The sequence below is a fragment of the Lysinibacillus sp. DFXJR4 genome (assembly GCF_057196045.1).
In genome coordinates, this window is sequence record NZ_JBXUNW010000007.1 from 57265 (window position 1) to 114935 (window position 57671).

General features: G+C 37.3%; 53 protein-coding genes and 1 tRNA gene (1 of these 54 running past the window's edge). 12 read left to right on the plus strand and 42 right to left on the minus strand.

The window, feature by feature from the left end:
• Positions 1-1595, plus strand: partial view of an SWIM zinc finger family protein gene (locus AC2CGN_RS15390; protein WP_484514739.1) — the 3' portion only. It extends 64 nt beyond the left edge of the window; only the last 1595 of its 1659 coding nucleotides appear in the window; its start codon lies beyond the left edge, outside the window; its stop codon occupies positions 1593-1595.
• A gap of 105 nt (positions 1596-1700) precedes the next feature.
• On the opposite strand, the gene ispD is transcribed toward AC2CGN_RS15390, so the two are convergent.
• The 8 genes from ispD to AC2CGN_RS15430 form a co-directional block, all read right to left on the minus strand.
• Positions 1701-2393 (minus strand): 2-C-methyl-D-erythritol 4-phosphate cytidylyltransferase, encoded by a 693-nt coding sequence (ispD, locus tag AC2CGN_RS15395; protein ID WP_286925685.1) that lies wholly within the window; start codon positions 2391-2393, stop codon positions 1701-1703.
• Positions 2394-2405: 12 nt separating this feature from the next.
• Positions 2406-3491 (minus strand): PIN/TRAM domain-containing protein, encoded by a 1086-nt coding sequence (locus tag AC2CGN_RS15400; protein WP_484514741.1) that lies wholly within the window; start codon positions 3489-3491, stop codon positions 2406-2408.
• A gap of 289 nt (positions 3492-3780) precedes the next feature.
• On the minus strand, positions 3781-5157 hold the full coding sequence (gene radA / locus AC2CGN_RS15405; RefSeq protein WP_286925544.1) for a DNA repair protein RadA: 1377 nt from the start codon (positions 5155-5157) through the stop codon (positions 3781-3783).
• Positions 5158-5264: 107 nt separating this feature from the next.
• A complete protein-coding gene (locus AC2CGN_RS15410; RefSeq protein ID WP_286925543.1) occupies positions 5265-7709 on the minus strand; it encodes an ATP-dependent Clp protease ATP-binding subunit in 2445 nt (814 codons plus the stop codon).
• Complete coding sequence (gene mcsB / locus AC2CGN_RS15415) at positions 7699-8808, minus strand: protein-arginine kinase McsB (RefSeq protein WP_484514744.1); 1110 nt, start codon at positions 8806-8808, stop codon at positions 7699-7701. The genes AC2CGN_RS15410 and mcsB overlap by 11 nt, the downstream gene beginning before the upstream one ends.
• Positions 8805-9353, minus strand: a complete 549-nt coding sequence (locus AC2CGN_RS15420) for a UvrB/UvrC motif-containing protein (RefSeq protein WP_286925541.1) — start codon at positions 9351-9353, stop codon at positions 8805-8807. Before AC2CGN_RS15420 ends, mcsB begins: the two co-directional genes overlap by 4 nt.
• A gap of 13 nt (positions 9354-9366) precedes the next feature.
• Positions 9367-9837, minus strand: coding sequence for a CtsR family transcriptional regulator (locus AC2CGN_RS15425; RefSeq protein ID WP_283870093.1), 471 nt, complete (start codon positions 9835-9837; stop codon positions 9367-9369).
• A gap of 253 nt (positions 9838-10090) precedes the next feature.
• Complete coding sequence (locus AC2CGN_RS15430; protein ID WP_286925539.1) at positions 10091-10396, minus strand: DUF4870 domain-containing protein; 306 nt, start codon at positions 10394-10396, stop codon at positions 10091-10093.
• A gap of 128 nt (positions 10397-10524) precedes the next feature.
• Here AC2CGN_RS15430 and AC2CGN_RS15435 point away from each other — a divergent pair, with 128 nt between their 5' ends.
• Positions 10525-11205 carry a class I SAM-dependent methyltransferase gene (locus tag AC2CGN_RS15435; protein ID WP_484514747.1) on the plus strand — a complete coding sequence of 227 codons (681 nt, stop codon included), beginning with the start codon at positions 10525-10527 and terminating at the stop codon, positions 11203-11205.
• A 120-nt stretch (positions 11206-11325) separates the two neighbouring features.
• A complete protein-coding gene (gene corA, locus AC2CGN_RS15440) occupies positions 11326-12285 on the plus strand; it encodes a magnesium/cobalt transporter CorA (RefSeq protein ID WP_286925537.1) in 960 nt (319 codons plus the stop codon).
• Positions 12286-12525: 240 nt separating this feature from the next.
• Here the strand turns inward: corA and AC2CGN_RS15445 are convergent, their stop codons facing one another.
• Positions 12526-12735: a hypothetical protein gene (locus tag AC2CGN_RS15445; protein ID WP_054771408.1), complete on the minus strand. Its 210-nt coding sequence runs from the start codon at positions 12733-12735 to the stop codon at positions 12526-12528.
• 324 nt (positions 12736-13059) lie between these two features.
• On the opposite strand from AC2CGN_RS15445, the gene AC2CGN_RS15450 reads away from it, so the two are divergent.
• Entirely contained in the window at positions 13060-14370 is a 1311-nt protein-coding gene (locus tag AC2CGN_RS15450) for a protoglobin domain-containing protein (protein WP_429983480.1), read from the plus strand.
• Positions 14371-14413: 43 nt separating this feature from the next.
• Here AC2CGN_RS15450 and AC2CGN_RS15455 read toward each other — a convergent pair whose 3' ends face one another.
• The 5 genes from AC2CGN_RS15455 to adh form a co-directional block, all read right to left on the minus strand.
• Entirely contained in the window at positions 14414-14893 is a 480-nt protein-coding gene (locus AC2CGN_RS15455; protein ID WP_054771407.1) for an acyl-CoA thioesterase, read from the minus strand.
• 67 nt (positions 14894-14960) lie between these two features.
• Positions 14961-16388, minus strand: a complete 1428-nt coding sequence (locus AC2CGN_RS15460; protein ID WP_484514750.1) for an aldehyde dehydrogenase family protein — start codon at positions 16386-16388, stop codon at positions 14961-14963.
• A gap of 44 nt (positions 16389-16432) precedes the next feature.
• Positions 16433-17401 (minus strand): DUF4003 family protein, encoded by a 969-nt coding sequence (locus AC2CGN_RS15465; RefSeq protein WP_484514752.1) that lies wholly within the window; start codon positions 17399-17401, stop codon positions 16433-16435.
• Positions 17402-17842: 441 nt separating this feature from the next.
• The gene (locus tag AC2CGN_RS15470; protein ID WP_484514754.1) at positions 17843-18202 is read right to left on the minus strand and encodes a DUF779 domain-containing protein; all 360 of its coding nucleotides are present in this window, start codon (positions 18200-18202) and stop codon (positions 17843-17845) included.
• Positions 18203-18223: 21 nt separating this feature from the next.
• Positions 18224-19744: an aldehyde dehydrogenase gene (gene adh, locus AC2CGN_RS15475; protein WP_286925532.1), complete on the minus strand. Its 1521-nt coding sequence runs from the start codon at positions 19742-19744 to the stop codon at positions 18224-18226.
• 240 nt (positions 19745-19984) lie between these two features.
• Here adh and rluF point away from each other — a divergent pair, with 240 nt between their 5' ends.
• Both rluF and AC2CGN_RS15485 read left to right on the plus strand, forming a co-directional pair.
• Positions 19985-20686 (plus strand): 23S rRNA pseudouridine(2604) synthase RluF, encoded by a 702-nt coding sequence (rluF, locus tag AC2CGN_RS15480; RefSeq protein ID WP_429983485.1) that lies wholly within the window; start codon positions 19985-19987, stop codon positions 20684-20686.
• A gap of 22 nt (positions 20687-20708) precedes the next feature.
• Entirely contained in the window at positions 20709-21428 is a 720-nt protein-coding gene (locus AC2CGN_RS15485; protein WP_484514757.1) for a DUF6904 family protein, read from the plus strand.
• A gap of 40 nt (positions 21429-21468) precedes the next feature.
• Here AC2CGN_RS15485 and AC2CGN_RS15490 read toward each other — a convergent pair whose 3' ends face one another.
• The 13 genes from AC2CGN_RS15490 to AC2CGN_RS15550 all read right to left on the minus strand — a co-directional run bounded on the left by AC2CGN_RS15490 (position 21469) and on the right by AC2CGN_RS15550 (position 34370).
• Entirely contained in the window at positions 21469-21966 is a 498-nt protein-coding gene (locus AC2CGN_RS15490) for a cupin domain-containing protein (protein WP_484514759.1), read from the minus strand.
• 137 nt (positions 21967-22103) lie between these two features.
• A complete protein-coding gene (locus AC2CGN_RS15495) occupies positions 22104-22811 on the minus strand; it encodes an ABC transporter ATP-binding protein (protein ID WP_283870102.1) in 708 nt (235 codons plus the stop codon).
• Positions 22811-23590 carry an ABC transporter ATP-binding protein gene (locus AC2CGN_RS15500; RefSeq protein ID WP_484514761.1) on the minus strand — a complete coding sequence of 260 codons (780 nt, stop codon included), beginning with the start codon at positions 23588-23590 and terminating at the stop codon, positions 22811-22813. The genes AC2CGN_RS15495 and AC2CGN_RS15500 overlap by 1 nt, the downstream gene beginning before the upstream one ends.
• Complete coding sequence (locus tag AC2CGN_RS15505; RefSeq protein WP_286925526.1) at positions 23590-24525, minus strand: branched-chain amino acid ABC transporter permease; 936 nt, start codon at positions 24523-24525, stop codon at positions 23590-23592. The genes AC2CGN_RS15500 and AC2CGN_RS15505 overlap by 1 nt, the downstream gene beginning before the upstream one ends.
• 12 nt (positions 24526-24537) lie before the next feature.
• Positions 24538-25413, minus strand: coding sequence for a branched-chain amino acid ABC transporter permease (locus AC2CGN_RS15510; RefSeq protein ID WP_429983489.1), 876 nt, complete (start codon positions 25411-25413; stop codon positions 24538-24540).
• A 202-nt stretch (positions 25414-25615) separates the two neighbouring features.
• Positions 25616-26854: an ABC transporter substrate-binding protein gene (locus tag AC2CGN_RS15515; RefSeq protein WP_484514764.1), complete on the minus strand. Its 1239-nt coding sequence runs from the start codon at positions 26852-26854 to the stop codon at positions 25616-25618.
• A 479-nt stretch (positions 26855-27333) separates the two neighbouring features.
• Positions 27334-27936 carry a class I SAM-dependent methyltransferase gene (locus AC2CGN_RS15520; protein WP_429983491.1) on the minus strand — a complete coding sequence of 201 codons (603 nt, stop codon included), beginning with the start codon at positions 27934-27936 and terminating at the stop codon, positions 27334-27336.
• Between the two features lie 88 nt (positions 27937-28024).
• Positions 28025-29833 carry a CotH kinase family protein gene (locus tag AC2CGN_RS15525; RefSeq protein ID WP_484514766.1) on the minus strand — a complete coding sequence of 603 codons (1809 nt, stop codon included), beginning with the start codon at positions 29831-29833 and terminating at the stop codon, positions 28025-28027.
• A 38-nt stretch (positions 29834-29871) separates the two neighbouring features.
• A complete protein-coding gene (locus tag AC2CGN_RS15530; protein ID WP_286925520.1) occupies positions 29872-30555 on the minus strand; it encodes a DUF4956 domain-containing protein in 684 nt (227 codons plus the stop codon).
• A gap of 19 nt (positions 30556-30574) precedes the next feature.
• On the minus strand, positions 30575-31276 hold the full coding sequence (locus tag AC2CGN_RS15535; RefSeq protein ID WP_484514768.1) for a polyphosphate polymerase domain-containing protein: 702 nt from the start codon (positions 31274-31276) through the stop codon (positions 30575-30577).
• A 12-nt stretch (positions 31277-31288) separates the two neighbouring features.
• The gene (locus tag AC2CGN_RS15540; RefSeq protein WP_484514770.1) at positions 31289-32146 is read right to left on the minus strand and encodes a peptidylprolyl isomerase; all 858 of its coding nucleotides are present in this window, start codon (positions 32144-32146) and stop codon (positions 31289-31291) included.
• A gap of 129 nt (positions 32147-32275) precedes the next feature.
• Positions 32276-33703 carry a sensor histidine kinase gene (locus AC2CGN_RS15545; RefSeq protein WP_484514772.1) on the minus strand — a complete coding sequence of 476 codons (1428 nt, stop codon included), beginning with the start codon at positions 33701-33703 and terminating at the stop codon, positions 32276-32278.
• Positions 33687-34370 (minus strand): response regulator transcription factor, encoded by a 684-nt coding sequence (locus tag AC2CGN_RS15550; protein ID WP_484514774.1) that lies wholly within the window; start codon positions 34368-34370, stop codon positions 33687-33689. The genes AC2CGN_RS15545 and AC2CGN_RS15550 overlap by 17 nt, the downstream gene beginning before the upstream one ends.
• Positions 34371-34658: 288 nt before the next feature.
• Between AC2CGN_RS15550 and AC2CGN_RS15555 the strand changes: the two genes are divergently transcribed.
• A complete protein-coding gene (locus AC2CGN_RS15555) occupies positions 34659-34994 on the plus strand; it encodes a heme oxygenase (protein WP_484514776.1) in 336 nt (111 codons plus the stop codon).
• Positions 34995-35073: 79 nt separating this feature from the next.
• On the opposite strand, the gene AC2CGN_RS15560 is transcribed toward AC2CGN_RS15555, so the two are convergent.
• Positions 35074-36093, minus strand: coding sequence for a YeiH family protein (locus AC2CGN_RS15560; RefSeq protein WP_484514874.1), 1020 nt, complete (start codon positions 36091-36093; stop codon positions 35074-35076).
• Positions 36094-36206: 113 nt separating this feature from the next.
• On the opposite strand from AC2CGN_RS15560, the gene AC2CGN_RS15565 reads away from it, so the two are divergent.
• A complete protein-coding gene (locus AC2CGN_RS15565) occupies positions 36207-37088 on the plus strand; it encodes a LysR family transcriptional regulator (protein WP_429983493.1) in 882 nt (293 codons plus the stop codon).
• 20 nt (positions 37089-37108) lie between these two features.
• Here the strand turns inward: AC2CGN_RS15565 and AC2CGN_RS15570 are convergent, their stop codons facing one another.
• Positions 37109-38029 carry a LysR family transcriptional regulator gene (locus AC2CGN_RS15570; RefSeq protein ID WP_283870115.1) on the minus strand — a complete coding sequence of 307 codons (921 nt, stop codon included), beginning with the start codon at positions 38027-38029 and terminating at the stop codon, positions 37109-37111.
• A gap of 127 nt (positions 38030-38156) precedes the next feature.
• Between AC2CGN_RS15570 and AC2CGN_RS15575 the strand changes: the two genes are divergently transcribed.
• Entirely contained in the window at positions 38157-39347 is a 1191-nt protein-coding gene (locus AC2CGN_RS15575; RefSeq protein WP_286925513.1) for a coenzyme F420-0:L-glutamate ligase, read from the plus strand.
• A 37-nt stretch (positions 39348-39384) separates the two neighbouring features.
• Here the strand turns inward: AC2CGN_RS15575 and AC2CGN_RS15580 are convergent, their stop codons facing one another.
• The 7 genes from AC2CGN_RS15580 to AC2CGN_RS15610 all read right to left on the minus strand — a co-directional run bounded on the left by AC2CGN_RS15580 (position 39385) and on the right by AC2CGN_RS15610 (position 46126).
• Positions 39385-39879: a hypothetical protein gene (locus tag AC2CGN_RS15580; protein WP_429983495.1), complete on the minus strand. Its 495-nt coding sequence runs from the start codon at positions 39877-39879 to the stop codon at positions 39385-39387.
• Positions 39880-39997: 118 nt separating this feature from the next.
• Positions 39998-41023, minus strand: a complete 1026-nt coding sequence (locus tag AC2CGN_RS15585; RefSeq protein ID WP_484514876.1) for a YHYH domain-containing protein — start codon at positions 41021-41023, stop codon at positions 39998-40000.
• Between the two features lie 310 nt (positions 41024-41333).
• Positions 41334-42503 carry a M20 metallopeptidase family protein gene (locus tag AC2CGN_RS15590; protein WP_484514779.1) on the minus strand — a complete coding sequence of 390 codons (1170 nt, stop codon included), beginning with the start codon at positions 42501-42503 and terminating at the stop codon, positions 41334-41336.
• Positions 42504-42542: 39 nt separating this feature from the next.
• Positions 42543-43955, minus strand: coding sequence for a YfcC family protein (locus AC2CGN_RS15595; RefSeq protein WP_484514781.1), 1413 nt, complete (start codon positions 43953-43955; stop codon positions 42543-42545).
• 394 nt (positions 43956-44349) lie between these two features.
• A tRNA-Ser gene (locus tag AC2CGN_RS15600) sits at positions 44350-44417 on the minus strand.
• A 92-nt stretch (positions 44418-44509) separates the two neighbouring features.
• A complete protein-coding gene (locus tag AC2CGN_RS15605) occupies positions 44510-45145 on the minus strand; it encodes an RNA ligase family protein (protein ID WP_484514783.1) in 636 nt (211 codons plus the stop codon).
• A 24-nt stretch (positions 45146-45169) separates the two neighbouring features.
• Positions 45170-46126 carry an AAA family ATPase gene (locus AC2CGN_RS15610; protein WP_484514785.1) on the minus strand — a complete coding sequence of 319 codons (957 nt, stop codon included), beginning with the start codon at positions 46124-46126 and terminating at the stop codon, positions 45170-45172.
• A gap of 407 nt (positions 46127-46533) precedes the next feature.
• Here AC2CGN_RS15610 and helD point away from each other — a divergent pair, with 407 nt between their 5' ends.
• On the plus strand, positions 46534-48837 hold the full coding sequence (helD, locus tag AC2CGN_RS15615) for an RNA polymerase recycling motor HelD (RefSeq protein ID WP_484514787.1): 2304 nt from the start codon (positions 46534-46536) through the stop codon (positions 48835-48837).
• 764 nt (positions 48838-49601) lie between these two features.
• Here the strand turns inward: helD and AC2CGN_RS15620 are convergent.
• The 5 genes from AC2CGN_RS15620 to AC2CGN_RS15640 form a co-directional block, all read right to left on the minus strand.
• Entirely contained in the window at positions 49602-50357 is a 756-nt protein-coding gene (locus AC2CGN_RS15620) for an amino acid ABC transporter ATP-binding protein (RefSeq protein WP_283870123.1), read from the minus strand.
• 13 nt (positions 50358-50370) lie between these two features.
• Positions 50371-51072, minus strand: a complete 702-nt coding sequence (locus AC2CGN_RS15625; RefSeq protein WP_286925505.1) for an amino acid ABC transporter permease — start codon at positions 51070-51072, stop codon at positions 50371-50373.
• Between the two features lie 12 nt (positions 51073-51084).
• Positions 51085-51792 (minus strand): amino acid ABC transporter permease, encoded by a 708-nt coding sequence (locus AC2CGN_RS15630; RefSeq protein WP_429983502.1) that lies wholly within the window; start codon positions 51790-51792, stop codon positions 51085-51087.
• A 155-nt stretch (positions 51793-51947) separates the two neighbouring features.
• Entirely contained in the window at positions 51948-52823 is an 876-nt protein-coding gene (locus AC2CGN_RS15635) for a transporter substrate-binding domain-containing protein (RefSeq protein ID WP_286925503.1), read from the minus strand.
• A 34-nt stretch (positions 52824-52857) separates the two neighbouring features.
• Positions 52858-54024 (minus strand): acyl-CoA dehydrogenase family protein, encoded by a 1167-nt coding sequence (locus AC2CGN_RS15640; protein WP_484514790.1) that lies wholly within the window; start codon positions 54022-54024, stop codon positions 52858-52860.
• Positions 54025-54289: 265 nt separating this feature from the next.
• On the opposite strand from AC2CGN_RS15640, the gene AC2CGN_RS15645 reads away from it, so the two are divergent.
• The gene (locus tag AC2CGN_RS15645) at positions 54290-55030 is read left to right on the plus strand and encodes a hypothetical protein (protein ID WP_484514792.1); all 741 of its coding nucleotides are present in this window, start codon (positions 54290-54292) and stop codon (positions 55028-55030) included.
• A 75-nt stretch (positions 55031-55105) separates the two neighbouring features.
• Here the strand turns inward: AC2CGN_RS15645 and AC2CGN_RS15650 are convergent, their stop codons facing one another.
• The gene (locus tag AC2CGN_RS15650) at positions 55106-55480 is read right to left on the minus strand and encodes a VOC family protein (RefSeq protein ID WP_429988322.1); all 375 of its coding nucleotides are present in this window, start codon (positions 55478-55480) and stop codon (positions 55106-55108) included.
• A 215-nt stretch (positions 55481-55695) separates the two neighbouring features.
• Between AC2CGN_RS15650 and AC2CGN_RS15655 the strand changes: the two genes are divergently transcribed.
• Positions 55696-57645: a methyl-accepting chemotaxis protein gene (locus tag AC2CGN_RS15655; RefSeq protein ID WP_484514794.1), complete on the plus strand. Its 1950-nt coding sequence runs from the start codon at positions 55696-55698 to the stop codon at positions 57643-57645.
• The last annotated feature ends 26 nt before the right edge of the window (positions 57646-57671 follow it).

Consider the following 57671-nt stretch of genomic DNA (forward strand, 5'->3'; position numbering starts at 1 on the left):
ATATGAATCATCACGTCATTGATATTATGCAAATAGACAATACCAATTGGCAGGCAGAGGTTGAGGGAACTGAACCTTATACTGTAAATATTATTATCAAAGCAAACGGAGATATTACAGATGCAACTTGTGATTGTCCTTACGATGATGATTGCAAACATATAGTAGCTGTACTATACGCTATTCAGGAGGAATTTAACAATTCTCCTATATCAGTATCTAAATCATCTAAAGCACAAAAATCTACATTACAGCAATTACTAGCAGCACAAACAAAGGAAAATTTAATAAATTTAATTTTAACAGTTGGGAAGAACTCACCTAATTTTCTGCAAGAATTAGAAATACGACTAATGGAGCCAATAGATATATTAAAGGCCTCCAAAAAAATGATTACTCAGCATCTAAAAGCCGGTCAGGAGGGGCGAAGCGGCTTTATCCCACGTCATCGGGCATTAAAAGCACTTAAAGGTGTCCAAGCTACCCTTCAACACGCTGAGGAGCACATCGACATGGAGGATAATATTACAGCTATTGAGCTTAGTTTTCTGTGCCTCCAATATACATTAGAGGCACTACAATATGGGGATGACTCTGATGGCTATTTTGGCGATGCTATTCGTGAAAGTCTTGAATTAATAAGTCAGGCAATTGAAGAAGGGGTAAATCTTTGGTCAAAAAAGCAGTATAAATCTGTATTTGACCTAGTTATTCGAAAAGCAATGTTACCCGTATTAGGAGACTGGGTAGATTGTCGAATTCATTTGCTTCATGCCTGTATCCCTCTTTGTGAAGATGATGCGATTGAGGAGCAGTTTAAAGCCCTTATTCATTCACTTGAAAGTACATCAGATGATTGGCATGCACAATATCTAAATAAAGAGCTGAAGCTGATTGAACTTCACTTATTACAACACAAATACAGTAGCAATGAGGTAGAGGCATTTTTGGAGGGGCATATTGAGGACTACCATATGCGTGAACAAGTTATTCTATCTGCCATAAATCGCGGCGAATATGAAAAAGTATTACAATTAACAGCAGATGGATTAGAGCAAGATCAAGAACTTTCAGGAATCGTTAGCCTTTGGAGACGCTATGCCTTTAAGGCTCATCAGCATTTAGGACATACAGAGGATATGCGTCAATTGGCTTTACAACTATTGCTTGATGGGGAGTATGAATTTTATAAGAAATACAAAGCTCTACACTCCGTTGAACAATGGCCAGAAGTTTTAGAAGAATTATTAAATAACCTTACAAAATCTTATTTATACGAAAGGGTTATTGTTGAAGAACAGCAAACAAAACGTATTTTAGACTATTGCAAAGATTATCCCAAACGAATAGAAGACTATTATTCATTTATTAAAGAGCAGTACTATGAAGAAGTGTGTGCACTATTCATTGAGGCTATCACTGCAGATGCGCAATACGCCACTAATCGAAAAAAATATAAAGGCGTCTGTCGTTCTATCAATATCATGCGTAAGGCTGGTTATATGGTAGAAGCAGAACAATTGATTGTTGATTTACTGCAAACTTATCCAAAACGTCCAGCTTTAATAGAGGAATTAACTAATATTATGAAATAGTAACCCCGCCTCAAAAATACGAGCAAATTAAAATACCGTAGAGAAGTATCATTATCGATTTCTCTACGGTATTTTTCATAGCGGCTCTAATCGCCACCTATTCAACTATTTTGCATCCAAGGCACGTTTACGCAAGATCGCTTCTCCGAAAACTAGATCCTCTTTTGTCGTCATCTTTACATTTTCATAGCTACTCTCTACAATATGCACGGCATGTCCAAGACGTTCCACAAGCATGGCTTCATCAGTACCAAGAAAGCCAACCTTCTCTGCGACATCCTCCGCCTCTACGATTAAATCAAACTGAAAAGCTTGCGGAGTTTGAATCATCCATAAGCTATCACGATCAACCGTCTCCTCAATCACACCATCACGTACCTTTTTCATCGTATCCTTTGCACGGACACCAGCGATTGCAGCACCATATGTATGAGCACTTTGCACAAGATTCGCAATAATATCATGAGAGATAAAGGGACGAGCAGCATCATGTACAAGCACAATATCGACCTGCTCCATCTCCTTCATACACGAATGAACTGAATGCTGTCGTTCAGCACCGCCATCAGGTAAGCCCTTCACCTTTAAAATCCTATACTTCTCTAACATGGCTTGAATATAGGAACGCTCTTCTGGTTTTACTGCAAGCCAAATCCCTGTACATTTTGAATCCTGTTCAAAAACCTCCAGTGTGTGTATGAGAATGGGTTTTCCTAATAAATTTAAAAATAACTTATTTTGCCCCGCTCCCATTCGCTTACCGCTACCCGCTGCAGGTAATACTACCTCGTATTGCACATTTTTCACTTCCTAGTCATCCTTTGGTTTAGCAAAAATCATACGGCCCGCTGATGTTTGCAGTACACTTGTTACCGTAACCGTTATTGCCTGTCCGATATAGCTGCGTCCACCTTCAACCACAATCATTGTGCCATCGTCTAAATAAGCCACTCCTTGATTATGCTCTTTACCATCTTTAATAACCATCACTTGCATATCCTCACCCGGGATAACAACAGGCTTCACAGCATTAGCTAAATCATTGATGTTTAAGACTCTTACGTGGTGTAACTCGCATACTTTATTAAGATTGAAGTCATTCGTAACAATCTGTGTATCATTGCTCATTTTCTTTGCAAGACGCACTAATTTTAAGTCAACTTCCTGCACATCCTCAAAATCCTCTTCGGATATTTCCACCTTTGTCATTCGCTCATCTTGCAATTTTTTTAAAATATCTAAACCACGACGACCTCTTGTACGTTTTAAAGTATCAGAAGAATCTGCAATATGCTGAAGCTCTGTAAGAACAAATTGAGGAACCACTAATATACCTTCAATAAATCCTGTTTGAGAAATATCCGCAATACGCCCATCAATAATAACACTTGTATCCAGCAGCTTATAGCTCCCTTTTACTTCTTGGACATCTACACCATCTATTAGTTTTTTCTTTGTATTGCTCCCACGTAATGTAAAGAGTTGGATTAATTCATCGCGCTTCTTAAAGCCTACACGGAACCCTAAATAGCCAAGTACAAAGGACATGATAATTGGTAAAATCTCCGAAACGAATCCTAGCTGGACACTTTCTATGGCAAAGCCTAAGAAGTAAGCTACAATCAGTCCGATGATAAGTCCAAGCGTACCAAATAATAAGTCGCCAACAGGTACCTTAAATAGCACCTCTTCCAGCCAGCTAATGAGTCGCACAAAATAATCCGAAAACGCAAACGATAGTGTAAACAATAAAATTGCCCCTAAAGCTACTGATACATAGGGATTATCAAGCCAAGGATTAGAAGATAAATGAAGCAATTCGTATAATGGCGGTAAGAAAACAAAGCCTAACGCTCCCCCAATCAGTAAAAAGGCAATTTGAACAAATTTTTTCATAAGCTGTCACCTCCCATTCTTAACTATAATTATACATAGTTTACTGTAGAAAATCTTTCATGAGCCTAACAACCCCTGTTTCTTTTTAACGCCAGCAGCAACTCTATACAAAGGTGAAAATAAAGAGGTACTATTACTAGCTATAACGTTGTTAAAAGAGCCATCTTATTAGGGTGTTATGTAGGACGCTTAAACCCCTTTTTTAGTTCCGATTTTTATGCCTAGCATCTAAAAAATTATTGAAAGAGGAAAATGCATGTCAGAACCTTGTCCAACATGCACACTCCCTTTATAGCTCTCTAAAGCAAGCATTCAGTGCATCTTTAATGGTTTCTACTCCAACTATCTCAATACCTTGTGGAAAATCCCAGCCACCAATATTTGAAGCCGGAATGAATATCCGTTTAAATCCTAGCTTTGCCGCCTCTATTACACGTTGTTCAATACGGGAAACACGGCGCACCTCTCCCGTCAACCCTACTTCTCCAACAAAACAATCTGTAGCTCTAACTGCTTGATCCTTAAAGCTAGAGACAATGCTTGTCAACACCGCTAAATCAATGGCTGGTTCATCTAGCTTTACACCGCCAGCAACTTTAATATATGCATCCTGTGCCTGTAGCATGAGGCCCATTCTCTTTTCTAGAACAGCCATTAACAACTGTACACGGTTTTGATCAACACCTGTTGCCATACGCTTTGGATAGTTAAAGCTTGTAGGTGTTACGAGTGACTGAATTTCAACAAGAATTGGTCGTGTACCCTCCATAGAAGCCACAATGGTTGACCCCGCTGCCCCTTGTGAACGCTCCTGTAAAAAGAGCTCAGATGGATTTAATACTTCCTTTAAGCCCCCCTGAAGCATTTCAAATATAGCAATCTCATTTGTTGAGCCAAAACGGTTCTTTTGACTACGCAGAATACGGTGATTATGGTGTCGCTCCCCCTCAAAATACAGCACAGTATCTACCATATGCTCCAAAATACGTGGCCCTGCAATTTGACCCTCTTTTGTTACATGTCCAACTAAAAATATAGCGATTCCCTTCGTTTTAGCAATTCTCATTAACTCAGCCGTACACTCCCGCACCTGCGATACACTGCCAGGAGCACTTGTTACCTCGGGATGAAACACAGTTTGAATGGAATCGACAATAACAAATTTCGGTTGCACATCCTCAATTGTTTGATTTAGAAACTCTAAATTTGTTTCTGAATAGATATAAAGCTCCTGTGAAACCACCCCTAAACGCTCTGCACGTAGTTTCGTTTGGCGGATTGATTCCTCACCAGAAATGTAGAGCACACGATGTCCCTTATTTGAAAGTAAAGCAGACACTTGTAATAATAGCGTCGACTTCCCAATACCAGGGTCACCTCCTATAAGTACAAGAGAGCCCGGTACGATTCCCCCACCTAGCACTCGGTTAAGCTCACCCATTTCTGTTGTAATTCGAGACTCCTCGGCAGCCTCGATCTGCATAATAGGAAGAGCCTTTTGCGTAACTGTCGCAGAATGCTGGAAGGCTCCACGAGGTCCCTTTGCTACGACCTCTACTTCTTCGACCATCTTATTCCATTCCCCACAGCCCGGACATCTTCCCATCCATTTTGCAGATTCATAGCCACAGCCTGTGCATACAAATTTCGTTTTTTTCTTTGCCAAATCACATTCACCTCGAATATTTGTTCTTATTATCAATTGTACATAAAAAAGGACAGCTTGGCACTATAGCCTGCTGTCCTTTTGAGATGAAGCGTAGCTGTTAGAAATTAGTTAGATGCAGAAATGCCCTCTTTTTTCTTTACCACAAAGTCATCATTCACATAATCAATGACCACTTGATTGCCCTTCTCTACATTGCCTTTCAGTAATTCTTCTGATAAGCGGTCTTCCACTTGTTTTTGTAGTGCACGGCGTAGCGGGCGAGCGCCGTATTGAGGATCATAGCCCTCTTGCGCAATTTTCTCAAGCGCCGCATCTGTTAACTCTAACGAAATATCTTGTTCCTTTAGACGTTTTGTTAAAGCATTCGCCATCATGGAAACAATTTCTTTTAAGTGTTCTTTTTCTAATGAGTGGAACACAATCATCTCATCAATACGGTTTAAGAACTCTGGTCGGAATGCTTTTTTCAATTCCTCAAGCATTGTTCCCTTCATGTCTTTATGTTTCGATTCCGTACCACCAACATTGAAGCCTAAGTTTTTCTGGTATTTTAAAGCATCTGCCCCAACGTTTGATGTCATAATAACAACCGTGTTGCGGAAGTCCACTACACGACCTTTAGAATCAGTCAAACGACCATCTTCAAGCACTTGCAGTAGAATATTGAAAACATCTGGATGAGCTTTTTCAATCTCATCTAGTAATACAACTGAATATGGTTTACGACGAACCTTTTCTGTTAACTGGCCGCCATCATCAAAGCCTACATAGCCTGGAGGTGAACCAACTAGGCGCGACGTAGAATGTTTCTCCATATATTCAGACATATCAACTCGAATCATCGCATCCTCATCACCAAACATCACTTCAGCTAGTGCTCTTGCAAGCTCTGTTTTACCAACCCCTGTAGGCCCTAAGAAAATAAATGATCCAATTGGTCGTTTTGGATCTTTTAAGCCTGCTCTTGCACGGCGAATAGCACGGGAAATGGCCTCAACTGCCTCCCCTTGCCCTACCACTCGTTTGTGTAGCTCTTCCTCTAATTGTAATAGCTTAGAGGACTCTTCTGAGGCAATTTTTGATACAGGGATTCCAGTCCACATAGATACGACTGCTGCTACATCATCCACTGTAACTTTTGATTCAGATTTCCCTTGCTCTTCCTTCCAATTCTTTCTTGTCGTTTCAATTTCATCTTTTAGCTTTTGTTCGGTATCTCTTAATGAGGCTGCCTTTTCAAACTCTTGACCAGAAACTGCAGCATTCTTTTCAGAGCGCACATTTTCGAGCTTATCTTCAAGCGCTTTTAGATTTGGTGGAACTGCAAATGAACGTAAGCGTACTTTTGAGCCTGCTTCATCAATTAAGTCAATCGCTTTATCTGGTAAGAAACGGTCAGAAATATAGCGGTCACCCATTTTTGCGGCTGCCTCAATCGCTTCATCTGTAATTTTCACACGGTGATGTGCTTCATAGCGATCACGTAAGCCCTGGATAATTTGAATCGCTTCTTCAACTGTTGGCTCATCAACTTGTATTGGTTGGAAACGACGCTCTAAAGCCGCATCCTTTTCAATATATTTACGATATTCATCTAATGTTGTTGCACCGATACATTGAAGCTCACCACGTGCTAGAGAAGGTTTTAGAATATTTGATGCATCAATTGCCCCCTCTGCACCACCTGCGCCGATTAATGTATGCAATTCATCGATAAATAAAATAACATTTCCTGCTTGGCGAATCTCATCCATCACTTTTTTCAAGCGATCCTCAAATTCACCACGGTATTTTGTACCTGCTACAACTGTTCCCATATCAAGAGTCATGACGCGTTTATCACGAAGAATCTCTGGCACTTCATTATTAATAATTTGCTGTGCTAGACCTTCAGCAATAGCTGTTTTACCTACCCCTGGCTCACCAATTAATACAGGATTGTTTTTTGTACGACGAGATAAAACTTCAATGACACGTGTAATTTCTTTGCTTCGACCTATCACAGGGTCTAAAGAGCCTTCTCGAGCAATTTGTGTTAAGTCTCGCGCAAGGCTATCTAATGTAGGGGTATTGGCAGCCTGGGCAGCTTGTTGGCCAGATTGAGCATTATCATTATTTCCTAGTAGTAATAGCACTTGCTGACGTGCTTTATTTAAGCCGACACCAGCGTTATTTAATACACGAGCAGCCACACCTTCACCTTCACGAATAAGCGCTAATAGCAAATGCTCTGTACCGATATATGAATGACCTAGTTTGCGTGATTCATCAACTGATAGCTCAATGACTTTTTTCGCTCTAGGTGTGTAGTGGACAATCGGACCTACATCCTCTTTTCCTTTTCCAACTAACTCTTCGATACCTGCTTCAATTGTTTGAGGACTAATATCGATGGCCTCTAATGCTTTCGCAGCTATACCACCGCCTTCACGAATAAGCCCTAATAGAATATGCTCTGTTCCTATTGATTCGTGTTTCCAACGAATTGCCTCTTCCTGTGCAAGCTGTAATACTTTTTGTGCGCGTTGTGTAAAACGATTAAACATCATATGAATCCTCTCCTTTTTTTCCTATAATAGGCTTACTCATATTTTCACGAAATAATGCCTCACGAAGCATTTTCGCTCGTACGCGATCGCGCTCAGCAGGTGGTAAAACCTCTCCTGCATAGTGTTGTAAAAATCCTGGTTGCATACAGACAACACACTCGTTTAAAGTTGTCGCCTTAATGCCTTCTATCAACTGTAAATCTACCCCTAAACGAACATTGGACAAGCAGGTAGCTGCCTCTTCGCTCGTTAAAATTCGAGCATGCGTTAAAGTACCTAATGCACGGTATACTCGGTCTTCTAAAGCAAGCTCTGCTTTTTCCATTAGCCTACCTCTTGCATGTCGCTCCTTTTGAATAATTTTTTCGGCGACGCTTTGAATGTCAGCCAAAATATCCTCCTCTGTTTTACCCAGTGTTATTTGATTCGACACTTGGTAAACATTCCCTAAATTTTCGCTACCTTCCCCATATATCCCTCTTACTGTCATTCCTAGCCTTGTCATGGCATTAATAATTTGACTCATTTGAGCTGTTAATGTAAGGGCAGGTAGGTGCATCATAACGGAAGCTCGTAAACCAGTACCGATATTTGTTGGGCAACTTGTAAGATATCCAAAAGTATCACGAAATGCATAAGGTAAAGATTTTTCTAGGGCTCTATCAATTTTATTGGCCTGCTCATATGCCCTTTGCAGCTGAAAACTCGCTGTCATACATTGAATGCGTAAATGGTCTTCTTCATTCACCATAATACTAATTGATTCATCATCAGATAATAGCATGGAGCCAACCTGTTCTTTTTTAGCAAGCTGAGGGCTAATTAAATGCTTTTCTACAAGAATTTGACGCTGTAAGGATGTTAAATCCTTGACGGCAAAATATGAGTAATGATCTTGTAGCTTCGTGCTATCCTGAACAGCGTGTGTTACAGCCTGCTCTACCTGTAATGCCTCATTCTCTGTAAAGGACAGAGGAAAACGATAGCCATCTAAATTTCGTGCAAGACGGATACGTGTACTAATGACTATATCTGAATAATCGTCCTCCACGTTCATCCATGCTGGTGTAGCTCGTTCTAAAAACGATTCAATCATCACGACACATCACCACCTTCAAATTGTAGCTGTTTCTCCAATTCCTTTACTTCATCCCGCAGTTTCGCGGCCTCCTCAAACTGTTCCTCATCTATAGCTACTTTCATAAGTTTACGGATATCTTCTATTTGTTTTTTAATGACGTAAATATTGCTATGAGCGCCGGGCATCTTACCTATATGTTGAGGTCCTGCTTGTATTCGATTAAAGAGCTTTGGTAGGTGCTCGCTAAAGCTGTCATAGCAGCTAGGGCAACCGAATTTTCCTTCTTTTAAAAATCGTTTATACGTAAAGCCACATTGTGGACAAGTTTGTGGTTGTGGCTGCGCCTGTTGTTTTTCATCCACTTTTTGTTGTTGCCATGTCGGTGAGCCAAACCAATTCGATAATAGCTGTTGAATAGATACAGGCTCTTGTTTAAATTCTGCATGAAATGGATGGAACTGCGAGGCGCAGACGTCACAGTAATGATGCTCTACCTTTTGTCCATTTTGAACTTGTGTTACAGTTACCGTCGCATTACGCTGTTTGCAATGTTCGCAAATCATTTCCATCACCTCTCTATTTTTGCTGTTCATATTTGATTGTTGTTAGCATCGCTCTTAATATTCTTGCTCGAATGGTATCCCGTAATGGGAGTGGTAAATCCAGAGTGGAGCGATCAATTGCCGCTAACATTAACTTCGCTTCTCTCTTTGAAATTACCTGCTCATCGATAAGCCGATAAACTAAATCTTCTGCCATTGTTTGCGATGCCCCTCCCTCTATCTGCCTGAGGACATCGTCAATCAAATCGATTTGTGAATTCGCGCGGACACGTAAAATTCGTATGTATCCACCACCACCACGTTTGCTTTCAACAAGATAACCTCGTTCGGCAGTAAATCTAGTATTGATCACATAATTTATTTGTGAGGGCACACATTGGAATTTATCAGCTATTTCACTGCGCTTAATTTCAATATGCCCTTCTCCACCTAATTCAAGTACTTGCTTCAAGTAGCCTTCTATGATGTCTGATATATTACGCATTAGGAATACACCTCGCTTACTTCACTGACTTTGACTATCTTTGACTTTCTTTGAGTATATTATACAAAACGCTTGAAAATAATTGCAATGATTTCGCCTATAGAAAAATTAATAGCAACCATTTTTTCATTCAAACGCTTGAAAAATCGCTATTCATGCTAGATATCTTAACGGTCGTATGTCTAATGTACCCTTTTTCGTGATGAAAAAAACGCAAGCATATGCAATTAGCATATACTTGCGTCGATAAAAATTATACCCAGCGACCAACAATTGGGTAATGCCATGGTTCATCAGATAAAGCCTTTACAATTCCAATAATCGGTACGACAAACAACATAATACCGAAAATAATTAGGAATGGTAAACCAACGAGTACAAAACTTAGTACCACAGAAATTGCAATTAAAACACCCATTATAATTTGGAACAGTAGTGCTTGAATGGAAATAGCTTTTACTTCCTCATCAGAACTAATTAAGAAAAATAAAATTGGTACTAACCATGGCGCAAAAAACGGACTTGCGTGTATGATTACCTTAGACCATTTAGCTTCCATTTATATCAACCCTTCTTTTTTAAATTTTCCTTTGTTTTATGTACTACTATTTACGGAACTATACCCTGAATAGTTTCATTGTATGTTGTATTTTTAAAAAATTCTTTGGGAAAGGCATGTGAGACACTATGGAATTTAATAACACACTAGCAAACGAATACGAAAAGGGTATTCGTCGAACATTACCTAGTTACGATGCCATGCTACGGTTAACACAAACCTTTTATCAATACACACTATCTGAGAAAGCTGAATTGCTAATAGTTGGCTCTGGGAGCGGCAATGAAATTTTACAACTTGCAGAGCATAAACCAACTTGGTCATTTGTGGGCATCGATCCTTCTGAGGCCATGTTACATGTAGCGGAGGAACGATTAAAATCTTTGCCTAATCAAATTTCATTATACCAGGGAACTATGCTGGATACGAAGTTACCCTCTGGAGAGTTTGATGCAGCTAGCTGTATTTTAGTGCTGCATTTTATCAATGGGACTCAAGAAAAGCTTGCAACATTGAAAGAAATAGCAAATAATTTAAAGCCTGGTGCACCATTTGTTCTTGTTTCAAAATATGGGCAGCCTGGCTCTTTAGAGACCGAACTACAATTTGATTTATGGCGGGCCTATTGGCTGCAGCATACAAAGCTATCTTCCTTAGAGGTAGCTGATATGGAAAAATCCATACGCTCCCTTTCTTTTATGCCTGAGGAGGATATTTTAACACTACTTCAAGAGGCAGGATTTACAAAACCATCCAGATTTTTTGCCACTACTTTATTTGGTGGATGGATATGCTATAAGGAAATCTAAAAATAATTTTGCCTTGGCGTAATTGTAGCTGCCACTTTGCTTTCGATGAAGATAAATGTATTACTCTATGAGGACGATTATTCCTAGAAAATTAAAATCAACAGAATTGGGGTGAACGCTGTGATACGCACAATCGGGATTACGAAGGATCAACAACTCATAAAGGGTTTTCCTATCGAGGAAATAAACAATAATCATTTTGAATGGTATTGGGTCGATTTTGATTGCCCTACTACTGAAGAAGAGCTGCTATTGGATACGTTTTTTCATTTTCACCCACTTGCTATAGAAGACTGCTTATTGCGTTTACAGCGACCAAAGCTCGATTTTTATGATGATTTCCATTTCTTTGTTATTCATAGAGTGAATGAAGAATTAGCAGCAGAGGAAGTTAATATTTTTGTTTCCAATAAATTTATTGTAACCTTTCATAAAAATACTGCTCCCGAAATCGATAGAGTGCAGAATATGCTAGAAAAGCAACCGAAAAATTGGGAACGTGGTACAGTGTATTTAACCTATCAGGTAATCGATAAAATCGTTGACAATTACTTCCCACTTGTCTATAAAATTGAGGATCATTTGAATGCACTAGAAGATGAATTAAACTATCAAAGTAATCTAAATGCCATGAAAATCGTATTCGAATTTCGTAGTGACTTACTTGATTTACGGCGCACAATTCTACCAATGCGCGATTTATTATATCGGATTCTTAATTCATATCGATTCTCACTAAATAAATCAGAACGAGCTTATTTCGGAGATATTTATGATCACTTGCTAAAGCTAACAGAAATGGTGGAATCCAACCGTGAGCTGACGGCCGATATGCGCGACAGCTATATGGCAATGAGCTCCAGTCGTATGAATGGCATTATGATGACCTTAACCATCGTGTCAACAATCTTTATTCCATTAACCTTTATTGCAGGTGTATATGGGATGAACTTTGACAATATGCCTGAGCTTCATGGCAAATACAGCTACTTTATCGTCCTAGCTATTATGATACTTATTGTGATCTTTATGCTGGCGGTCTTTAAATGGAAGGGCTGGTTCAAATTATTTAAACCTTAATCAATTTCGCCTTGGCGTAATTGCGTCCGGATTTTGAATTGTGCCCTCACAATTCATTCCTTTTAAAATCCGTGACATCCGCCGGGGGCTTTATCTTCATTCAGTAGGTGTTTGCACACCCACTGAAAAGGAACCTAAACCGCATTCTTCTCATCACCTGTAGAGGTGGGAGTCTTCTGCTGAATGAAGATAAATATAGAATAGGCATCTTAGAAGGTTATCTAGGATGCCTGCTCTACATTAATAGGGTCCACGATCATCAATTTTGTTTTCCCCTTGCTGTGGGAATAAAAAGTATGCAAGTACACCAGAAACTAATGTTGCACAAATAGTAATTAACAACTGCTCCACGTCTGGCACTTCAGCATAATAGTTACGTAGCATATAAACCGAACCGATTGCGACAATTACCATCACGGGTATGACAAACTTGAAACGTTTCTTCTCCATTTAAATAATACCTCCTCATTCTTTTTACGCTCAATTATTACTTTCTAAACAGTTCGTATTTTACAGGTTTCCCATTTTAAATACAAACCACCTGGGATACTTTCAATCGTCTATTTCATGACATTTAAACAATAGTCATTAAAAAAATAATAGAAATAAATGAAAATTTTAACCAAATATACGACAAAAAATAGTAGAATAGATTAAATACCATATATTTCGCAAACTTACAAACGTAGCAATTCCAACATAAGGATAAATAGTTTAAGTTTACTATAAATTTATATACTTAAAATGGATTTATAAAGAATGGAGCAAACAACAATGAGTTGGTTTACAAAAAAGAACGATTCAAGCTACTCAATTACAATAGCACCTGAAAACTATAAAAAAAATGTACAGTTGGATATCTCTAACCATCCAAAACTTCAAAAACAATTACAACTTTTAAATTTAACGGTTGAGGATTTAGCCATTATTAAACAGTTACAGCCTTTAGCAAAGGATTTAATCCCTGAAATGGTTGATCAATTCTATGCAGCCATTAGCTTAAGTCAAGATTTATTAGATATTATTAATAGAACTTCACAGATTGATCGTTTAAAGGTTACTTTACATAAGCACCTTAGTGATATTTTTGAAAGCCGTATCAACGACTCCTATATTGACGAACGAAAGGCAATTGCAGAAACCCACGTTCGAATCGGTCTTCAATCAAAATGGTATATCGCCTCATTTCAGTCTTTAACTTCAACATTTACAAGCTTTGCTAACAAATTAGATATTTCAAAGCATGATGCGATTCTTGCTATCAATGCCTTCTGTAAAATTATTAACTTTGAGCAACAGCTTGTCATTGAAGCCTACGAAAAAGAGGAAGAACGTATACGCACAGCAGCAGATGAAACAAAGCATGCACTTGTGACAACTATTCAAAGCACAGCTGAGGAGCTGAACGCTATTAGTGATGAAACAGCGGCTTCCCTATTAGTTATCTCCTCTCAAACAGATGATATTGCGGTAGCCACTAAGCAAGGTTTAAGCTTTGTTGCTGATACGAAGGAAAAATCTAGACGTGGCCAACAGCAGTTACAAGAGCAAAACGATTTAATACAAATTATTTTACAAAGTGTAAATGGTCTTGAGGTCACAATGAATCAGTTACGCACCTCCTCTCAAAAGATTTCCGAGATTGTTGGACTAGTAACAGGTATTGCAGATCAAACAAATCTATTAGCATTGAATGCATCTATTGAGGCAGCTCGCGCTGGGGAGCATGGTAAAGGCTTTGCTGTTGTAGCAGAGGAAGTACGAAAGCTTGCTGAAGAGACAAAAAATGCTGTACAAAATGTTTCTCATCTCATTAAAGAAACGGAAAGTAATATTACAACCATGTCGAATTCTGTTATTAATGTGGATCAAAAAATTCAACATAGTGTAGACACGCAAAATAGCTTATCCAAATCATTTAATGATATCGCTGAAGCTGTCTCTGGTATTCAGCAGCAATATGTCAATACATCAAGAGATATTTCTGCCATTTCAAATTTAATTACTGAGCTCTCTCAAGGTGCCACACTTGTTTCCTCTTCTTCTGACTCGCTTATTAATGTGGTGAATGAATTAAACATGTGAAACGTAAAAAGGGAAATTGACAGGTTGTCAATCTCCCTTTTCTTTAATGTGGTAATGAACGTTTTTGTTTACGATGCTCTCGTCGAGCTGGTCCTGTTTCAAAAAGACGTTTTTCTTCATCTGTCTCAGGGTAGATTGCCGGAACTGGCTTAGGCTTCCCATCATCATCTACTGCAACCATCGTTACAAATGATTCGGTCGTTAATTTCTCCTCACCCGTTTCAATGTTTCTGGAAGTAACTCGAACATAGACCTCCATTGAAGAACGGCCCGTTGATGAAACAATACTTTCAATTTCTAAAATATCTCCTACATGGGCGGCTGATAAAAAGTCAACAGAATCAATAGAAGCTGTCACTACATGTCCTTTAGCATGCTTCATTGCAGTAACAGCAGCAATTTCATCAATATAGGCTAACACTCTTCCACCGAAAATGGAGTTGTGGTTATTGGTATCTGGCGGTAACACGAGACGCGTTTGAACAGTACGTGACTGACTCATTGGCATAGCGTTGTTTGTCATAATTTTTGCAACTTCCCTTCATGAATGTTCTTTCGTCATCGTAACGCAGAAAAGAAGTTGATGCAAATTAGAATGATTTTTTCATCGTGATAAATTTCATGTCTGTCATTTCCTCTATAGCCCATTTAATCCCTTCACGACCATAGCCACTCATTTTTATGCCGCCATATGGCATATTATCCACTCTAAATGTCGGAATATCATTTATAATAACTGCTCCTGCCTGTAATTCATCTGCTGCATATAGTGCATCTGACAATACATTCGTGTATATTCCTGCATTTAAACCAAGTTCCGACTCATTTACTAGTCGAATAGCGTCGTTTAATGTTTCATATGAAACAATTGAGACGATTGGTGCGAAAGTTTCCTGACAAACAACTTTCATATCAGGAGTAACGTTTGTCATAACAGTCGGCGTTAATGTTCTTTCTGTGAATGCCCCCCCTGTTGCGACTACCGCACCCTGTTCTTTTGCCTCCTCAATCCATTGGCGAATGCGTTCCACCTCATTTGGATGAATCATTGCACTCACATCTGTATTTCTATCTAATGGATCTCCTACCACTAATTTTTCTGTTTCCGCTACAAATGCCTTTGTAAAATCATCGAAGATCGAAGAATGTACATAAATTCGTTGTAATGAAATGCAAACTTGTCCAGCAAAATTAAAGGCACCTCCAACACAACGAGCTATAATTTTATCAATTGGTGTCGAAGGTTCGACAATAACCGCAGCATTAGAACCAAGCTCTAACGTTACTTTCCGCAAACCAACCTTCTCTTTAATACCCAAGCCAACCTTACCGCTTCCTGTAAAAGTCACCTTTTTCACAAGCGGATGTGTAACGAGTGTATCACTAAGCTCTCCACCACTACCTGTCAATATTTGAAGAGCTCCGTCAGGCAAACCTGCTTCTTGAAAAATTTCAGCCATTATAATTGCACTTAATGGTGTTTGTGTTGCGGGCTTTAATACAACTGTATTTCCTACTGCAAAGGCAGGACCTAGTTTATGTGCTACTAAATTAAACGGGAAGTTAAATGGCGTAATGGCGGATATAACCCCAATCGGTTCACGCTTTGTCCAGCCAATACGATCGCCTGCTCCAGGTGCAGCGTCCATTGGGACTGTTTCACCCTTAGCCTGCTTTGCCCCCTCTGCCGCAAATTGATAGGTTGCTATTGTACGTTCTATTTCCATTAGACCTGCTGATATAGGTTTACCTGCCTCTAAGGCTAAAATTTCTGCAAATTCTTCTCTACGCTGTCGCATGATATGGACAACTTTATATAATATTTCTGCTCGTTCGTAAGCTGTTGTCTTTTTAAATGTTTGGAATGTCTCCTGTGCACCTTCTATCGCCCGTTCAACATCTGCAATTGACGCTTTAGCAACCTTTGCAATAACCTCACCGCTATATGGTGAACTTAGCTCATATGTTTCCTGTGCATTCTGCCACTGACCATTAATCCAAAGTTTTGTTTCCTTCATCCTTCAATTGCACCTCCATAAAATCATATTCATTCTTTATTTTATCACGAAGAGCTTGAACTAGATGCTACAGTAGCTGCAGTAACCGCTGCTAACATTGCAGCCTGTTGTGCTTGAATTAATAATTCAATAGACGACATGATTGTCATGGATAAAGATTGTTGCACCTTAGCTATATCATAAATAGCAATTTGGATAGCCATAAATAATACAAATTCACGATGCCATTTCAAAAGTTTCATGCCCTTTAATTCATGATATAAATCTATAATTTGTTGAAGGTGAACATTATTTACCTCAAGAATGGCTAAAAAACCAAGCAATGGGTAATGCATCGTTTTAACTTTAACATCCTGTTTTTTTAATGTATCGCGAATCGTCACAACACTTGATACCAGCTTATTATCGTATTGAGGAGATAAGAAAGTCAGTACCTGTGATAACCATTGTAGTTCATTGCCAGCATTAAAATTGTAGGTACGTAATTCTTTATAATAACGGTTCATCGTTTCCGCCCGTACTTCAACATCATCCATTGAGCTACTCAATAAAACAGCATATGGGATATCTTCATAGGACGTTAAAAATCGATGATGCTTGCGAATTGCATCAAATAAAGCCCTCGCTGACTGTGCATGTGCATGTTTTCCGCTTTCCTCTTCAGTTAAAAACTGAGCTCCTATAAAGGTAAAATTACCACTTCTAAAATTGGCTTCCTTCATTATTGAGACGTTTGTTAGCAAATTTTTCACAGCATGCTCTACATCCTCTTGCTCCATCAAGTTTGCAGCAATGCTGTACCCAACTGTTGTTCTTAAAGGGGACATCCATGATGATTGCTTCTTCATTTCTTGTAATACTTCTTTATATTTAACAGAATCAAAGCTCTTCCCTGACGCCACATATTTGCTAGCGATTGCTAAGATAATTTTACGGTCAACTGTCCAGCCCGCAGCCTTCGAAACCGCTTCCACTGTTTGAGTAAATTGATTTTCAATCATAGCATAATCCATATTCAGTACACTCCTTTTTTCTATTATATACGTAAAATCCAATTGAAAGGATTCAGATAACAAATCACCCAATCTCCACTTATCTTCTACATTCTAAAAAATATCTTCAGTTTGTAACAATTAACATAAAAAGTAAGCTTAATGTAATGTATGTTACTCGATTTTATATGGTTTAATGGAAATAACAAATACGAATGGAGGTAATTATATTGAATAACATAACCAGTAGAAAAAAATCTTTATTCACAGTAACTCTACAAGACCGAATACAGCAATTTTTACTGTTACGTAACTCTCCAAGAAATATAGCCCTACATACACTTTTTCAAAAAAATTAACATAGAAAAAAACAGCGGCACTGCACTTTTGCCGCTGTTTAAACATGATCCTACATCTTTTTTTGCTTATCCTACAAGGAGCAATTTTTAGTACAATAAAGGTTTAAATTAATCCTAATTCCTTTAATTCCTCTGTGGAAAAGGCCCTTGATCTTGTTAAAAATCGCTTTCCTTCAACACCCTCTAGTGAAAACATGCCACCTCTACCTTCAACCACGTCTAAAATTATTTGTGTATGCTTCCAGTAATCATATTGATTTTTATGCATATAGAAGGGAGCTCCACCAATCTCCCCAAGACAAATATCCTGGTCACCTAGTATAAGATCGCCCTCTGGATAACACATCGGTGAAGATCCATCACAGCAACCGCCTGATTGGTGAAATATAACAGGTCCATGCTTTTCTTGCAATAATTCGATTAGTGCCAGCGCTTCTTCTGTTGCTAAAACACGCTCGACCACGCTCATGCACCTCCCTACTGATTAGAAGAAACCTAGTTTGTTTTCACTGTAGCTAACTAATAAGTTCTTCGTTTGTTGGTAATGAGATAACATCATCTTATGATTTTCGCGACCAATACCTGACATTTTGTAGCCACCGAATGCTGCATGTGCAGGATAAGCATGATAACAGTTTGTCCAAACACGTCCTGCTTGAATACCACGACCAAATCGATAAGCTGTATTCATATCACGTGTCCATACACCTGCACCTAAACCATACAATGTATCATTCGCAATTTCTAATGCTTCCTCTTTTGTTTTAAATGTTGTGACAGCAACAACTGGACCGAAAATTTCTTCTTGGAAAATGCGCATTTTATTATTCCCTTTGAAGACAGTTGGTTTAATGTAGTAGCCATTTTCAAAGCCTGAACCTACATTGTTTTTCTCTCCTCCAATTAGACATTCAGCGCCCTCTTGCTTACCAATATCTAAGTAAGAAAGAATTTTCTCCATTTGCTCACTTGAAGCCTGAGCACCCATCATTGTATTTGGATCAAGTGGATTTCCTACTTTAATGGCCTCTACACGCTGTAAGACACGCTCCATAAATTTATCGTAAATAGATTCCTGGATTAATGCACGAGAAGGACATGTACATACTTCCCCCTGGTTCAGTGCGAATAACACAAAGCCCTCTACTGCTTTATCTAAAAAGGCATCATCTTCATCCATAATATCCTCAAAGAAAATATTTGGTGACTTACCGCCTAATTCTAATGTAACTGGAATAAGGTTTTGTGAAGCATATTGCATAATTAGGCGACCTGTCGTTGTTTCACCCGTAAAGGCAATTTTACCAATTCGTGGACTAGATGCTAGCGGCTTTCCTGCCTCTAGACCAAAGCCATTCACAACATTAAGGACTCCTGATGGCAATAAATCTTCTATCAATTCAAGAAGCACCATAATCGAAACTGGTGTTTGCTCTGCAGGTTTTAACACCACACAGTTTCCAGCTGCAAGTGCAGGTGCTAACTTCCAAACAGCCATTAATAGTGGGAAATTCCAAGGAATAATTTGACCAACTACTCCAATAGGCTCATGGAAGTGGTACGCAACTGTATCATTATCGATTTGGCTTACTGCACCTTCTTGTGCACGTAAAGCACCCGCAAAATAGCGGAAATGATCAATTGCTAGAGGGATATCTGCATTTAATGTTTCACGTACCGCTTTCCCATTATCCCATGTTTCGGCAACGGCTAGCTTTTCTAAATTTTGCTCCATACGGTCCGCAATTTTAAGTAAAATGTTTGCACGCTCTGTTGCGGATGTTTTACCCCACGCATCTTTTGCGGCATGCGCTGCATCAAGTGCAAGTTCAATGTCCTCAGCTGTGGAACGCGCTGCTTGTGTAAAAACTTGTCCAGTAACAGGAGTGATATTATCAAAGTATTGACCTTTCACAGGGGGTGTCCATTCTCCACCAATATAATTATCATATTTCTCTTTGAATTGAACTACCGATCCTTCAGTGTTTGGAAATGCATAAACCATTTTACTTCTCCCCTTTACACAAAATAATGAGAAAATATCTACAAAAACTATTATTATATATCGAAATAACAATAATTTCATAGAAACCCTCTTACTCAATATATTGTCAGAAACGAAAAATAATTTCAACTTTTTTAAAAATTTTACGATTAATTTATTTTTACTAGAAAAGCTTCTAGCATTCACGGTGTAACCAACGATAATGTATACTTAAATTATATAAATGTATAGGAGAACAATATGCGCATTAATAAATATTTAAGTGAAACTGGCATCGTCTCTCGTCGTGGTGCGGATAAATGGATTGAAGAGGGAAAAGTAACTATTAATGGAGAGGTCGCCACTGTTGGCAGTAAAGTCGAAGCTGGTGATGTTGTTTGTGTTGATGGAAAAGAGGTAAAAAAAGAGGAACAGCTCGTATATATTGCCTTAAACAAGCCAGTTGGAATTACTAGTACAACTGAACGTCATATAAAAGGGAATGTCGTTGATTTTGTCAATCATCCTCTACGAATTTTCCATATTGGACGTCTGGATAAGGAATCAGAGGGACTATTATTATTAACGAATGATGGAGATATAGTAAACAAAATTCTCCGTGCAGAAAACCATCATGAAAAAGAATATATAGTGCAAGTTGATAAACCAATTACGGAGCAATTCATCAAGAAAATGGGGGCTGGTGTAGATATTTTAGATACGACAACCTTGCCATGCCATGTAGAAAAAATATCAGATAAAGTCTTTAAAATCATCTTAGAACAAGGTCTAAATCGTCAAATACGCCGTATGTGTTCAGCTCTCGGTTATTCCGTTAAGCGTCTACAACGAATTCGTATCATGAATATCAAACTTGGGCCTTTAAAGGTTGGGCAATGGCGTGATTTAACGGACAAGGAACGAGCAGAACTATTCAAACTACTTCAATACACACCTAAATAAAGCATGGTAAGGGGAGAGAATTATGCTTTCAATACAAAGTACTGAACTGTTAACAGGAGCACGTATTAGTGGTGACTTTTGGGATTTAGATGAGCTCATCAATGCTATTCACAAAATAACAGGGGATGAAAATAAATATTATGATTATCAAGGTTCTCGTCTTCGTATCTTGAATGTTTGCTACAATTTACGCCAAGCTACTAAGGGGGAGCGTCAACTGGAATTTGTCAGTAATGGCCTTACTAAAAGTATTCTGACACAGCATGAATTAATTTTCCCTAATAAAAACGCCTATTTCTCAACGGAGATACTTTGGCCTGAGCTTATCTTTGTGGCCATTGCATTAAATGACTTTATTCAACTACACAAAGAGTTAATCGATTCTTCTGATTGGAATATTGATGTCGCTGCCATACGTAAATTCCAGGGGGCAGTTGCTGATTGCCTTGAACAAGAACTAAATGAGGAAGAGTTTTTAGTATTTTTAAGAATGCTGCATACGAAAAATCCCTTAACATTTCGCTATGCTACACAATATATCGATATACTGAACCTAGAGTATATTCAATTAAGCTGGGAGGAACGGAAAGCCCATTTGGCGGCATTTGCTTTGCGCATAATGTTAGAGGATGATGAGTATGTATCCCTCAAATCTCAGCTAATGGAAGCTGCCATTTCTACAAAAAAGGCATTACATGATATTGAAATAAAGACCAATTACCCTGAAAAAATTTTGTGGTAAACAAAAGTGCCGTCTCACATTTAGCTGAGACGGCACTTTTTTATCGAATCGATGGATAAGCCATTTTTCTAATAACACCCTCATGCTGAGGATAATCAGCTAAAAGCTCATCTTGTGTAAATAATTCAAAGTCCTCAAAATCAAAGCCTGGCGCCACCATGCAACCAACTAAGCTAAATGTATCTTCTACCTCTACAGAGGAGCCAAAAATAGTATTTTTCGGTACAGCTATTTGCGGTACTTCCCCTGTTTCAACATCTAAGCCTAATTTTCGTGCCTCATATGTACCATCTGGAAAAATCATATGTACTGTCAGAGGACTTCCTGCATGATAATACCAAAGCTCATCTGATTTCAAACGATGCAAATGAGAGATATCCTGCGAACGTAATAAGAAATAAATACTAGTATAAATCGGTCTTTGCACATCTCTAACCGCTATATCCTCAGAAGCTCGAAACGAGGATATATAATATCCCCCCTCTGGATGCTCCCCTAAATTTAATTTTTCTATAAAATATTGTGCTGAATACTTCATAATCTCACTCCTTTTATTCACCATATCAAATTATAAAGGAAGAATGCTACTGCTATCTGTCTCTTTTAGTTTCTATCCTTCACTTCTCCGACTTTCCACACGCAAAAAGGCACCTCTACATTGAGATGCCTTCTCTCTTATAAACCGCCTAAATATGCTGCCTTTACTTGTTCACTTTCTTGTAGCTCTTTTGCTGTACCAGAAAGAACAATACGCCCTGTTTCCAATACGTATGCTCGATTAGCTACTGACAGTGCCATATTGGCATTTTGCTCAACAAGCAATACTGTAGTACCTTCTTTATTGACCTGCTCAATAATATTAAAAATATTTTTTACCATGAGCGGCGCAAGCCCCATTGAAGGCTCATCCATTAATAACAGCTTGGGTTTTGCCATTAATGCACGCCCCATTGCAAGCATTTGTTGCTCACCGCCAGATAATGTTCCTGATTGCTGTTTACGACGCTCTAGTAAACGTGGGAATAGCTCAAAAACGTGGTCCATATCTTTTTTTATGCCTGCTTTATCATTACGAAGATAAGCCCCAAGCTCCAAGTTTTCCTCTACTGACATATTGGCAAAAACACGACGTCCTTCAGGAACATGGGAAATACCAGATTTCACAATTGACTGAGCTGCCTTCCCTGCGATAGAGAAGCCCTCATATTCAATAATGCCTCCCTTAGGTTTTAGTAAGCCAGACAATGTTTTTAATAATGTACTTTTACCAGCACCGTTCGCACCGATTAATGTAACAATCTCACCCTCGTTTACTTCTAAAGAGAGGCCTTTTAATGCTTGTATATTTCCGTAAAATACATCTATATTCTGTACTTTTAGCATTAGTTGATAACCTCCTCACCAAGGTAAGCTTCAATTACCTTTGGATTGTTGCGAATTTCCTCTGGTGTCCCATCAGCGATTAGTTGACCATGATCGAGCACATAGATCCGTTCGCAAATACCCATAACTAAGCTCATATCATGCTCAATAAGAAGAATAGTCAATCCAAATTCTTTCCGAATAAATGCTATTAACTCCATTAAATCATGCGTTTCCTGTGGGTTCATCCCTGCTGCTGGCTCATCAAGTAATAAAAGCTTAGGCTTTGCTGCAAGGGCACGAGCAATTTCTAATCGACGTTGCATTCCGTATGGCAAGTTTTTTGCCAGCTCATCTTTATAAATATCTAGACCAAAGATTTTTAAAAACTCAATGGATTGAAGCTCCATTTCTGCCTCACCTTTAAAATGATTTGGCAAGCGGAAAATGGAGGACCACATTGAATGCTTAGCAAGCGAATGATTGGCTACCTTTACGTTATCTAGAACAGACAGCTCTTTAAATAAACGGATATTTTGGAATGTACGGCTAATACCCTTTTGTGTGACTTGATATGGAGCAAGCCCATTAAGCTTTATACCATCAAATGTAATAGTACCCTCAGTTGGCGTATAAACACCTGTCAGCATATTAAAGCTTGTCGTTTTCCCAGCACCATTTGGTCCTATAAGACCAACTAACTCACCCTGATTTAGGTACATATTAACGCCCTGTACAGCCTTTAAACCACCGAATTGAATGCCCATATTTTCAACATTGATAAGAAGGTTTCCAGTCATTATTTTGTACCTCCTTTTTTACCAAACTTAAATAGATCCGTAATTTCCTTTGTTCCCATTAAACCCGTTGGACGGTACAGCATAACAACAATTAATACTAAGCTGTAAATAATCATACGTGTCTCTGGGAAGTTTGCGAGGTAAGCTGAAATCATAGTTAGGAAGATCGCAGCAATAACAGAGCCCGAAAGACTTCCTAATCCACCAAGTACAACATAGATTAAAATATCAAATGATTTTAAGAAACCAAAAGTAGTTGGCTGAATAATATAAAAATTATGTGCAAATATTGCCCCTGCAAGTCCAGCGAAGAAAGAACCGATAGCAAAAGCTACTACTTTATAATAAGTAGTATTAATACCCATTGCATCTGCTGCAATTTCATCCTCACGAATCGAAATACATGCGCGTCCATGGCGAGAATTCGTAAAGTTTGAGATTACTAGAATTGTTAAAAAAACACCTACGAATGCATACGTCCAATTGGATAAATATTTAACCTGCATCCCTGCTGCTCCACCTACATAATCCGTATTTAAGAAAATAATACGAATAATTTCTGCAAAACCAAGTGTAGCAATTGCTAAATAGTCACCCTTTAATCGTAATGTTGGAATACCTACAATTAATCCTGCAACTGCTGCAGCTAATGCCCCTAAGAAGATTGCTAATGGGAATGGCAGCATAAGCTTTGTTGTAATAATAGCAGAGATATATGCCCCTACTGCTAAGAACCCCGCATGTCCAATTGAAAATTGACCTGTAATCCCAATAACAATATGCAAGCTGACCGCAAGCATAATGTTAATACACATTGTTATTAGCATATTTTGATAGTAAATATCAAGTGCACCAGAGGTAATAAGAATTTGTACAACTGCATAGATGACTAGCGCTAATACGGCATAGCCCCAGAAAACTTTAGACTTTTTCATAATACCGCTCACCTACACTTTCTCACGGGCATTTTTACCAAAGATACCCGATGGTCTGAAGATTAAAATTAAAATTAAAATAACGAATGCTGCTGCATCACGCCATAAAGAGAAGCCAAGCGCACTCACTAATGACTCCACTACACCTAATAACATACCGCCAACCATAGCACCAGGAATAATTCCTATACCACCAAGAACGGCTGCGATGAACGCCTTAACCCCAGGAATAACCCCCATTAAAGGATCAATTTTCGTATAATACACACCAAAGATAACGCCTGCAGCTCCTGCTAATGCTGAACCAATAGCAAATGTCGCTGAAATGGTATTATCAACGTTAATTCCCATTAAACGTGCTGCATCCGCGTCATGAGAAACGGCACGCATCGCCTTTCCGATTTTTGTTTTATGTACGATGAATTGTAAAAGAATCATCAGTACAATTGCGACAGATAAAATTAAAATGGATGTACTACTGATTTGAACGCCAAAAATATCAAATGATTTATTTTTAATGACATCAGGATAAGCTGCTGGTTGCGCACCTCTGAAGAAAATCGTTGTATATTCGATTAATAGTGAAACACCAATTGCAGTAATTAATGCAGCAATACGTGTTGCATTCCTTAGACGCTTATACGCAATACGTTCAATGAGAACACCAAATATTGCACAGATTACCATCGCCAATAATAGTGCTGGGAAGAAGCCAAGTTCCCATTTAGCGATTGCGTAAAAGCCAATAAATGCCCCAATCATGAAAACATCGCCGTGGGCAAAGTTAATCAGCTTAATAATCCCGTATACCATCGTATACCCTAACGCTATTAATGCGTAGATACTACCTAGTGAAATACCATTCACAAGCTGCTGTATCCATTCCATGAGCGTTCACTCCTTTTATTTTTTGAAAAATCCAAAAACGGGACGTACTCTACATGTTATTATTGAATGCAGAATAAATTGTGTCCCTATCAAAAGTTTTTTCCGATTCCCTTTGCTAGAATCTATTTATTTGCAAATTCTAGCTATCTACTACACATAAAAAAGGAAGGCGTGTTTACCCGCCTCCCCCTTACTACAAACATTAAGGATTAACTTTAGAGTTGAACACTTGTTTACCGTCTTGGAATTCAAGAACTGTTGCTGTTTTAATTGGGTTATGTTGTTTGTCAACTGAGAAAGTACCTGTTACTAATGAAAGATCCTTTGTTTTTGCTAATGCATTTTTAATTGCTTCCCCATCTGTAGAGCCTGCACGCTCAATTGCATCTGCAATATAGTAGATTGTGTCATAGCCAAGTGCATTGAATGCATCAGGTGCTTTATCCTTGTTCGCAGCTTTAAATGCTGTTACGAAGTCTTGAATTTTCGGATCTGGGTCTTCCGCAGAGTAGTGGTTTGTAATATATGTGTTATTCAGCGCTTCCTTACCAGCTAGCTCTACTAATGTTGGTGAATCCCAACCATCAGCCCCCATCAATGGAACATCAATGCCCAAATCGCGCGCTTGTTTAACAATTAAACCAACTTCTTCATAGTATCCAGGGATAAAAATGAAGTCAGGGTTCGCCCCTTTAATATTGGTTAACTGTGTACGGAAGTCAGTATCTTTAGCTACATATGCTTCTTCTTTAATGACTTTACCGCCATTTTTAGTAATTGTTTCTTTAAATGATTTTGCTAGACCCTTAGCATAATCAGAGGCATTGTCAGCAAAAATAGCTACATTTTTCGCTTCTAATTTATTGGAAGCAAAGTTTGCTGCTACAATTCCTTGGAATGGATCAATAAAGCAGGTACGGAATGCATATTCATTAATAGTACCTTTCTTATCATCATTTACTGTAATATTTGGAGCTGTCCCAGATCCAGTAACAATTGGAACTTTATTGTCATTGGCAATTTGCACTGTGGCAACTGTATTACCAGAAGTTGCAGGAGCTAACATCGCTACTACTTTATCCTGTGTTATTAGTTTAATGGCTGCAGCAGTCGCCTCTGAGTTTTCTGATTTGTTATCAACTTTAATCAGCTCGATTTTTTTCCCATCGATACCACCTTTGTCATTAATCTCTTTCACAGCAAGCTCTGCGCCTAATCCAATCGAAGATCCATAAGAAGCTACGTTACCTGAAAGCTCTAGGTTTGCACCGATTTTTATTGTACCGCCATTAGCTGAACCTCCACCTGATGAACCACCTGAGGATGAGCTTCCTCCTGAACTTGAGCTATCTCCAGCACCACAACCAGCAAGTACACCAGCAAGTAATGAAGTAGCAACTAAAAGTGAACCGAACTTTTTAAGCTTTTTGTTCTCTTTCATAATTATATTCCCCCTGAAAATTTCTCAAATATTAGATATTTCTGATAATTATAAACAATTAAATGCAATTCCTCAATAGCGAAAATAATTATTTATAACTATCTAAAACTGAATTAAATATTATTCATTTAAGCCTTTTACATTGTAAAACATTCTTTATATTTAGTCTAGAGTGATTTTTCAGTATAATTAGTTATTTAAGAATAATCTATCAATTTTCAGTTTATACTTGTATAAACCTATTATTATTTGTTTTTTTATAAAAAAATCTTTTATATGAAGTCCTTTTTTCGAAAATTGAATGATTTAGTTCAAAAAAGTTAACTATTAATTATGTTTATAATTTGGAAATACTTGACTCCAATTACTATCAGAAAGCCATATTATATGTTTATTTCCGGGAAAATAAATGCTACATTTGCTACCTAACATTTGAGTAACAATTCCAATAAGCATTAAAAAAACTTAGAGTGGATGCTCTAAGCTTTTTTTAACGCAAACACACAAAGGCGCTCGTTTATATTTTTTTCATTTTCTAAATGAATCTCATGGATTAATTCAAATGGTGTTCCATGAAGTAAAAACTGCAAATAATCATATGGTGGGTAGTAAAGAATAATATGAATCTCACGCATATGTTGCTCATATGACTTCCAAATATTATGAATGACTGTACGGAAAATATGAATAGAGAACGGGTTGAAAAAAAAGAAAACTGTGTCGCTTGGTTGAATTAAATATTCTTCCGCTATTGTATGAATAAAGGAGATGGGTATAGGAGCATTATTTTTTTGAAGATAGCTCTTTTTATTACTCTCTGCTTCTGCATAAAAACCTGCATCCATTTCAATTCCAATTGTCTGGATATGAAATTTATGATGTACATAAATAGGAACTCTTCCTTTTCCACATCCCATATCAATAAACACTGGATTTTCAGGCATTTGATAGCCGGAAAATAATTGTTCTAGGCCCGTATATGGTGTTGGCTCGTAGCGATGATAATGCGCAAGTTTAGGAAAACCATACTGTTCACCAACTGTATTAATATGCAAATACTTATCATATTGTTGTTCATTCATACTAGTTGACTCCTCAAAAAAAGAATGCTTAATTTTAGCACGATAAAAAGCAAAACCATACCCAAAAGTTTTGGATATGGTTATTTTTTTAACGACCTCTTCGCTTGAATTTAAGAACACCAAGAAGGGCAGCTATTAACAGGGTAAAACAGACGATTATTGTAATCACTGTATTTTTATCAATGACCGTTGCTTGATTTAACTGTTCATTATTTTGACCAGGCATTCCCATCGGTCCACCATTTTGATCGGGTCTTTGCATTGGACCAGGGCGCTCCCCTTGATTATTGTCATCCTGATTGAAAGGAGGAAGCTGAGAAGGATCAAAATCCTCTGGTAGCTGACTAGGGTCAAAATTCTCTTGCATAGGGTTGCCACTCACATCACCATTATCATTAGGATTAGTCATCCCTATATTACCTTGTGATGTTGAAGCTTCTACAACAAGCTCGCCAGACAATTGCTTTAAAATAGATGCTGATCGTTGCTTAGCAAATTCCGGGAGACTATTTTCCCCTTCTCCGGCCTCTAAAAATTGCTCAGTTGTAGAGAATTTCGTAGGGTCTGCTTCCACATAAGTTGTTAATAACACTGCTAACTTTTTAGTAATGCTTTGGATATATTCTTCTGTTAAGTAATTAGTAGCCACTTCCTCTAAATAGCCTTCATATTTAGCACGATATTCTTCATTTGAGAGTAAGGCATTTAATAGAGGTCTATCCTCTAATGTTACGCCAGATACAGGGGTACTCACACTAAAATTAATAGCACTATCTTCCATAAGATTGCCAGACAACCCCATCTCCATATTGAATCCACCCTGTTTTCGGTCACCGTTTGGCTGCTGTCCTTGTTGTTGAACGCCATTATTTGGAAACTTCATATCGGGTTTCTCCAATTGCTCATTCATCTGTGCATCTCCCAATTTTTTCTTTTCAGCATCGGCTGGAATTTGATTATTGTCACCCATTCTACCGCCAACACCAAAGCCACCAAAGGACATATTAAAATCCCAGGGTATAATCGAAAACACACCATTGTCTTCATACAAATAGTAATTGTGTTTCATATTGCCCTGATAACTATCAAGGCTTACAAGTGCGGTGTTCATAGCAAAATAACGTAACATTTCATCGACATCAATATATTTTTCAATATCGCCGCCACTATTGATGGCCTCAATCATTTCAATGAACTTTGATTGATCAACATTGCCTTCATTCGTTTTTAAACCAATCCCCGTGTAATCAGCAATATTATCACTTATATATTTCAAATCACTGCCTGTCCCATCTGGCTTAAACAAAAATCCATCATTAGAGCCGTAGTTATTTGCCAGGAATGTTTCATCTACTGCCTCTACACCTAAAAATAAGCCTCGTTCTTCCCCATTAACAGTGACATACATATAGGAATGGGCAGGTGTAGGTAATCCCATTTGTTCCATCAGTTCATAAGAAATATATTCTCTCATCAATGTCGAATCACTAAAATTATTATTTAAGTTTAATTTTTTCAATCCATATAAGCTTTGCGTATCATCATAGTAATCGAAATCGATTTTTAAGCTATATCGATCCGAGTCACTACTTACAACAGAGTGTAGTGATGAACTTCCTTTCGTACGAATTGCTACATTCTCTATTCTCCTACCATTGACTGTGATATTGGCTTGCTTTAGCTCCTTATCTGTCGCATTTTCCAGCATGTCTGCCCAATCTTCCTCAGCAATCTCAATATCTACCGTTGTTACTTTATTTTTATTAAACACAATATTCTCATAAGAAAACTCGGTATTTTTGGTTTCAATGCCTATGTTGGGAAGTACAGCATACAATACGACAAAGAGGAGTAGTAGAATTGCCATACAGAGATAGACAACTCTTGCTTTAATCATGATTTTCACCTCTCTTCATAGGTTTCTAAAAGTGCTAACTAAGCTGTGAAATTACCATCGTAACTAAGCATTACTGCTGATTTTACTCCAGGTACTTTTGTAAGATTGTCCATCAATTTGGCATCATTTTGTTTCACACGAATTTCATAGGTTGTTTCAATTTCATCATGTTGCATAATAGATTTTGATTTTAAGGAGAATTTTTTAGATTGTGTAGCTATAATTCTTTCTACTTCATCACAAGCTAGTTCTTCTTCAAATTTCACAATTAATAAATATGGATTTTCCACAGTAATTTTGTTTACAAAGACGAGTAGCACAAGCCCAATTAAAACTGCACCAATAATAACAAGTGGTATAAACCCTGCACCACATAGAATCCCAGAAACGATTGCCCAGAAAATATAGACTAAATCCATAGGGTCTTTAATGGGTGTTCGGAAACGCACGATTGATAACGCACCAACCATACCTAACGATAACAACACGTTTGAACTGATTCCCATAATAACGAGCGCAGTGGCCATTGTCATAATTAGCAGTGAAATATTAAAAGAATGGGAGTAAATTACACCATTAAAGGTCTTCTTATATACAGCGTAAATAAAAAGTCCAACAAAGAAGGCTACTACTAGGCCAATAACTGAATCTATTAATGAAAAAGATGTTGTTTTTTCTAAAAAGTTAGATTTAAAAATATCACTAAACTTGATTGTATCCATTGTTCATTTCTCCTTTATATTAGCCGTACATTCGACTAAGTTGATATTTTGAATAGGCTTCTGCACGTGTATCTACTGATTGCAGCAAATACTTAATCATATCTGGTAAGTAGTCATCATATTTCACCTCTAAAATAACTAGGTTTGGTTCAAGTACATCCACCATAGGTAATTTGGTATTAAACATATCTGTATTACGGAGACTTGACTGTACCTTACTATCAAAGGTGATTCTAACGTTTCCATAAGCATACATATAAGCCTCTCGCTCATAATCGACGACCGTAACTGGCTTCAGTTGGTTATACTTTACTTCCTGATATAAATCACTAATTAATGGACGTTGATCTTCTTCCATCCAAGATGTTTCCCCACTACGCATTTTTTCATATTCCTTTCGAGAGATAGCACACTTTGTTTTAAAGGTAAGATTATTACGCTTACTTTTCCTTTCCAAATTAATAATGGTTGAGGATTTATCGTAAATTCGTACCCGGTATTTATCACGGTTGATATACCCCTCCTTTTTCTCATTAAGAACCTTATTAGCAAAATTATCGAAGTAAGTGCTGCGAATTAAATATTTACCATCCATCCCTGCATGCTTGTCTAACTGCATCACATGCCGCAGTTTTGATTTTAATAAGGCATAGTCGGGATAAGAAATTGCTTGTTTGATCTCCCTTCGACCGTTAGGATTAAACGAAGTTATAGTAGACATATAAACCACTCCTTATTTTCTCTCGATTTTATATTCCTCTTGTTTTTCATCTAGCCAAGATGTATATTCTTCATTTATCCGCTCTTCAAGAATAGTGGCATAAACATCAGCTTTGACATCCTCGAGTACTGCCTCTTTTGCATGTACCTTATCGGTTACTTTAATGATGTGATAGCCTTCAGATGTTTGAACAATATCACTAATGCTATTTTTCTCAAGACTGAATACTACTTCCTCTAATGCCTCGTCCATTTGACCTCGACTAATAGTACCGATGTCACCACCATTTTCACTTGTTGCTGAATCTATTGAATATGCCTTCGCTAGCTCTGAAAAATCCTCACCAGCTTTTAGCTTTTTCAGTACATCCTTTGCCGTTGTCTCATCCTCCAATAAAATTTCACTTGCTACAACCTCTTCTTGCTGTCCATAGCTCTCCTTATTGTTATCAAAATATTGAGCTACTTCCTCATCTGTAATATCTATGCCTGTAGCAATAACATTTTTGGTAAGCTGGTATATGCGAATATTTTCTTTTACACTTTTCTCTGTAAGTCCATTAGCTTCCAAAGCTTCCTGTAAGGCTTCTTCACCACCATATGACTCCATTAACTCTTCATACTCTGATTGAATACTGTCCTCTGATACAGTGACACCTAGCTTTTTTGCCTCAAGCTCAACCATTTTGTTCGCGATTAATGTTTCAAGCACTTCAGTACCGTATTGTTCACGCAACGCATCATCTAATTCCGCTTGTAGAATTTTCTCTCCATCCACCTTTGCTACGTACCCACTACCCCCAGCACAACCGGCTAGTAGCATGACGAATCCAGCAGATAAGATTAGCGTTCGGAAAAGCCTATTTTTCATAGCATGATTCCGCCCTTTCTTTTAGCTTCTCGTTTACAAAGCCTACTATAAAGGTTCAATGTGTCAGTCAGATGTCAGCTTTACATTTCCTTCAAAAAATCTTTACAAACGAAAAAGCTACCACGCCTTTTATAGCGTAGTAGCTTTTTTCAATGATAGGTCAAAGCATGTTCCTGAAGAATTGCTTTCTATTAGTCGCAAATCGCCACCAATTGACTGAGCCATCATTTTACTAAGTGATAAACCTAAGCCTAGTCCTCGAATGGTATATTTTTTATTTTCACCTCTAAAAAAGCGTTCAAAAATAAATGCCTGCTCCTCTTGAGGAATACCATGCCCAGTGTCTCGCACAGTAATGGAAACCGAATCATTCTTTTTCAGCAAGCTAATCGTGACGGTTCCCTCCTGCATGGCCTGCCTTGCATTCGTTAATAAATTTGTGATAATTTGCTGCATACGGACAACATCAGCCTGAACATAGACGGGTTGTGCAAGCAATTGTATGTGGATTTTTACTGCCTCTTCTTCCTGCATTACCTCCCACTGTGTAACTGCATCACGTATAAGTGGATTAACATTAACTGTCTCTAGTCTGACCGGAATGGCATCGACAGCGAATTGATTGAAGGCTAGTAAATCGCCCACCATAGTCTTCATTTTTGTCGTTTCAACTAATGCCATTTGAATAAATTCTTTAGCATCCTGCCCCGTAACAACGCCATCCCTCACTGCTTGTAACAGTCCACTAATTGATGTGACAGGTGTTTTAAGCTCATGTGTAACACCTGCTAATAGTTCCGTTCTTGTTTTTTCCAATTGCTCTAAACGATTAGCCATTTCCTTAAAGGATGTAACAAGCTCATAAATTTCCTCTTCCTTATTATTTCCAGGCAAATTGACTGTATAATTACCCTCTTGCACTTGCTTCGCGGCTTCGGCTACCTGTTTGATTGGATGTGCCAAACGCCTTGACAGCAAATAAATAGCTCCCCACCCTAATAAGGCAAGAGCTCCTATCAGTAACGCTAATTGACCATATGCTTGATTTACTTTCGTTAAGTTTTCTTTTTTCTCAAGCACAAGCACCCAGCCAACTAGCTTTTGATTACTTTCGACTTTTCGTTTTACAACATATTGAACTGTCTCTTGTCCTTTATTCATTTCGATTATTTTTTTAGTACCTTCTTCACCCTCAAGTAAATGGGCGACATTTTTTGCACTGCCTGGAGGAATTGGTCGATTACTTGTTAAGACATTGCCTTCTACGTCAGCAACATATAAAATAGGATCAATTTCTCTCATGCTAAATCGTTCTCGGTTACCAATAAAACCTGGAATCCCGCCGATAGGTCCATTATTTGACCCTGTAGTATCTGTAAGACGAAATACTGTTTCATCGGCTAAAAATTTCATCATTTCCAATCTATTTTCCAATGTTGTATGACGAATCCATACGGCGGATATAAAAGAGATAATGGCTAGTCCTACAAAGAGCGTCAATAAATAGCGACTTGTCCAGTAGTTGAGCAAAGATATACGTTTATCTTTTTGGAACACTTAGCTGATACCCCAATCCACGTAATGTCTTTATTTCTCCATCTGTCTCATCCCAATCTGTCAATGCCTTTCGCAGTCGCTTCACCGCTAAATCAACTGCTCGATCGCTACCATCATACTCCCAGCCCCAAACCTGCTCAATTAACTGATCCCGTGTAAATGTTTGATTGGGATGCTCAGCCAAAAATAATAGCACCGATAAATCTCTAGGTGTTAAAATGATTTCCTCTCCATTCAGTAGTACCCGATGTGCCTTCGTATCTATTTCAAGCCCGCCAAATTTTTTCTCTACTGCAGACTGATTTCCTTTGGCACGTCTTAGAACAGCCTTTACCCTAGCCACTACCTCGTCTGCTATAAATGGTTTAGCAATATAATCATCTGCCCCTTGATCAAAGCCCTCTAAACGGTAATTTACATCTCCTAATGCCGTTAACATAATGATGGGACAAGAGCTAGTATCTCTTATTTCCTCTAAAACCCTCCAACCATTTTTCTCTGGCAACATAATATCTAGTAGCACTAAATCTGGTTGACACTCTTGAAACACAGTCAGTGCCTGCCCGCCATTAAAACATTGCATCACATCATAGCCAACCTTTTTTAAATAAGCTTTTAACACCTGACTTATTGCAAATTCATCTTCTACAATTAATATTTTTGCCATGTCCTTCACCTCGTGCCTAGCTTGTTCGTGTTATCATTATAACATCGGAATATGTCAGCTAAGTGTCCACAGTCCAATCAGACAAATCCGATTAAACGCTCTTTATATCGATGATAAACTTTACATATTTCTAAATGTCCTTTAACCTTTTATAGTATAAGCATTGCTATTCTATTGACAATGTCTTCCTACGACAATTATCATTGATTGCGAATGATAATCATTGATAATTTCATTCGAATTAAATATGTTATCTGTATCTAAAAAATGATTAGGGGGGTAGAAAACATGATTATTGTGACAAATCGTATTCAGGTTAAACCTGGCTTTGCTGCAAAAATGGCACCGAATTTTACAAAGCCAGGACCGCTACAGCAGTTTGAAGGTTTTCATAAAGTAGAGGTGTTAGTGTCAACTGATGACCCAACTTATGACGAAATGAGCGTCAACATGTACTGGGAATCAAAGGAACATTTCCAAGTTTGGCGTAATAGCGATGCATTCGCAGCTGCCCATCATCGTCCAGAATCGGGCTCAGAGGGAGCAAAACCTGAAAATAGTCCAATGATAGGCAGTAAAATTGTTATAGCAGAATTAGCGTCTTCAATCGAAGCGGCACGCTAATCCATCATTAAAAATTATCTTCTGATTCTATCTAAAAAAACCCTGCCTCTTTAAAAGTAGGCAGGGCTTTTTTGCTTTATTATTGTATGAAAATAACTAAAAGATACCCTACAATGGATAGGAAAATTGAACCGATAAGACCTGCAATAAAGGCTTTTACACCTAATTGCTTAAAGGTTTTTATGTCTACGTTTAATCCCAATCCAGCCATAGCCATACCGATTAAAATATAGGCAATATTAACAAATGCCTGTGCTACATAAGGAGGAACTATTCCTAGTGAATTAATCGCGCTCATAGCTAAAAATCCAAGAATAAACCATGGGATGATTGACAGCGAAAATGGCTCTTTTTCCTGCCCTTTCTCCATTTTTCTATAAAAAATACCAATAATAATCGCTACAGGCACGAGTAAAGCCACTCGTGTTAGCTTAACAATAACTGCCATATCGATAGCTTCATTGCCACCTGCTGATGCTGCTGCAATCACATGGGCAATTTCATGTAAGGTACCTCCTGTAAATACACCATATTCGGTTGGAGCTAAGCCAAATAATGAATAGAACAATGTATAGATTAATGTGAATAACGTGCCAAGTAGTGCGACTATCGCTGCACCCACTGCTGTTTCTTTTTCATTCGCTTTAATTTGAGGAGCAATAGCCACGACAGCGGCCGCTCCGCAAATAGCAGTTCCACAAGCCGTTAAAATGCCCAGTTTTCGTTCAACATGAAACATCTTTGCTAAACCGTAGACAATCACTAAGGCGAATACTAAATCTAATAATGCAATCAGAAAAACACTCACTCCAGCATGATAAATATCAGCTAAATTCAAGCGCATTCCCAATAAAATAATTCCAAATCTTAATAGCTTTTTACTAGAAAATGATATACCAACCTGCCAAGCATCCTGCACCTTAAAGGCTGCTCTCCAAACCATTCCTAATAAAATAGCAATGACAAGCTGGCCCAATATTGAGAAGAACGGAAATGTTGAAATATATTTCGCTACTAGGGCTATAAGGAGTGTTAACAATATCCCCTTGATAAATGCTGGAGCTAGGAAGCTTTTTAATCGATTCTGTCCATTCACCATGATGTTCACTTCTTTCATCCTTTTATGAATATACTTTATAAAAAAGTTAATCATCAGTAAAATATATATATATAATTACGATTATTAATATTTTTAATGATAGGAGTGATCGCATGCAATATGACGCTTTAAAAACATTTATCACATTAGTCGAGGTTAATAACTTTACAAAGACCTCCGAAATACTCCATATTTCGCAGCCAAGTGTCAGCTTACACATTAAAAATTTAGAACAGGAACTGCAAACCACTTTATTTATTCGTTCACCAAAATCTGTGCAAATCACACCGACTGGAGAAATTTTATATAATCGAGCAAAACAAATAATGGCCATTACAGAGCAAGCAAAGGAAGAAATTTTAGCCTATCACCATGAAATTCAAGGTACACTTACTATTGGCGCAAGCTTTACAATCGGTGAATATATCCTGCCTCCCATCATAGCAAGCCTACAACAGCAGTTTCCTCAGCTGGAGCTTCAAATTATTATTGGTAATACAAAAGAAATCATACAGTATACAAAGTTATTACAGGTTGATATTGGTCTTATTGAGGGGCAGGCACACGATCATGAACTTATGATTAAACCATTTATGCAGGATGAATTATTTATTGTTAGTGCCAGTAATCATCCTCTTACAAAAGTGCCTACTATTACTGTTGAGGACCTACAGCTGCAGAACTGGGTTGCGCGGGAAGAAGGTTCAGGTACACGCTACTATTTAGACCATTTATTTAGAGCAAATGGGCTTCAGGTACGTTCACTTCTTACAGTTAGCAGTAATCAAGGTGTCAAGGAGAGCGTTATACAGGGTCTTGGACTTTCATTGCTATCAGCAAGTGTAATTGAGCGCGAATTAAAGAGTGGGGATATCAAAATTTTACATTTAGAGGAGCAGCATTTTATGCGAACATTTTCGTATCTATACTCACCCACGATGAAAAATAAGCGTAATGCTGACACACTTATGGAAGCTATACTCAAAAAAGCTTAGCGTGCTATTAGTCGCTAAGCTTACTTAATATTCCTTGGATTTAGACGTTTACGCTCCTGCTTTTGCTCAATAATATCTACAAATTTCGCTGCCGCCCTTGAAAGTGGAACACTTTTTAAATAACACATGCCTATACTGCGTGCTGGTATTTGTTCTGTTAATGTTAGCTCATATAAAAGTCCTCGTTGCAAATAATCCTTAGAAAATTCCTTCGTTACACAGGCAATGCCTAAATTACTACGTGCGAATTCTAGCACAAGATCATGTGATCCTAGCTCAAACTCAGGTTCTATATGAATCCCTCTCGCAAATAAATAATCTTCTACATATTTTCTAGAATTTGATTTTTTCTCTAAAAAAACAAGGGGAAATTTTAAAAGATCCTCAAAGCTTAATTTTTTTGACATCAATGTTCGATATTTCTCACCGCATACAAAAATATCTTGAACCTCTGTACATACGGTTAACTGTAATGTCGCATCTTCTATTGGAAAATTACAAAGTCCTATATCCACCTCTCCAGACTTAATAAAATTACAAATTTCAGAAGTCGTTCCATTTAACATTTGTAATTTTATGTTGGGATACATGGTATGAAATGCCTCTAAATATGGCATTAAAAAAAAGCGAGAAATCGTATCTCCTACACCAATTTTTAATTGACCGGTTGTTAAATTTTTAAATTCCAGTAGCTTTTCTTCTCCGGCATCTAAAAGACCTAACGCTGAATTCGTATATTCGAATAAAAGACTACCCTCAGTTGTAAGTGTTACCCCTTTAGGTGTGCGATTAAAGAGACGTGTACCCAGTTCCTTTTCTAATTGCATCATGGCTTGGCTAACCGCTGGCTGTGTCATATATAAATCCCTAGCGGCTCTTGAAAAGCTATTATTTTTAGCAACAACACTAAAAACGCGATATAAATCTAACTTCCCTATCATATAAGCACTCCTTATAGCTATTATATGAACTATTAATTTTACTTATATCATTAAAGGGGCGTATAGTAAAATTATATTGATTATTATTTATATAAATTATTTTACCTATTAATGAGGAGAGATTATTTTGGAACGTGTAGTTGGTACAGTTGTAAGAGGTCTTCGTGGTCCAATTATTAACGAAGGCGATAATATTGAACAAATCGTTGTTGATACGGTATTAAATGCCGCTCAGATTGAAGGCTATTCAATTGAAGATCGAGACATTGTCACAGTAACAGAATCTGTCGTAGCACGTGCACAAGGAAACTATGCATCAATCGACGATATCGCAGCAGACGTTGCTACTAAGTTTGGTGATGATACGGTTGGTGTTATTTTCCCAATTCTTAGCCGTAACCGTTTCGCAAACTGCTTACGTGGTATTGCTAAAGGCGTAAAAAAAGTCGTTCTTATGTTAAGTTATCCATCTGATGAGGTTGGTAATCATCTAGTTGACATCGACGAGCTAGATGTAAAAGGAATTAACCCTTGGACAGATACGTTAAATGAAGCTGAATTCCGCGAGCATTTCGGCTATAAAAAACACACATTTACAGGTGTAGATTATATTGAATACTATAAGGAAATAATCGAAGCCGAGGGTGCTTCTTGTGAGGTTATCTTTTCAAATAATCCAAAAACAATTTTGGACTATACGAAGAGTGTCTTAACTTGTGATATTCATACACGCTTACGCACAAAACGTATTTTAACAGCAAATGGGGCTGAAAAAGTTTATAGCCTTGATAACATCTTATCAGCATCTGTTAACGGTTCAGGCTTCAATGCAGAATATGGATTACTTGGTTCAAACAAAGCCACTGAAGATAGTGTGAAATTATTCCCACATACTTGCCAGCCAATTGTTGATGGTATCCAAGCTAAACTTAAAGAGGCTACAGGTAAAACAGTTGAGGTCATGATTTATGGTGATGGTGCATTTAAAGATCCTGTGGGTAAAATCTGGGAATTGGCTGACCCTGTAGTCTCACCAGCCTACACTGCTGGTTTAGATGGAACACCAAATGAAGTTAAACTTAAATATTTAGCTGATAATGATTTTGCAGACCTTCGTGGTGATGAATTAAAAGCGGCGATTTCTGAGTATATCCAAAATAAAGATGAGGATCTAACTGGTCAAATGGCGGCTCAAGGAACAACACCACGTCGTTTAACGGATTTAATCGGTTCTCTTTCTGACCTAACTTCTGGTTCAGGTGATAAAGGAACACCAATGATTTATATTCAAGGTTATTTTGATAATTATACAAAATAGTATTATTAAAAAAGTGCGAGTGGTTGCTCGCACTTTTTTAATTTACTTTTGAAATACTAAAGATGACACCAACAGATTGATCATACTTTAAATTATAACGAATCGTATTTTTCTCTACTGTTGTTTCATTTTTTTGATATTGATAGCTTTCGTCAAATAAACGTAATTCTTTTAAAACAGTCCCAACTTGGCTTTGATTTAAGTTAGGATTTGTCATACCAATTAACAATCCCATAGAAAGTACAATATCCATTCCTTCTCCTTGACCCACCATTACCAACTCATGTACTGCACCTTTTTCATCAATATTTTCAATCAAAGTAATATCCTTATCCAACTTCGATGTAATCGTTTCTTCTTCCTTTTTTATATTTTCTAGAGAATAAGACAAATCTAGGTTTTTTACTTCTTTATTGAATGCCTCTATAAATTCTTCATGGTTATTATAAAGGGGTAACGTTGTTGCCATAACAATAATTATTGGGAAGACAAAATAGGCAGTAGCTATTACGGTAGCTATAGTTCGTTTCATTTTGGTAAGTCTTCCCCGCTTCCACACTAGAAATATTCCAACAGGAGGAAAAATAATTAGCCAAAACCACATAAACCAAGTTGATTTTAAAATTGAGGTTCTATGCTTTAACTTTGGCTCATGAAGCATCCTTATCTCCTCCTTTGAATAACTCTTTGATGTTAACACTAAATATGTAATTCATAGAATCATCTTCTTGTAAGGAGTTTTTTAATATATTTATAATATTTTCATCATACGATGTGTTGTTTTCCTCTTTCATTAAATGATTAAATAGAGATGTTCCTTCAAAATCTGCTGTATCAATATCAAAACTTTTATTTAGTAACTGTTCAACTTGTATTCGTTGAAGCTTCTTTTGATATTGTGAAATTAATGTTGGCATTTCCGTATTTTCAACCAGTAATTTGTAAAATTTTTCAGCATCCCCATATTTCTTCTTATGAAAAGCTTCCTCTGCATCGCTTGCTAAAACCTCTACCGTTTCATTATATAAAGATTTAGTCCTATCTAACTCTTTTACCTTCTGAGCCTCTTGAATAAAGCCGAATGCTTCTACATAATTTTTTTTATCCCTAGCAATTGTCGCTTTATTAAGTAACTCATTGATTTTCTCATTCTCTCCTATTTGTGCTAATAAACCTTTAGCCTTTTGCTTTATCTCAGCACTAGAATGTTGATTTTCCTTGATATAAACTGCGTAAACTTTTGCTGTTGAATAATCCTCTTCATTAGCCTTAGAATTAGCCAATTCATAAATATTACTCATAGACTTTTGAATAAGATTTTCTGTTTTACTATTTCCTTTATCCAATTCATAAATCTTTTCAAGCTCAGTTATAGCTTTCTGATAATCTGCACGATTATATAAATCCATTGCTGCTGTGTAATATTTGTCAGCTTTCACTTGATTCTCATCTACTTTTGGCACAGGTGATGAAGGAGCTGATTTTGATGTACTACTACTCCCACCATTAGATGCACTACCCCCACCATTATGATAATGATACTCTCCGTATTTTAATCCCCATTTTTCACAGTTAGTTCGACAGGTATGCCCACCATTACTATCAGTTCGACCTGGATGAGCATTCGCTGTAAACGGTAACAAAAGTAAAAAACAGCACAATAAAACGCTAATTATTGATGAAAAACCATTTCTCACCATTTATTCCTCCTAATATAACAAATGTTATATGTTATATTATACTATATTTACCAATTAGTATATTAAGATTTTGCTACTTTTCTTTTCACCTACCATAAATCTCTCCTACTATTTAACACTTTCCATAATCAAATAAAATTTGCGACAGCTAAAGTATTAAAAGTTAATCAACTAAATCGTGTGTAGTTTGTTTGAAGGACACTGAAAATTAAAAAAGTCGATTTGCATCACTTTTTTTGTGGCAAATCGACTTTTTCAGTGCCCTCCTCGTTTGGGAGTTCATTTTTTAAGGACAAAGTGTACGTGCTATATTTTCAAAATAGCGGACACCATAAATAAGTGCGTCTTCATCAATCCTAAAGCGCGGATGATGTAGTGGGAAAGCTTCTCCAAAATCTACATTATGTACGCCTATAAATTGCATAGAAGAAGGGACAACCTCTGAAAAATCTGCGAAATCCTCTGTTCCAAACATTGGTGCAGGCAATTCTTTAACCCCTGTCTCTCCGACAATATCACTAGCTACTCTGCGAGATAATGCCGTTAGCTCCTTATCGTTCGTCACCGAGGGACAACCCAGCTCCCATTTAATTTCTACTGTTGCTCCATGCATGTAAGCAATACTATGAACGATTTTCTCTAAATGTTCACGTGCTTCCACCCGAACTTTAGCATCTAGAGAGCGAATCGTTCCACCAAGCTCAGCTGTTTCAGCAATGATATTTAATGCTGTCCCACAGTGAAATTTAGCAACCGTTAAAACAGGGGCATGAATGCTCGGTACTTTTCTGGATACAATTGTTTGCAATGCCATAACAATTTCTGAGCCAATTAATAAAGGATCAATTGAAACCTCAGGTGTAGAGGCGTGACCACCACGCCCATATAACTTAATTTCAAAATCATCTGCTGCTGCAGTAAATTTACCATCTTTTATTGCAAATTGCCCCACTTCATAATCAGGGCTTACATGTAGTGCAAAAGCAAAATCTACATTATCTGCAATACCTAAAGACACAAGCTGTGCGGCACCACCTGGAGTGACCTCCTCAGCGTGCTGGAAGACAAATCGAATTTCTCCATTAAAATCTGTCCCACGTTCAGCTAATACTTTAGCCGCCCCCAGTAACATTGCCGGATGTGCATCATGACCACATGCATGCATAACCCCAGAATTTTGTGATTTAAATGAAAGATCAGTTTCTTCCTCAATCGGTAATGCATCAATATCTGCTCGTAATAAAATTGTATGACCATTACCTTCCGTTTTAGTTCCTCTTAAAAATGCACATACACTAGTTTCTGTAAGGCGTTTAACGTCTAAATGTGGGAATGTTTTTAACTGATTATAAATAAATTGTGCCGTTTTATGTTCTTGATATGATAATTCCGGATACATATGTAAATGCTGTCGCCATTTAATAACCTGTTGCTTCAAAACGTCTGTTCCAACCATAGTATATTCCCTTCTCTCTATCAATTTTTATTCAATTTGTTAAAACGGTCCATAGTTCATGACATGTGCAATAACTAATAAAACAATCGCCAAACCTGTCTGAATAAGAAAATATGGGAAAACCCACTTAACCCATTGGGAGAATGGGATACCTGAAATAGCCAATCCTGCTAATAAAATACCACTTGTTGGAATAATCATATTGGAGATACCATCACCAAACTGGAAAGCCAATACGGCTGTTTGCCTTGTCACACCAATCAAATCTGCTAAGGGTGTCATAATAGGCATCGTTAAAGCTGCTTGTCCGCTTCCAGATGGTACTAAGAAGTTCAAACAAAGTTGAAGCAAAAACATCCCAACTGCGTTAATAGAAGCAGGTAATACACTTACTGCATTTGCTACAAAATAAAGAATTGTATCAATTAGTCCTCCTGCAGTTGTAATGACTAAAATCGTTTGAGCAAAGCCTATGATTAAAGCTCCCTCAACCATATCGCGTGCACCAGAAATAAATCCTTCAGCCATTTTATTTGGACTAACCCTACAAATCACAGACATAATAATACTGCTTAATAGAAAAATCCCGCCAATTTCACTAATGTACCATTGAAATTTTATAACCCCAACAATTAAAGCAATAAAGTTTCCTAGTAGAACGAGTAACGCCAGTAAATGACTGGTACTCATCTTAAAGTCTAAATCTATTTTAATACTCTCTTCTCGTTTAAATTTCCCATAAATCCCTTTAGACGGATCATTTTTTACTTTCTTTGCATGCTTATATATATAAAGAACTGTCAAAATATAAAAAACAAAGAAAACGATAATCCGATAGGACATTCCCGAATACATTGGTAATTCAGCTATCGTTTGAGCAACACCAATATTAAACGGATTCGTAATTCCTGAAGTAAAGCCAGTAGCTAAAGTTCCTAGTATCACTATCGCAAACCCTGTAATAGCATCCATTCCTAATGCCATTGTTAAGGGAATAACGATCGCAATATAAACAAGTGTATCTTCAGCCGAACCTATTAAAGTTCCTAAACTAGCAAAAATTAAAACAAGAATAGGTATTAATACATACTCCTGCTTCCCAAATTTACAAGCCATTACTTTAATAAATGAATCAATGGCCCCTGTTTTTTGCATTATCCCTAGTGCTCCACCGAATAAAAAAACAAATAAAATAATAGATGCACCTTCAAGCATTCCTAAATGAACACTATTAAACATTTCAAGAAAACCAACAGGATTTGAATCGATATAGTGAAATGATTCCGGATCTACAACCATTCTCCCGTTACTCTCAATCCGATCATACTGACCTGCTGGCAAAACGTATGTTAGTATTGTCATCGTGATAATGATGATAAACATTAAAACAAACGCATTAATCCCCTTTATTCGTGACACTTCTACCTCTTTTTCTTGGTGCTGGTTCGCCATGCACTTCACCCCTAACGAAAAAATGTAGTATAGAAAGCTTTCCAATTGCGTTTGAGACATTTACAATATATACCCTAATTCAAACTATTTATTGTAGTTATCACCCACCTATTTTTCCACCAAACGGAAAAGTATTCTGTTTAATGGAAACTTTATAAACAAGAATAAAAAACAAAAATTAAAATGTCAATATTTTTAGATAATTCTGTACAATAAAATTATTATTCTTCTACTAAGTTGGCTTCTCCCCATAGAAAAACCCCCTTCAAGGGTTATAGGGCAATAAAAATTTAAAAAAGCCGATTTGCATCACATTTTTTGTGGCAAATCGACTTTATCAGTACCTCCAAGTTTATAAGGAGACCTTTTAATAACACGTTAACATTTTATTAAGTGAGGATAACAGGAATCGAACCCGTAACCCCTTTTCTATAGGGATATGCAGCCCTTGCATTCTTCCTCATAATATATAATTTTTGATTGATTGATGTAGTATTACATTTTTCTCAGTCCCTTTTTACTATTTTGAAATCACATTTTCTCCTACATCAGGTTTATTTTAAACGATTAGGAATGACTTCTTCTTGTAACCAATGCTCACTTGTTTGAACATGATCCATTCTGACAAATTTCCCTAAATTGAATTGGAAATCGTCGTAATGAAATGAACCAGCATTTCTAATGACATACCCTTCTTGTTCACCATCAAACAGTGATATACCCGTAAATGTACGTTTTATTTTTTCTTCATCGAAAATCCCTCGATATAAAACAGGTACCGTTTCAATACCTAACTCAGCAGCAAAGGCAATCGTCTCATCCCAGCTAAAACAAATATTATCTTCATTCCAAATACTAAACAAATAAAAGTAGCTTGTTAACGCTTGATAATAAATGGAATGCTTGGCGTAAACATTTTCTCCACATAATCGCCAATCATTTGGAATCCTATACGCAAAACTCGCGTGAAATGTTTTTACCCAATGTCTAGAGGGATGGTTGGCTGAATTGATACTTCTAGCATGCATATAGTCTCTGTAAAGGGTTGTGCCTTCCCCATCTAATTTTTCAGTGACAACCACTTCTTTTCCTAAAAAGTGATTCACGTTTTTAGCAACTTTATCATCATGGGTATAGCCCCTGCTCCAAGGTAAATGAAAGCTTCTTGGGTATTTTTTTAATTTCGACATATCATCACTTCCTTTCCCTATTATTTATTTAGCAAATTGATCTGCTTCACGGAAAAAGTAAAGCCTCGTTAATAAATCACCATCTAATAGATGATAAATTTCACTGCCACCTTTATCGCCCCCATACTGTATTAACATATGGAATTGCACTAAATAAACGACCTTTAAAACAAAGTTCTTCTCAAAGCCTAACTCTAATAAAAAATGACAAACCAGTTGAGCAGATACATTTTCATGTCCAAAATAGCCATATCGTTGTTGGAATGGTTTATATTTTTTACAAAATGGCTTGCCGACATCATGAAACAATGCAGCTATTTGTAATGCCAATTTGTCGCTCTCCATATAGTATTCATTGATATAGGCTAATACGAAATACGTATGCTGACATAATAAAAATTGATGGAATGGGTTTTCTTGATTGAATTGATAAATTTCTTTAAAAAGTGGGATTGATCGAAGTGTTTGAAAAAGCTCTTCATAGGTGGGCTGGCTTTGAATGAGTGCAATAAATTGCTGTCGAGAAATTTCATAGGGACTTGAATCATGTACAATATGCACTACATCAAATCCTTCTCCTACTGTTGGGAATTCTAAATGCTTTCTCATTTTTTCCATCACCAATAATGGTACATGCCGCTTCCGTTGTTGGTTTCTAGCTACACAAATTGAATAAGGTGTATCAAAGTAATAGCATTCCTTCTTAATGGTGCTTGGCAATTTACGAAGTGCAAACACCCTGCGGTCCCTTTCAATATTTGTGGCATCAACTATGACAGAAAAACCTTTTGCCACTAAATTATTTAAACGCTCATATAATGTACGAAAGACTACACGTGATTTTTGCTTCGTTGCATCGCCAAACAATTCCTGACGTATTGCATCACTCGAAAGAATGACCGCATTTTCGCTTATTGCTAACTGTTTCACAAATGTACTTTTTCCACTCCCAGGCAACCCCACTGTAAAGATTACCTTCATCCTTTTCACCTCCCTTCAAGATTCTATATCGTGTACCGTGTCAAATTCTTTAGGTATGGATGCTATTAATTTTAACAATAATTTATTGTAATCAGTCATATTGTGTCGGGATAGTACATATAAAAAAGACTGCTCCACCTTTTTGTAGAGCAATCTGTATGTATTAATATTTTATTACCTTACACTGTTATTGTATCATAAATTTACAAAAATTACTAGACTATACTTCTTTGCGAAGTAGATGTATGATAAATTTCCTGATTCAATCACCCTACTTTTCCCCTTGGGATAAAGGTGTTTGGACAACCATTTAATAGAGAATCACAATTACCTTCATTTTCACCATCTTTATAGGTGAGGATTACTGCCACAGGAAGAGAAAAATTGGAGAGGAATGTGAGTAAACTTTGGAAAATCAAAAAGAATGGCTAGAAGAAAAGCATTACCTAGAGCATAGTTTAAATCTCATTGATTACAAAAAAAATGAATTACTGCTAAAGGAAAAAGGCTTCAAAGAAAATGCTGTCGCCCTGAAGAAATCCTTTTGGAACGATGTCAGAGTTAATTTAGATACTGCTGAAGATGTTGACGAAACCTTTTTTGCGATTAAGCAACAGGTAGAGCTTCTATCTGACTCAGAGCTTGCACAGCAACGTGCAATTCGTAACGTAAAGGTATACGAACGTTTACAACAATCACCCTATTTTGCTCGTATTGACTTTTTACAAAATGGGCACCAAGATCCTTTAAAAATTTATATAGGTGTAGCCACATTATTGGACGAACAGGATGACAATATAGTTATTTATGATTGGCGTGCACCTATATCGAGTATGTACTATGATTACACACCTGGCGATGCAACCTACGAAACATTAGGTGAAGAAATTCATGGTGAAATGTTACTAAAACGCCAATTTATAATTAAAAATGGGCAGCTACAATCCATGTTTAATACTGGTCTTACCATTGGTGATGACTTATTGCTTGATATTCTTGCGCAAAACGCAAACGAACATATTCGTAGTATCGTTGCAACGATTCAAGCTGAACAAAATAAGATTATTCGACATGTTCACTCACGCTATCTCATCGTAGAGGGTGTTGCGGGTAGTGGTAAAACAGCTGTTGCTTTACAACGAGTAGCCTATCTATTGTATCGTTATCGCAATGAAATGACTGCAGATCAAATTTTACTGATTACACCTAATCAACTTTTTAATCAATATGTCCATACGGTCTTACCTGATTTAGGTGAGGACAATATGCAGCAATTGACGTTCATTGAGTATGCTGAGAAACGTTTAGGTCGACAGTTCCAATTAGAATATCCTTATGAGCAGCTTGAAGATCTTTTAACAGAAAAGAATGACGCTCATTATCGAACAAAATTAAGTACTATTTCTTTTAAAGCGAGTCTTACTTACAAACAATTAATGGATCATTATGTAAGCTATTTATCGAAGAAAGGCTTATTATTTAAAAATATTGTTTTTCGTGGAGAACGAATTATTCCAGCCCAAGTGATTTCGGAATATTTCTATTCTTTCCCTTTCACAATGTCGATACCTGATCGCCTACAATTAGTGAAAGAATGGTTATTGCAGCAATTAACGAAATTTGAAAGGGATGAACGAAGAAAGGAATGGGTAGAAGAAGAGGCTGAACTATTAGACAAGGAGGACTACTCCAAGTCCTACAAGGAGCTTTTATTTGAGGGACGCTATACAGAAAACTCTTTCGATGATTTTGATCAAGAACGCAAAAAATTAGCGAGACAAATTACCAAAAAACACTTTAAACCATTACGCAGCTCCGTTCATCAGTTAAGGTTTGTCCATATATTAGGTACGTATCGACAACTCTTTGATTTGCATAGTCCCGTTCATAAAGAATTACAGCACCTTATGCCGGACAATTGGGAGGATATTTGCCAGCGAACTCTCCCTAATTTAGCAAAACGTCTGATTGCCTATGAGGATGCAGCACCATTTTTATATTTACAGGACAAAATAGAAGGGCAACAGACAAATACGATGATCCGTCATGTATTGATTGACGAAGCCCAAGATTATTCGCCATTCCAATTAACGGTTTTACAGCAGTTATTTCCAAAGGCACGTATGACCATTTTAGGAGATGGACATCAAACGATTCATCCGCATACCTTTAGTAATCCTTCATTGCTTGACCCTCAATTATATGGGGATCAGGCAGAAAAAATGATTTTAACGAAAAGCTATCGTTCGACAAAGCAAATTATTCAACTCACTGCTAAGATTTTAAATGATAGTAGTCAAGTAGAGGCATTTAACCGAAATGGTCCAGAACCATCGATTACTATTGTGCCGAATGAATTGGCATTAACTGAGCAAATTATCCAAAGCATCAACGATCTCTCTACCAAATTTGAAACCATTGCTGTAATTTGTAAAACTGCAGCTGAATGCTCTGATGTTTATGAGCAATTAAGCAATCAAATAGATATTCAACTGATTAACCACAATACCAAGCAATTTAAAAAGGGTATATTATTACTGCCAGCATATATGGCAAAAGGTATCGAATTTGATGCAGTTCTTATCTATAATGCATCTGCTGCTAATTACTCAAGAGAAAACGAACGTAACTATTTCTATACGGCCTGCACGAGAGCTATGCATGAGTTGCGCATTTATGCCATCAACCAATTAACGTATTTTCTACAATAATAGGACACAGGTGAATCTGTTCTTTACAGATTTTCCTGTCATGTTGTTGAAATACTATTATGTCAATGAAATCAAGGTGACAAATTAAAAGTATAGTCCTTTTTCAAAACGAGGGGTTAATCTCCGTTCCGACTGAGTGCTTTCCTGGGGGCGTCCGATGAGCCGCTTCACTCGCACTGCTCGCTCCAGGGTCTCATCTGTGACGCTGAATCCCCGAGGAGTCACTCATTCTACACTCCAATCAACCACTGCTCATAGTATTTTCTTCTGGCATTTCACACAAATTAATAGTGATAAATTTGAAGTCTTAGCCATCACTATATTGTGCAAAAATGGAGCTTTGATAACATTTTTCTATGTGAATGCAGAGCGACAGTAATAAGTGGCTTTTTATGTAAAGTGAAAAAGTAGTTTTATGCATAGAATGTAGGATGACAGCTATAGAATTGTACCACTATTGTATCCATTTAATGATGGTGAGTAACATGTTTTTTTTACTTTTGAGGGAAGAAAATATTTAAAATTCTACACTATTGCAGATTGGAGTGCAAGGCTACTCGACTCCCGTGGGATAGCGAGACAGACGAGACCCTGCACGGAGCGTCAGCGCAGGAAGCGGCTCGTCGCTCGCCCACAGGAAAGCGAGTAGCCTGGAACGGAAATTACCTTCATTTTGACTAAATACTCACAAAGAGTCCCTTGACCATTTAGTTTTTCAACACTATGACAGGAGAATCTGTTCTTTACAGATTCTCCTGTCATTTTTATATATAGAAAGTGTAGTCTTCTGGAATAACACGTTTAAGGAATTTTTTTGTTCGCTCTTCTTTTGGATTCACAAATATATCATGTGGACTTCCTTCCTCTACAACGACTCCACCATCCATGAATATCACTCGATTAGCTACATCCTTTGCAAAGCCCATTTCATGTGTGACAACAAGCATCGTTGTACCCTCAGCTGCTATGTTTTTCATGACCTGTAGTACCTCACCGACTAACTCTGGATCAAGTGCAGAGGTTGGTTCATCAAATAAAATAATATCTGGGTTTAATGCTACTGCTCGTGCAATCCCTACCCGTTGCTGTTGACCTCCAGACAACTGACTTGGATAGGCATCATACTTTTCCGAAAGTCCTACTTTATCAAGTGCCTTCTTACCAATCTCAATTGCCTGTGCTTTCGGTACCTTTCGACCAATGATAAGGCCCTCTGTCACGTTTTCCAAGGCCGTTTTATTAGTGAAGAGATTGTAGTTTTGAAAGACAAATGCTACACGCTGACGAATTGCATGGACGTCTTTTTTCTTTACATGTTGAAAATCGACTTGAATATCTCCAAATGTTGCATGTCCTTGATCAGCATTTTCTAAAAAATTAATGCATCGTAATAAGGTTGTTTTCCCTGAACCACTAGGACCTAAAATAACAACAACATCACCTTTATCAATGGCTAAATCGACGCCCTTTAAAATTTCATTATTACCAAATGATTTATGGATATTTTTAATCTCTAACATGCTTCATCACCCCTCAGGCATTTGCCGCTTTAAATTTACTTAAATGCTTTTCATATCGTTTAAAGAGAAATTCAACGGTACTACATAAAATTAAGTACACAATGAAAATATCAATATATGCTTCTACATAATTGTAACCAACATTGGCAGCTACCTTAGCCTTCAATGTGATTTCAGGTAAAGACATAGCATAGCCTAAAGATGTCGCTTTAATAAGATTAACAGTAGCTGTACAAATATTTGGCATAGCCACCACTAAGGCTTGTGGAATAATTATTCGGCGATATGCCTGAAATGTCGTTAAGCCCGTTGCATGCGCTGCCTCCAACTGGCCTTTTTCAATCGTACTTAAAGCAGAACGAAATACCTCAATTAAAATAGCTGTCGTACTAAAGGCAAAAACAATAAATGCATACCAAATAGGATTGATTTTATAAATATCATAGTTTATATTGTATTTTTCAAAAATAATTTTTAGCATTAACGGAATGCTACTATACATAATAAAAATTTGAATAATTATGGGTGTTCCTCTAACAAAGGAAACATAAATCTTTGCTAAATGATGAATAACTGGAATTTTATTAATCCGTGTTAATGCCAGTAAAAAACCAAGTGGCAAAGCAATGAGCAACGCAACAACTGTTACAAGGAGTGCAATAGGAACACCTGATAATGCTACAAAAAAGGTTTCAAGTAAAAATTGATAATTCATGGTTTCCCCTCCCTACGTTGTTTCTAATGTCTTTTTCCCTTTGCCAAAAAACTTTTCCAGCATAGCAAAGAATTTTTCAATAATAATTGAAAGCACCCAATATACAATAGCTAAAGCAATATATATCTCTAATGCATGTGCATTTATATTACTAGCAATAATTAAATTTGCCTTCCCAACAATATCAATTAAGCCAATCGTATAAGCAAGTGCCCCCTCCTGTAATAACGCAATCATACCGTTCCCAAAGTTTGGTAAGGCAACAACAAGTGCTTGGGGGAAAATAATACGTCGATAGGCTTGAATTGGCGTTAATCCTACACTAACAGCCGCTTCAAATTGACCTTTAGGAATTGCTAAATAGGCAGAACGTATCACTTCTGACATAATTGCAGCGAACTGCAACGTAAATGTCACAACAACAAAAATAGCTGTTTCAATCGAATGCAGATTTATGCCAACATTTTCTGCTAATGCCGGTACACCATAATAGACAAGAAATAACAGGACAATTGATGGTGTACAACGCATAATTGTTGTATATAGATTCGCTAATTTTTGTAACAATTTTACTGAGCTTAACTTTGCAGCTGCTAATAATAAGCCAAATATTGTGCCTAATACGATGGAAGATCCTGCAACTAAAAATGTCACTTTTAAAAAGGGCAATAATACAGGGATTGAATTCCAAATGTATGATGCATCAAAATACTTCTCCATTTCCTCACCAACTTTTATAAATATCTGATTATAGCGTAGTAAATTTTTCTTTGTATGAATAAAGACTGCTGAGTATACTGACTCAACAGCCTTTTATTGATAGTAGCAGCTGCTAACACCTTCTCTTCCGAAGAGAATTCATTAATTACCGCCTATTAACGGTTCACTTTTTCTAACACTTCAAATAAATCTCGCCCATAAAACTTTGTGCTTAATTCATTTGTTTTCTTCTGCTCTTTAATCTGTGCGATAGCTTTATCATATGCATCTGCAAATTCTTGTTCCTTTTTATTAAACAATGGCCATGTTTTGATAACAGCAAATTCATTGTAAACAACATCATCTTTTAAGTTATAGTAAGGACCATCCTCTGCTAAAACTTGTTGCTTAAATGGACCTTCAATCATAACACCGCCATCCACACGTTTTTCATTTACCCATTGCACCACATCAACCGTAAATGCATCTCCAGCCTGTAATTTTACTTTATTGTCAGGATGAGCTGTGTTGTACTCATCAATAATTGTATACTGGGCATTATTCGCAGCAATCGGTGCTAATGCATAGCCTTTTTTCGCGAAGTCTTCTAATGTTTTTATACCTTCATCTTCTTTTCGTAATACTAAACCAGCACTACTTAATCCTAAAAATTCTTTCGGGAAAATAAACTTTTCTGTACGTTCCTGTGTAAAGAATGCATTTTTAACCCCTACTTGATATTTTCCTTGCTCAACACCAATCAATAAATCATCACTTGTTGTCCCTACATACTCAAACTTATATTCAGGTAATAATTCATCCACTAGCTTCATCACTTCAACATCATAGCCTGTTGGATTCCCTTTATCATCTATATAACTAATTGGCTTAGAAGCCTGATCAAAAGCAACTTTCACTGTACGTACTTTTACGCCATCAGCATCCGTTCCTTTATCTGATGAGGATTCTTCTGAATTACAGCCTGCTAAAATGGCAAGTGAAGCCAATCCTATTGCAGCGAATTTGAAAATCTTGTTCTTTTGTTTAAACATATGTCATTTCTCCTTATTTTCAATGGTTTTTCCATTAATTTTCCTTCAATTTTTGCTGTTTAATTGCTGCCGTTGCAAGCTTAATAATAGTCATATCATCCATTGGCGGATTATGCAGACCAGCACGAACATTTCGATAATAGCGTTGCAATGGATTTGTTAACTGCAAGCTCTTTGCCCCCACCACTCGCATTGCTTTGTCTACAACGTCAATCGCTAAATTCGTTACGGTATGTTTAGCCACAGCCATTTCATTTGTTAAAAATTCGCGTCTTGCTGGATCATCATAAGCCTCTGCTACACCGTATAAGACAAAGCGTGCCTGATGTAGCTTTAATTCTATGTCGCCTAGAAGCTGCTGGACATTGGGTAAAGTACTTATTGGAGCATTTAGGCTATTCGGTTGATGATGATTAGCAAAATATAGTGCAAAGTCACGGGCTGCCTGCGCAATACCTAAGTAAGTTGCTGGAATATGTAGAATCCACCCATTTATTTTGCCACCGCTAGGATGACTAGGTAATTCTACTAAGTAATTACTAGGAACAACTACATCAGTTAGTACTAAATCATGGCTACTTGTTCCTCGCATTGCAGACATCTCCCAGTTTTCTTCAATGGAGAGACCTTTCACATCTTTATGAATCAAGAAGAAGCCAATTTGATTTTTTTCCTCAATCCATGCTGATGTTAAGAAATAATCGAGCACTGGAGAGGCCGTTGTAAAAATTTTACGCCCGTTTAATAGCCATCCTTGTTTTGTTGAAATAGCATTTGTTCCAGGTCGCCCTCCACGTGTTGGACTCCCTGTTGCTGCTTCACTAACAGCTCGATTGATAATAGCACCCTTTTTTATTTCTGGCGCAAGTAAATGCAGTGCATCATCTGCCCATAATTTTGTCTCATATATTTCTCCTACAACACCAAGTGTCCAACCTAATGAGAGGGAAGCATTTTCGTCATAGCTTGCTAATGTTTCTTGAATGAGTACCATATCATAAACTGATAAACCTTCACCGCCAAATTCCTTCGGTAAAGTTAGTCTCGGATAGCCGATTTGCAGAAGTAGTCTATGTGCTTCAAATGGAAAGCGAGATTGTTCATCTACCTCTTTAGCCTCTGTTCTAATCGGCTCTGCAATAGAAGCCAATTGATCGAGCCAATACTTTTGTTGCGCTGTTTTAATAAATAAATCCTTCAAGAAAATCTCCTTCTTCCCAAATTATATAAAACATATATATTTACTAAGAATTAACTTTTTAAAAAAATCTCTAACTACTTTTTTAGTAGTGAGATTTAAATTGGTACTGAATTTTCTGATTCGTTGACATTTATGATACTTTTCACAATAAAAAATGTCAATGGGTTAAATATAAGTTTTTTTGTAAGCTTTATTGGCTTTATCTCAATTTTATTCACCAAGCTGTTTTTACAACATATGCTAGATGGTAGAAAGAGGTGTATGTATGACAAATAATATGAATCCGTCATTAGGTAATATCACCATGGCACATCCAACTCCTGAGGTTATTCAAACAAAATTTGGCGATATAAATGGAGATGGCATTTTAGAGACAGTCCTTTTAATAGGAACTAAAACCCCAGATAGCCCCCTGTGGAAAAATCTAACTTTGGGGATTTTTTATGGGCAAACACAAAAATTTGAAAAAGTAATACTAAAGCAAAATATCGGCTATAATCCAACTATTTTTCTAGGTGATTTCACTGGCAATCATCAAGATGATATTTTAGCTATTTCTGACACTGGAGGTAGTGGAGGAATTATCAATGGTGAAATCTTTGCCTCGATAAACGGGCAAGTTCGTTCTATTTTTGATACAGAATCTTTCACTAATAAATATACAGTCAATTATCAAGATCAGTATAAAGTAGCTGTTCGTAGCGCGAATCCTAAAAAGCAATATATTATTGATTTACAGTACAAGGGACCTGAATATTTAGCAGAAATCTATAATCAAGATGGTACACTAAAACAGCCTATAGAGGGATGGGTTGATCCAATTAGTGGGTTGTATCCTGTTGATTATGAACGGGATGGAATATACGAAATTTTGGCGTATCAGGCTATTGCGGGGAGATATCATGCTGATGGATTAGGTTATGTAGAGAACATACTAAAATGGAACGGTAACAAATTTAGTGTGGACCGCCAAACGGTATCGATTTATGGTGAGGACCTAAAATGAATTTTCTACTATAACTTAAAACGAGAATTTGCTCAAAAAAATTCTCGTTTTAGAGGTAGTAGTCGAAACTGTTATTTATTTTTCAACTAATGCGAAATAATTATCTTCATGATCAGCAAAATTAAATACTCTCCCCATTGGCATCATTATTAAATCCCCTACTATAACGCCCTTTTCCTGAAAATCCTGATACAGATCTTCTATATGATCAGCGTAAAACATAATCGACGGAGTCCCTAAATTCAATTCAGGCTGCATTTTTGCAATAATTTCTTTGTTGTGGAGAACGAAAGTCGTTTGAGCGTCTTTCGTTGGAGCAATTTCAATTGTTCGTATTCCTTCCTCTTCCCGTTCATCAACTACCACAAAGCCGATTTTTTCTGTCCAAAACTTAACGCCTGCATCCTGGTCATTTACATATATCATGACTTGTCCAATTTGTTTAATCATGAACAATCCCCTCCTCTTTTGAACATTAGTATACAACAATTGTAAGCTTTCTATGTTCACTCATGAGTAATATTACTGCAAACATTCTGATAAAAAAGCATTTATGGAAAAACGCTTAACATTTAATTTATTTTTGATAAAATAAGCTAGTTAGTCTATTCTTTACCTATTGCGGAAAAGTATACAACTATAATATAAGAGTGAGGATAATTTAAGTGAAACAACTAAGTATAAGGAAAAAGCTCATTTTTTCATTTTTAGCAATGCTTCTCGTCCCAACACTATTAATTGGCATTATTTCTTACCAGAGTGCCGAGCAACAAATTTTAAAAGAACAACAAGCAAGCACAGCCGAGAGTATACGCATGCTTAATACGAATATTACAAACACCATTGATCCAAAAATAAAAGATATCCAATACTTCTCCAAAAAACTGAATAAATCCTATACACAAGTAGATAAAGAACCAGAACTAAAGACGCTTTTCTGGGAATATATCAATATGCACCCCGAGGTAGAGCTCATCTATCTAGGAACGGCAGATGGTCGGTTATTAGATGAACCTACGCAAGTATATCCAGATGACTTTGATTTACTTACCAGACCATGGTACAAGCAAGCTCTAGAAAATAATGACCAGGTGTCCATCACTGCACCATACATTTCTCAAGCTACAGGCGACGTTGTCATAACAATTACGCAAGCTTTACCTGACAGCTCTGGCGTAATTGGACTAGATTTAAACATTTCCACCCTTAGTACCATCACAAATGATATACGCATTGGGAAAACTGGTTTTGCCTCCCTTTTAGATAGCCATCAGGTATATATTGCTGACCAAAAGAACGAAAGTGGCTCAGAGGCAACTGAAAGCTATATCAAAAAAATATATGAACAAGATAGTGGCACAGTAAGAGAATCAAATAAGCAACTACAATTTGTTACTAATAAGCTAACAGGATGGAAGATTGTTGGTACAATGTTTACTGCCGAGGCCTCTAAAGCTGCCGCCTCCACCTTTAATATGAACTTAATAATCACTGCTGTTTCAATAATTGTTGGTATTATCTTTATGCTTTATATGATTAAATCCATAGTTAATCCAATTAATCGACTGAAACAAAGTGCTGTAACAATTAGCGAAGGTGATTTAACAGAGTTTATTGATATTCATTCTAAGGATGAAATTGGTCAACTGGCTGAAGCCTTTGTCTCTATGAAGGTAAGTTTAAAATCTTTAATACGTAATGTTCATCAAAGCTCTCAGCATGTACAAGCTGCTGCACAAGGTTTATCCGCCAATACAGAGCAAAATATTGCTGCTTCTGAGCAGGTGACAGAAGCGATGCAACAGGTGGCTATCAGTTCAGAGAAACAAACAACAGGAATTGACCAGAATGCAATATCAGTTGAAGAAATTGCTAAGGGAGTGGTTGAGGTCGCAGATAGCTCTATGCAAGTTTCAGATCTCACTAGCTATGCTATTCAATTGGCAGAGGAAGGTGGTCATTCTGTAGATCAAACGGTTCAGCAAATGCATTCCATTCACGAATCTGTAGCACTATCAGATAGGATGATAAAATCACTCTATGACCGAACAAAAGAAATTGGCTCTATATTAGAAATTATTAGTGCAATTTCCGATCAAACAAATCTTCTTGCCTTAAATGCTGCTATCGAAGCTGCTCGAGCAGGAGAGCACGGAAAAGGCTTTGCTGTAGTTGCAGATGAAGTTCGAAAATTAGCCGAACAATCACAGCATTCAGCAAAACAAATTTCTGAACTAATTGCAGGTATTCAGCAAGAGACTGCCAAATCAGTACAAACAATGATAAAGGCTTCTACAGATGTGCAGGATGGCTTACAGCTCACAGAAGATACAAGTAAAAAGTTTGCGCATATTATGACAAGCTTACGGGAAATGGCTCCGAAGATGGAGGACATATCTGCTTCTGCACAGGAAATGTCTGCAGTGGTTGAAGAAGTCTCTGCAACAGCTATTGAGCTAACGGACCATGCTAAATTAAATGCTGCCGCATCTGAAGAAGTGGCTGCATCTACAGAGCAAACATTATCCTCCATGCAAGAAATGGCTAACGCTGCTAAAGTACTACTTGATATGGCTGATGAATTACAGAGCTATGTAGGCCGTTTTAAATATTGATGATTCATACGTCTGAGCTCAACATG

Coding starts and splice junctions, on each gene's coding strand:
- AC2CGN_RS15400 (WP_484514741.1), bottom strand. CDS start 3,491: ATGAAAAAATTTGTTCAAATTGCCTTTTTACTGATTGGGGGAGCGTTA.
- AC2CGN_RS15420 (WP_286925541.1), bottom strand. CDS start 9,353: ATGATTTGCGAACATTGCAAACAGCGTAATGCGACGGTAACTGTAACA.
- AC2CGN_RS15520 (WP_429983491.1), bottom strand. CDS start 27,936: ATGAATGAACAACAATATGATAAGTATTTGCATATTAATACAGTTGGT.
- AC2CGN_RS15430 (WP_286925539.1), bottom strand. CDS start 10,396: ATGGAAGCTAAATGGTCTAAGGTAATCATACACGCAAGTCCGTTTTTT.
- AC2CGN_RS15505 (WP_286925526.1), bottom strand. CDS start 24,525: ATGAAAAAGTCTAAAGTTTTCTGGGGCTATGCCGTATTAGCGCTAGTC.
- AC2CGN_RS15610 (WP_484514785.1), bottom strand. CDS start 46,126: ATGAAGGTAATCTTTACAGTGGGGTTGCCTGGGAGTGGAAAAAGTACA.
- AC2CGN_RS15590 (WP_484514779.1), bottom strand. CDS start 42,503: ATGGTTGGAACAGACGTTTTGAAGCAACAGGTTATTAAATGGCGACAG.
- AC2CGN_RS15510 (WP_429983489.1), bottom strand. CDS start 25,413: ATGGAATGGATACAGCAGCTTGTGAATGGTATTTCACTAGGTAGTATC.
- AC2CGN_RS15435 (WP_484514747.1), top strand. CDS start 10,525: ATGGAATTTAATAACACACTAGCAAACGAATACGAAAAGGGTATTCGT.
- AC2CGN_RS15650 (WP_429988322.1), bottom strand. CDS start 55,480: ATGATTAAACAAATTGGACAAGTCATGATATATGTAAATGACCAGGAT.
- AC2CGN_RS15625 (WP_286925505.1), bottom strand. CDS start 51,072: ATGAATTATCAATTTTTACTTGAAACCTTTTTTGTAGCATTATCAGGT.
- AC2CGN_RS15540 (WP_484514770.1), bottom strand. CDS start 32,146: ATGAAAAATAGGCTTTTCCGAACGCTAATCTTATCTGCTGGATTCGTC.
- AC2CGN_RS15460 (WP_484514750.1), bottom strand. CDS start 16,388: ATGAAGGAAACAAAACTTTGGATTAATGGTCAGTGGCAGAATGCACAG.
- AC2CGN_RS15410 (WP_286925543.1), bottom strand. CDS start 7,709: ATGATGTTTAATCGTTTTACACAACGCGCACAAAAAGTATTACAGCTT.
- AC2CGN_RS15535 (WP_484514768.1), bottom strand. CDS start 31,276: ATGTCTACTATAACTTCGTTTAATCCTAACGGTCGAAGGGAGATCAAA.
- AC2CGN_RS15550 (WP_484514774.1), bottom strand. CDS start 34,370: ATGGCAAAAATATTAATTGTAGAAGATGAATTTGCAATAAGTCAGGTG.
- AC2CGN_RS15500 (WP_484514761.1), bottom strand. CDS start 23,590: ATGACTGGAAACCTTCTTATCAATGTTGAAAATATGGGCATTCAATTC.
- AC2CGN_RS15515 (WP_484514764.1), bottom strand. CDS start 26,854: ATGAAAGAGAACAAAAAGCTTAAAAAGTTCGGTTCACTTTTAGTTGCT.
- AC2CGN_RS15530 (WP_286925520.1), bottom strand. CDS start 30,555: ATGGATACAATCAAGTTTAGTGATATTTTTAAATCTAACTTTTTAGAA.
- AC2CGN_RS15455 (WP_054771407.1), bottom strand. CDS start 14,893: ATGACAAACAACGCTATGCCAATGAGTCAGTCACGTACTGTTCAAACG.
- AC2CGN_RS15425 (WP_283870093.1), bottom strand. CDS start 9,837: ATGCGTAATATATCAGACATCATAGAAGGCTACTTGAAGCAAGTACTT.
- AC2CGN_RS15635 (WP_286925503.1), bottom strand. CDS start 52,823: ATGTTTAAACAAAAGAACAAGATTTTCAAATTCGCTGCAATAGGATTG.
- AC2CGN_RS15465 (WP_484514752.1), bottom strand. CDS start 17,401: ATGGATTATGCTATGATTGAAAATCAATTTACTCAAACAGTGGAAGCG.
- AC2CGN_RS15580 (WP_429983495.1), bottom strand. CDS start 39,879: ATGAAACGAACTATAGCTACCGTAATAGCTACTGCCTATTTTGTCTTC.
- AC2CGN_RS15565 (WP_429983493.1), top strand. CDS start 36,207: ATGCAATATGACGCTTTAAAAACATTTATCACATTAGTCGAGGTTAAT.
- AC2CGN_RS15620 (WP_283870123.1), bottom strand. CDS start 50,357: ATGTTAGAGATTAAAAATATCCATAAATCATTTGGTAATAATGAAATT.
- AC2CGN_RS15645 (WP_484514792.1), top strand. CDS start 54,290: ATGACAAATAATATGAATCCGTCATTAGGTAATATCACCATGGCACAT.
- AC2CGN_RS15560 (WP_484514874.1), bottom strand. CDS start 36,093: ATGGTGAATGGACAGAATCGATTAAAAAGCTTCCTAGCTCCAGCATTT.
- AC2CGN_RS15525 (WP_484514766.1), bottom strand. CDS start 29,833: ATGATTAAAGCAAGAGTTGTCTATCTCTGTATGGCAATTCTACTACTC.
- AC2CGN_RS15445 (WP_054771408.1), bottom strand. CDS start 12,735: ATGGAGAAGAAACGTTTCAAGTTTGTCATACCCGTGATGGTAATTGTC.
- AC2CGN_RS15605 (WP_484514783.1), bottom strand. CDS start 45,145: ATGTCGAAATTAAAAAAATACCCAAGAAGCTTTCATTTACCTTGGAGC.
- AC2CGN_RS15495 (WP_283870102.1), bottom strand. CDS start 22,811: ATGCTAAAAGTACAGAATATAGATGTATTTTACGGAAATATACAAGCA.
- adh (WP_286925532.1), bottom strand. CDS start 19,744: ATGGTTTATGCATTTCCAAACACTGAAGGATCGGTAGTTCAATTCAAA.
- AC2CGN_RS15485 (WP_484514757.1), top strand. CDS start 20,709: ATGCTTTCAATACAAAGTACTGAACTGTTAACAGGAGCACGTATTAGT.
- AC2CGN_RS15630 (WP_429983502.1), bottom strand. CDS start 51,792: ATGGAGAAGTATTTTGATGCATCATACATTTGGAATTCAATCCCTGTA.
- rluF (WP_429983485.1), top strand. CDS start 19,985: ATGCGCATTAATAAATATTTAAGTGAAACTGGCATCGTCTCTCGTCGT.
- AC2CGN_RS15450 (WP_429983480.1), top strand. CDS start 13,060: ATGAGTTGGTTTACAAAAAAGAACGATTCAAGCTACTCAATTACAATA.
- AC2CGN_RS15595 (WP_484514781.1), bottom strand. CDS start 43,955: ATGGCGAACCAGCACCAAGAAAAAGAGGTAGAAGTGTCACGAATAAAG.
- AC2CGN_RS15555 (WP_484514776.1), top strand. CDS start 34,659: ATGATTATTGTGACAAATCGTATTCAGGTTAAACCTGGCTTTGCTGCA.
- AC2CGN_RS15490 (WP_484514759.1), bottom strand. CDS start 21,966: ATGAAGTATTCAGCACAATATTTTATAGAAAAATTAAATTTAGGGGAG.
- AC2CGN_RS15570 (WP_283870115.1), bottom strand. CDS start 38,029: ATGATAGGGAAGTTAGATTTATATCGCGTTTTTAGTGTTGTTGCTAAA.